Consider the following 56,921-nt stretch of genomic DNA (forward strand, 5'->3'; position numbering starts at 1 on the left):
GGCTCGGAGATGTGTATAAGAGACAGCGTCAACGGTCTGCCCACCGACGACTCCAGCACGAGCACGGTCACGGCGCGGACCAGGCCCTCAGCCGATCGCGTCCAGGGTGATCGTGCCGTTGTCGGTCCGCGCCGTGACCGTGCTCGTGCTGGAGTCGTCGGTGGGCAGACCGTTGACGACCTCGCCGTTGTCCGAGGTCTCGAATACCGCGTAGGGCCCGCCGGGCATCGCGACCGTCGCGGTCCCGTTGTTGGTGCTCACCTCCACCTCCGTGGGCGCCTCGCTGAAGACGGCGTCGATGCTGCCGTTGTCGGTGGCGGCGCTGACGGAGTCCGAGCCGATCTCGCTGAGGTTCATGTCGCCGTTGTCGGAGGTCAGGGTGAGCGGACCGGTGACGTTCGCGACGTCGACCGTCCCGTTGGCCGAGGTGACCTCGAGGGGGGCGGTGAAACCGGACACGGACACGGTGCCGTTGTCGGTGTCCACGGCCAGCGCGGTGTCGGCCGGGACGAACACCTGGTATCTGACCCGGCAGTTGGAGACGGTGCCGCACGTCATCTCCAAGGAGAGGGTGTCCCCGGTCAGCTCCCAGTCCCCGCCGGCGTCGCCCGTGTCCTGGCGGACCACCCTGACCTGGTCGGTGTCGTGGGGGACGACCTCCAGGGAGGCGTTGTCGACCTCGACGATGAGGAGTTCGGGAACGTCGTCGTAGCTCTTCTCCTCAGCGTCGCCGAGCTCGGCGGGCTGACCGCACGCCGTGAGCAGCCCCAGGGCGAGGAGGGCCCCGCCTGTGGCGAGCGCGACGCGGGCGATGGGCGGGTTCATGGGGTCTCCTCGTGTTCGGCGCGGGCCGCGAACCCGGCCAGGGTGGCGATCAGGGTGTCCTCGACGGCCCGCGCGTCCACGGCCTCGGGGTCGGCCAGGTGTTCCATGGACAGTCCGATGGTGAGGCAGTGCAGGGCCAGGGCGACGGTCTCGGCAGGGGCTGTGAGCCGGACCCTGTGCCGCTCGGTGAGTTCGTTGACCAGCTCGGTCAGCGTCTCACGCTGGGAGCGGCGCATCCGGGTCACGGCGACCGCGGTGGGGCCGTGGCGGGTGGCGTGCGCGGCGAACTCCAGCCCGAGGCGGCCTCGCTGGGTGTCCTCGGTGACGCGCCGGGCGATCGTCCGAGCGATCCCGACCAACGCTTCCTCGGCTGCCGCGGACCGTTCCAGGACAGCAGCGGTGGTGAACTGGTGCTCGGAGCGATCGCTGAGCACGGCGGCGAAGAGGTCCTGCTTGCCGCCGAAGTTGGAGTAGACGGCCCCCTTGGTGAACCCGGCCGCGCGTGCCACGTCCTCCAGGCGGCTCTCGGCGTACCCGTGCTCGGCGAACACGCGCGCGGCGGCGGCGAGCAGTCGGCTGCGCACCTGCGCGCGGGGCACACGGGGGATGGGTTCCGGTGGGCCGTCCATGGGGGCGAACCTAACATACCCGCCGGTACCGGAAACCCGCTGGTATCGGGGTGTCCGGACACCAAGGGACGGGGCCCGTGGTCGACGGGCCCCGTCCGTTCACTCTGCGGGATCTACTCCGTGTCGTAGACGCGGACGTAGTCCACGACCATCTCCTGCGGGAGCTGGGTGGAGTCGTCCGGGTAGCCGGGCCACTCGCCACCCACGGCGACGTTGAGGATCATGAAGAACTCCTGGTCGAACACCCAGTCACCGCTCACGTCGGCGGGGGTGACGGTGTTGAAGGGGACGTCGTCGACCGACCAGGTGATGGACTCTGGGGTCCAGTCCACCGCGTACACGTGGAAGTCGTCGGGGAACGCCCCGCCGTCCGGGTGGTCGTAGGAGGCGCCCACGCCCCCGCCGCCGGAGTAACCGGGACCGTGCACGGTGCCGTGGACGGTGCCGGGCTCGCTGCCGATGTGCTCCATGATGTCGATCTCGCCCGAGTCCGGCCACGGGGTGTCCGGGAAGTCGGACCCCAGCATCCAGAAGGCGGGCCAGACGCCCTGGCTGGTCGGCACCTTGATCCTGGCCTCGATGCGGCCGTAGGCGTGCTCGACGTTGTTCTGGGTGGTCATCCGCGCGGAGGTGTAGCCGCCGTCGGCTTCCTGGCGCGCGGTGATGACGAGGTTGCCCTCGCCGTCCAGGGCGGAGTTGTCCCGGCTGGTGGTGTAGTTCTGGAGCTCCTGGTTGCCCCACCCGTGGTCGCCGGTCTCGTGGTTCCAGTTCGCGGGGTCGGGGGCGTCGCCTGCCGCGCCGTCGAACTCGTCGGACCAGACCAGCGCGGCCTGTGAGGTGTCGGTGGAGGTCAGTTCGCTGTTGTCGGTCACGTCGCTTCCGGTCCAGGTCAGGGCGGTGACGGTGAGAGCGAAGGCGGCTCCCAGTCCCACCGTGGTGGTGATGGTGCGGCGCGCGGTGCCGCGGCTTCGGGGGCTCGTGGCCGGTCGGTGGCCCATGGTGGTTCTCCAGGGGGGTCAGGGGCGGTGCCGGACCCCGGGCACGCGCGGGCTAGCGGGTCTCGCGCGGGTTCGAGGGGCTCGGCGCACTCTGCTGAATGAGTGTTAAGCGACTGTACGGTCGCGCTCCGTGTTGTTACAAGGGGGTGTCCGAAAGAATTCGGGAACGCTCCCAAGTGAGGCTCGGGCGCTGACCGCAGGGAGCCGCGTCGCGAGGGTCCGGCGGGGCGTCTGGGAGTGCGGGTGGGTTCGGGGTCGCCCCGCCGTCGAGCGCACCGCCCGGCCAGCAGGCCCGTTCGGGGCCGGTTTCGGGCTCCGTTGTGCCCTCAGGCCCCCCAAAAATAATTAATTAGTATTTATTGTTGACGTTACCTGGATCACTCTGACATTCTCGACTCCAGTCGAAGTGGCTGTTCACGCAGGTCAAACGCGTGTGCCCAACGCCAAGGAGTAGGCCCATGGTCAGGCGACCACCACCCCCGACGAGCCGAGCGCTCGTGTCCCTCGCCGCCGCCCTGTGTGTGCTGGTTCTCGCCGGATGCGGCGCGCGACTGGGAGAGGACGGCCGTATCGGCGTCGTCTACATGGACGCCCAGGGCTTCTACGCGGGAGTCCGGCAGGGGATGCAGAACCACGCAGAGAACTCCGGACGCGAACTCCAGCTGCTGGAGCTCAACGCCCGCGGAGACGCCTCCGAGGAGAGCACCTTCGTCGACGTCGCCTCCTCCGCCGACGTCGACGTCCTGGTCCTGTCCCCGGTCTCGGCCACCGCCTCCATCCCGGCCCTGCGCCTGGCACACGAGAGCGGCATACCCGTCGTCTGCTACAACACCTGCATCGAGGACGAGGCCGCCCGGGAGTACGTGACCTCCTACATCCTGGGGGACCCCCACGAGTTCGGCCGTCAGCTCGGCGACGCGGCGGCGGAGCACTTCGAGGGCGAGGGCGTGCACGACCCGCAGATCGCCGTCCTGAACTGCGAGTTCGTCGAGGTCTGCGTCCAGCGCCGCGAGGGGTTCGAGGAAGCACTCTTCGCCCGCCTGCCCGACGCCCGGATCGTGGCCAACCAGGAGGGCGCCACCATTGACGAGGCCGTCGACGTGGGCGAACGGCTCCTGACCGCCCACCCCGACCTGGACGCCTTCTACGGCGAGGCGGGCGGCGCGACGATGGGCGCGGTCCGAGCCGTCAGCAACCGGGGCCGCGTCGGGGACGTCGTGGTCTTCGGCAGCGACATGTCCACGGACGCGGCCCGGGCCCTGGCCGACCACCGCGTCCTCAAGGCCAACGTCGACATCTCCGGCACCGCCGTCGGACTCCTCGCGGGAGAGACCGTCGAGCGCATCATCGCGGGGGAGGAACTTGAGGAGTTCGTGACCCCGGCCCCCGTCGACCTCTACACCACGCCCGAGCACGGCGAGGAGTGGCTGGAGGAACACCCGGACGGCATCCCGTGACCGGCCTCCGAATCCCGCGAACGCCCGCCGTCCCACCTGTGGAGCACCCATGAGTGACATCTGCGCCGACACCGCGGCTCCCGACACCGAAGTCGTGGCCCGCGTCCGCGGCGCCACCAAGAGCTACCCCGGAGTCACCGCGCTCGACCACGCCGACTTCGAGATCCGCGCCGGAGAGGTCCGGGCGCTCCTCGGGCGCAACGGCGCGGGCAAGTCCACCCTGATCCGTCTGCTGGCCGGCGTCGAGACGCCCGACGAGGGCCGGATCGAACTCGGCGGCGTCCCGTTCGACGGCGGGGGTGTCCGGCGTGCCACCGAACTCGGAGTCGGAACCGTCTACCAGGAGCTCAGCCTGGTGCCGGAACTCTCGGCCGCCGAGAACCTCTACCTCGGCTCCTGGCCGACGGGCGGTGGCCGCGTCGACTACGCCGCGATGCGCGCCGGCGCGAAGGAGATCTTCGGCGAACTCGGCGTCGACATCGCCTCCGACACCCGGGTCGGGGAACTGCCCCTGGCCCAGCAACAGCTCGTCGAGATCGCGCGGGCCTTCCTGGCGCGGCCCCGCCTGCTGATCCTGGACGAACCGACCAGCGCGCTGGCGGCGGCCGAGGCCGAGGCCGTCCTGGACGCCGTCACACGCGTGGCCTCACACGGGGTCGGCGTCATCTACGTCAGCCACCGGTTGGAGGAGATCCGCCGCGTCGCCGACTCCGTCACCGTCATGCGTGACGGCGCGGTCGTGGAGACGGTGCCCGTCCGGGGCGCCACCACCGGCCGCATCGTCTCCCTGATGCTCGGCGACGGGGGCGAGCGGGCACAGTCCCCCGCGGTGCGGACCACCGCGGCCAAGGGACCCCCGCTGCTGTCGGTTCGCGACCTGTCGGTTCCACCCAAGATCGAGAAGGTCTCCTTCGACCTCCACCAAGGGGAGGTCCTCGGGCTCGGCGGGCTGATGGGGTCGGGCCGCACCGAACTCCTTCGGGCGCTGGCCGGTTTCACCCCGGCCCAGGGCGTCGTCGAGGTCGACGGCACCGCGGTGACCCGACCGACCCCGCACGAGATGCGTCGCCTGGGCGTGGGCATCACACCCGAGGACCGCAAGGGAGAGGGCGTGGTCCCTCTCCTGGGTGTCTCGGAGAACATGGTCATGAGCTGGTTCGGAGGGGCGTCCAGGGCGGGAACGGTACTCCCCTCACGTGTGTCCTCCCTCGGGCGCGCGCTCATCGAGCGGTTGTCCATCAAGGCGGCCGCGCCCGACACTCCGATCGTCAACCTGAGCGGCGGCAACCAGCAGAAGGCCGTCATCGGCCGCTGGTTGCACGCGGGGAGCCGCATCCTGCTCCTCGACGAGCCCACCCGCGGTGTGGACGTGGAGGCCAAGGCCCAGATCTACGGCATCGTGCGCGAACTCGCCCAACAGGGCGCGGCGGTCCTGTTCGTCTCCAGTGAGCTGGAGGAACTGCCGCTCGTGTGCGACCGCGTTCTGGCCCTGCGCGGAGGACGCCTCGAGGGCGAGTTCTCCGGCGACGACATCACCCTGGACAACATCATGGCCGCCGCGATGGCGGCGTGAACGGCGAGGTAGGAATGACCACCACCACCAAGGTCACCGGCGAGGCGGTCTCCGCCCGCGGCGACTTCATCGGCCGCTACGGCCACCGTCTCAACGAGATCGGCCTCCTGGCCGCCATCCTCATCCTCTACGTCGGTCTCGGCCTGTCGGCCTCCGGCTTCCTGAGCCTGGACAACCAGCTCGGCCTCCTGCGCAACGCGGCGACGATCGGCATCGCCGCATGGGGCGTCACCCTGGTGATCATCGCCGGTGAGATCGACATCAGCATCGGCCCGGCCGTGGCCTTCGCCTCGGTCATCGTCGCCACGGGTGCCACGGAGTGGAATCTCGGAGTGATCGGCGCCATCCTGCTCACCCTGGCCATGGGTGTGCTCTGGGGTGGCCTCGCCGGGTGGCTCAGAGCCCGGTTCAACGTGCCCTCCTTCATCACCACGCTGGGCCTGTGGAGCGTGCTCGGCGGTTTGGCGCTCTACATGACCGACGCGCTGCCAGTGCCCCTCCCCGAGAGCGCGCTGCTCGACGTGCTCGGCGGCTCCGTCATGGGCGTGCCCACCGCCGCGATCGTCATGCTCGTCCTCTTCGCGGTCTTCGCCTACGTCGCCAAGTACACCGCCTACGGGCGCTCCGTCTACGCCACCGGTGGCAACGCCGCCGCCGCGCAGCTCGCGGGCATCAACGTGGCTCGGGTACGCGTCCTGCTGTTCGCCACCACCGGCCTGCTGTCCGCCATCACCGGTGTGCTGCTCGCGGCTCGTCTCGGCTCGGGGAACGGCGGCGCCGCCTCGGGACTGGAGTTCGACGTCATCGCCGCCGTGGTGATCGGAGGGACGGCGCTCGCGGGTGGGCGCGGATCGCTGGTCGGCACCCTCCTCGGAGTCGTCTTCATCACCGTGATCGCCAACGGGCTGGTGCTGCTCGGCGTCAACTCCTTCTTCCAGGACGTGGTCCGCGGCCTCATCATCGTGGGGGCCGTCCTCATCAACGTCATCATCAGCAGGCGCAGCGCGGCCAACCGGCTCGCCTAGACCGAACAGGGGGACACCACCATGAACGCAACCGCCTTCGGCACTGCGCCGCCCGCCACCATGCGCGGGGTGAGGCTTCCCGGCGACTCCACCGCGGTCGTCGACACACTCCCCGTGCCGGAACCGGGGCCGGGCCAGGTTCTCCTGAGAGTGGGCGCCTCCGGGATCTGCGGCAGCGACATCGGGTTCATCTACCACGAGCACAGGACGCACCGGGGGATCGACGGCCCCGCCTACCGCGGGGTCGTCGCCGGACACGAGCCCTCGGGAACGGTCGTACAGGCGGGTCCCGGGTGTCGCAGGTTCGGTCCCGGCGACCGGGTCATCGTCTACCACATCGCGGGATGCGGGCTGTGTGACAACTGCCGCCGCGGCTACATGATCAGCTGTACGGACCCCGGTCGGGCCTCCTACGGCTGGCAGCGCGACGGAGGCCACGCCGAGTACCTGCTGGCGGAGGAGTCCACCTGTGTCCCCCTGCCCGACGAGCTCTCCTTCGTGGACGGCGCGCTCATCGCCTGTGGCTTCGGCACGGCGTACGAGGGGCTGCGGCGCATCGGAGTCAACGGTGACGGCGACCTGCTGGTCGTGGGTCTGGGCCCGGTCGGGCTCGCGGCGGGCATGATCGGCCGCGGCATGGGCGCGGCCCGCGTCATCGGGGTCGAACCCAACGGCAGGCGCCGGGACTGGGCCGCCACTCTGGACGTGTTCGACGCCCTGGCCTCCCCGGAGGAGGCGGCCGAGGAGATCGGCCGGGTCACCTCCGGCCGGGGCGCCGCGACGGTCATCGACTGCTCGGGATCGCGCGCGGGCCGCTCACTGGCGCTGGAACACGCGGCGGAGTGGGGGAGGGTCTCGCTGGTCGGCGAGGGAGGCACCCTGGAGACCGAGGTGTCCGACACCCTCCTGCACAAGCAGCTCACGCTGTACGCCTCCTGGGTCACGTCGCTGCCCGCCATGGCCGAACTGTCGGTGAACCTGGTCCGGTGGGGGGTCTCGCCCGAGCGCGTGGTCTCCGACCGCTTCGACCTCGCCGACGCCGACACCGCGTACCGGCTGGCCGCGGGAGAGAGCCGGGGCAAGGTGTGCCTGGTGAACCGGGAGGAGGGGTGAGCGCCCGCGTCCGCGTCCGGCGCGAGGGCTCGGAGGCACACGAGCTGATCGTCCTCGACAACGGGGTGGTGCGAGTCGTCGCGGCGCCCGGTCTGGGCGGCCGGGTGCTGTCCGTGCGCCACCGTGACCGGGAGCACCTGTACCGAAACGGCAGTCTGCTGGGCGAGGACCTTCGCCCGGTGGAGGGGGTGTCGCTCGGACCGGTCGACGGACCGATGAGCGCCTGGAACAACGTCGGCGGAGACAAGACCTGGCCCGCGCCGCAGGGGTGGGACGGGCCCGGACAGTGGGCCGGTCCGCCCGATCCCGTCCTGGACTCGGGCGCCTACGGGGTCCGGCTCGAGGACGGCCCGGCAGGCTCCGTCGTGCTCACCCTCACCAGCGGGGACGATCCGAGGTCCGGTCTGCGCCTGTCCCGTCGGCTCACCATGGAACCCGGGGCCGCCGGGTACCGGTTGGACCTGGAGGCGTTCAACGCCTCCACGACGGACCGCCGGTGGGCGCTGTGGAACGTGACCCAGATCGACGGGGCCGGATCCACGGGCGAGGCCACCGACGGTGTCTTCGTGGGAGTCGGGGGCGAGGGCCCGCACACGGTGCCGATCGTCTCGGGCAACGGCTACCCGCGGGTCGTGGAGCACACGCGCGCCGCTCTGCGGGTGCCGCCACAGGAAGTGGTCGGCAAGGTCGGCTTCCCCACCGCCTCCGGCTGGTTGGCCAACGTGGGGGCCGCGGGCACCCTCACCCAGCGCTTCGACGTGACCGAGGGGGCCGACTACCCGGACGCGGGGTCCCCGGCCGAGGTCTGGCTCGAGGCCCCGGTGAGCCGACCACTGGAGCACCTGGGCGGCCTGTGCCCGGTGGACCGCGTGATCGAGGTCGAGGCACTGGGACCCCTCACCGACCTGGCCCCCGGGGAACGGGTGAGCCTGGGGATCGACTTCGGCTTCGGTGTGGGCCGGGAGCCCGTATCCGAGGTCACGGCCGACGGCTTCTGGAGCGAGCGACCCCACTGGGACGGTCGCGGGCCCGAGGGTCCGCGGCTGGTCGGCTCGTTCACCTCCACACGGCACGGCGCACTGGTCCACCGCCGGTCCGGGCGCACCGTCGCACGGGCCGCACCGGGTGAACCGACCAGGTTCGCCGTTCCGGTTCCGGAGGCCGACCCACGTACCGACCCCGACGTCGTGTTCACGGCGGCGCGGCCGTGACCGAACCGCGGACCGACTCCTCCGTGACGCCCCTACCAACTGATGGAAGAGACATGACGAACACCAGGCACGAGGGAACCACGGCCGTGGTCACCGGAGCGGCCCAGGGAATCGGTGAGGCCACCGCCCGACGCCTGGCGGCGCAGGGCGCCTCGGTGGTGCTCACCGACCTGTCGCCCCGTGTGGAGGAGGCCGCCGAACGCATCCGCGCTGAGGGCGGACGCGCCCTGGCGATCGTGGCGGACGTGAGCGACGAGGGCTCGTGGGAGCGTGTGGTGGAGCGGACCCGCGCCACCTTCGGTCCCGTGGGGATCCTTGTCTCCAACGCCTACACCTTCGAACAGGCGCCCGCCCACGAGACCTCGCTCGCCTCCTGGGAGCGCCAGATCGGCGTCAACCTCACCGGCGCGTTCCTGGGCGTGCGCGCCTGCCTGGACGACCTGACCGCCTGTGGTGGCAGCGTCGTCATCGCGTCCTCGGTCCATGCCTGGTTCGGGCTGCCCGGCCGCCCGGCCTACGCCACCAGCAAGGGCGGACTGACCGCCCTGACCCGCCAGCTCGCAGTCGAGTACGGTCCGCGCGTGCGGGTCAACTGCGTGCTGCCCGGCCCGGTCCTCACCGCTGCCTGGGAGGGCGTGGGCGAGGAGGACCGCCGCGCCAGTGTCGCCCAGACCGCCGCCGGTCGTTTCGGCGATCCCGACGAGGTCGCGTCCGTCATCTCCTTCCTCGCATCCTCCGAGGCCTCCTACGTCACGGGGGCGAGCCTTCCGGTCGACGGAGGGTGGAGTATCTACAAGGCGTCGTCGTGACCGGGCGCCTGGAACGGAGGACATGATGTCGGCCTATTCGGGGCGCGGTGTGCACGGCCAGACGGTGCGATTGCTCGGTGAACGGGTCCTCGCCGGGGAGTTCGCGGAGGGACGGACCATCGACCTGGCCGAGCTCAGCGAGGAACTCGACCTGAGTCTGACGGCCCTGCGCGAGGCGATCAAGGTGCTCGCGGCGAAGGGGCTGGTGGGCTCACGCCAGAAGAAGGGCACCTTCGTGCGCCCTCGCGGCGACTGGAACCTGCTCGACCCTGACGTGGTCCGTTGGCAGGTGGCGGCGGGCGCCGGTGACGTCTTCTTCCGGGATCTGGCCGAGCTGCGCGACGCCCTCGAACCCGCCGCCGCCCTGCTCGCGGCGCGGCGGCGTGAGGACGACGACGTCGCCGAACTGCGGGCCGCGCTCGGCGAGATCGCCGACACCGTGGACGGCCAGGCCGAGGACGCCATCCGGGCCGACCTGCGCTGGCACCGCGCGTTGTTGGCGGCCACACACAACGAGCTGTTCACCCGCACCGACGTCTTCTTCTCCGCGGGGCTCTCCGAACGCGACCGCCTGGTCCACGAAGGCGACCACGACGACCCGGTGCCCAGCCACCAGGCGGTCACCGAGGCCATCGCGGCCGGAGACCCCCTCGCCGCCGAGACCGCCATGCGCTCCCTGCTGACACAGGCCAGGCAGGACCTGCTCCGCGTCACCGAAAACGACGTGCCCGAAGACAGTTTGGAGAGACCCGAGTGAAAATCACCCGTATTGAGACCTTCCTGGTCCCGCCCCGGTGGCTGATGTGCCGGGTGGAGACCGACGAGGGGATCGTCGGCTGGGGCGAGCCGGTGGTCGAGGGGCGGGCGGAGACCGTGCGGGCGGCGGTGGAGGAGCTGTCCGAACTCCTCCTGGGCCAGGACCCCGCCCCCATCGAGCACCATTGGCAGCGTCTGACCAAGGGCGGTTTCTACCGGGGCGGTCCCGTGCTGTCCAGCGCGGTCGCCGGGCTCGACCAGGCCCTGTGGGACATCGCGGGCAAGAGCCTGGGCGTGCCCGTGCACCGCCTCCTCGGCGGCCCCGTCCGCGACAAGGTCAGGGTCTACGGTTGGGTCGGCGGCGACGACCCGGCCGAACTGGTCGACAGGGTCAGCGCGCGGGTGGAGACCGGTCTGACAGCGGTGAAGATGAACGGCTCCGGGGTGATGGGGCGCTCGGCGACCGTGCGCGAGATCGACGGGATCGTGGACCGGCTGGCGAGTGTGCGCGAGGTGCTCGGCCCGGACCGGGACGTGGCGGTGGACTTCCACGGCCGCTTCAACGCGGCCACGGCCCGTCGGGTCCTGCCCCTGCTGGAGCCGCTGCGCCCCATGTTCGTGGAGGAGCCCGTGCTCCCCGAGTACGGTCACCTGCTCGGCGACGTCGTGCGGAGCAGCCCCGTGCCCATCGCCACCGGCGAGCGCCTGTTCAGCCGGACCGACTTCCTGCCCGCCCTCCAGGCGGGCATCTCGGTGGCCCAGCCGGACCTCTCGCACGCGGGAGGGATCTCGGAGGTCCGCAGGATCGCCTCCCTGGCCGAAACCTACGACGTCCTTCTCGCCCCGCACTGCCCGCTCGGTCCGCTGGCCCTGGCGGCCAGCCTTCAGGTCGCCTTCGCCACCCCCAACTTCCTCATCCAGGAACAGAGCATCGGCATCCACTACAACCAGGACGCCGAACTGCTGGACTACGTCCTGGACGCCGAGGTCTTCGCCTTCCCCGACGGGCACATCCATCGGACCGACGCCCCGGGGCTGGGCGTGGAGGTCGACGAGGACGCCGTGCGCCGCGCGGACCGCAGGGGCCACCGCTGGCGGTCGCCCGTGTGGAGCCACGAGGACGGATCGTTCGCGGAGTGGTGATGAGGGAGAAGATGACACGCGTGTCGAGAGAACCGTGGAGCGCGGACCGCTTCGAACTGGGAGAGGGGCTGCGCCGACACGGTCGGCACCTGCTCATGGTGGACATCCTCACCGGGAGGCTCCTGCGCCTGGACCCGGGCTCGCCCGGTCCGGCCGAGGTCGTACTCTCCCTGGACGCGCCGCTGGGGGCGGTCGCCCCCGTGCTGGACCGTCCGGACTCCTACGTCGCGGCCGTCGGAACCGGGGTCGCCGTGGTCTCCGCGAACGGCGGTGTGGAGTGGCTGGCCAGGCCGGAGGACGGCGCGGCCGCGCCGATGCGGATGAACGACGGTTCCTGCGATCCGTCGGGCAGGTTCTGGGCCGGGTCGATGGCCTACGACGGTACCCGGGGCGCCGGTTCCGTCTACCGCGCCGACCCCGATGGCGGATTCACCCGTGTCCTGGAGGGCTACACCGTTCCCAACGGCCCGGCCTTCAGCGCCGACGGTTCCCGCATGTACCTGGCGGACAGCGCCGACGGGCGTATCGACGTCCACGACGTGTCCCCTGGAGGAGAACCCGGGGCTCGGGCGGTCTTCGCCCGTGTCACGCAGGGCAGTCCCGACGGCATGCAGGTCGACGACGAAGGGCACCTGTGGGTCGCGGTCTGGGGTGCCGGTGAGGTGCACCGCTACGACCCCGACGGAACCCTGGAGAGCGTGGTCGCGGTCCCCGCCGCCCAGCCCACGAGCGTGTGCGTCACCCAAGGTCCGCGGCCGCGGCTGTTCGTCACCACCGCGACGGTCGGCCTCGACCGTCCCGGCCCCGGCGACGGCGCCGTGTTCTCGGTCCCCGTGGGGGTCGGCGGACCCCGGGTCCAGCAGTTCGGGGGTGCGGCGTGAGCGCTCAGATCGCCTGTGTCGGCGAGACCATGCTGCTCCTCACCGCCGCCGACCCGACCCCGCTGGACCGGGGGCCGCTCCTGACGATGGGGGTCGCGGGTGCCGAGTCCAACGTCGCCTCCGGCCTCGCCGCACTCGGGCACCGGGCCGCCTGGATCAGCGCCGTGGGGGACGACCCCTTCGGCCGCCTGATCACGCGCACCCTCCGTGAGGGCGGCGTGGACGTGACGGGGGTCCGGGTCGACCAGGACCGTCCCACCGGCGTGTTCGCCAAGGACCCCTCGCCCGCGGGGAGCACCGTGCACTACTACCGGACCGGGTCCGCGGCCTCCGCGCTCGGCCCCGAACTGGTCGGGGACCCCAGGGTGCGGGCCGCTGGCAGGGTCCACCTGTCCGGGGTCACCCCCGCGCTGTCACCGGCGTGCGACGCCCTGGCCCAGGGGCTGCTGGAGGCCCCGGGCCTGACGGTGAGCTTCGACGTGAACCACCGGCCCCGACTGTGGGGGCCGAACGAGGCGGCCCCGCGTCTGCTCGCGCTGGCCCGGCTCGCCGACACCGTCTTCGTCGGCAGGGACGAGGCCGAGGAGCTGTGGGGGACCTCCACCGACCACGACGTGCGAGCGCTCCTGCCCGACGTCGAACGCCTCGTGGTCAAGGACGCCGAGCACGGCGCCAGCGAGTTCCACGGCGACACGCGGGTGTACGTGCCCGCGCCCACCGTCGAGGTCGTCGAGCCGGTCGGGGCGGGGGACGCCTTCGCCGCGGGATACCTGGCGGGGGACCTGCGCGGCCTGGACGGCCGGGGACGTCTGCGCCTGGGGCACCTGTGCGCCGGACGCGTCCTTCGGGTGACGGGGGACCTGGCCGACCCGCCCCCGCCGCACGAGGTGGACGCGCTGGTGGCGGTGGCCGACGAACACTGGCCCGTACAAGCCTCCGCGGCCGTGGCCGCGGTGAGAGGAGACAACAGTGAGTGACAAGGGTCTGGACGGTCTGTTCGCCGATCACAGCGTGCTGGCGATCCTGAGGGGCATGCCGGTGCGCACCACGGTCGAACTGGCCGAGCGCGCCTGGGACCTGGGTGTGACCGCCATCGAGGTGCCCGCCCGCGACGCCCGGGGGCTGGAGGCGCTGCACGCCACGGTCAGAGCGGGCGCGGAGCGCGGACACCCGGTCGGCGCGGGCACGGTGATCACCCCCGACCAGGTCCGTGCCGTGTCCGAGGCGGGCGCCGCGTTCACCGTCGCGCCGGGGTTCGACGCCGAGGTCATGGGCCTCTCGGAGGCCGCGGGTATGCCCCACCTGCCCGGTGTGGCCACGCCCACCGACATCCAGAAGGTGCTCAGGGCGGGCGGTCACTGGGTGAAGGCCTTCCCCGCCACGTCGCTCGGCACCGACTGGTTCCGGGCCATGTCCGGACCCTTCCCCGACGTGCGGATCGTGGCGACCGGCGGCATGGACGCCCGCAACGCCCGTCAGTACCTCGACGCGGGGGCGCGGATGGTGGCGGTCGGCTCCGCGCTGACCGATCCCGAGCAGATCCCCCTCCTGGCCGCACTCGTCTGAGTCCTCGCGGGCGCGGTCCTGGAGCGCGCCCCCCGGCGACGGTGTCCGCGCTGGTACGGGGGCGCGCCACACACTCGGTGGGGCTCCGGGAGCGGGCCCGGAACGCCGGGGACGACCACCGCGGCCAGGGAACCGGGACAAGGCCGGGCGGCCGTGCGGGTCCAGCGGCGGGGTTACCATCGGGCCGGGGTCCGACGCCACCACAACCCTGTGACCTGGGCTCTCATCGCTCTCTCATCCCTTTCGGCTGTGATGGACGGACCATGCAAGCCAAGATCCTCGTCGTCGACGACGAACCCAACATCCTCGACATGGTCGCGACCGTGCTGGAGTTCCACGGATTCGAGGTGCGGACCGCCGCCACCGCCGCCGAGGCCCACACCGCCGCACACGTGTTCGGACCCGACCTGGTCGTGCTGGACGTCATGCTCCCGGACGGGGACGGGTTCGAGGTGTGCCGGGCACTGCGGCGTTCGCGGCCCGACCTGGGCATCGTCTTCCTCACCGCCAAGGACGCCCACAGCGAGCGGATCGCGGGGCTCACCTACGGTGGCGACGACTACGTCACCAAGCCGTTCAACACCGACGAACTCGTGGCCCGGGTACGGGCGGTCCTGCGCAGGACACGACCCGGAAACGGCCCCGAACCGGGCGAGGGCGTCCTGCGCTTCGCCGACGTCGAACTCGACGAGCGCGCCTGCGTGGTGCGTCGGGCAGGGAACCCGGTGCCGTTGTCGCGCACCGAGTTCGACCTGCTCCGCTACCTGATGCTCAACAGCGGGCGCGTGCTCTCACGCCCGCAGATCATCGACGAGGTGTGGAGCGACGGATACTCGGGCGGCTCCAACATCGTCGACACCTACGTCGGCTACCTGCGCCGCAAACTCGGCGCGCACGGCCCCAACCTCATCCGGACCCAGCGGGGGTTCGGCTACGCGCTCCGTGAGGGTGACCCCGGATGAGGGCACCGTGGCGCACCCTGCGCGGCCGCATGGTGGTGGTCAACGCCGTCCTGATGTTCCTGGCCCTGAGCGTCGTCGCCGTGGCCAGCTCCATGTTCCTCGCGTCCTACCTGGTCGACCGGCTGGACGAGCGCATCGAGACCAGCGCGTCGTTCGTGCGCGCCAACCAGGACGAGATCTTCGCCAAGAGCCCCGACCAGCTCGTGGAGCAGATCCGCGCCCCCAGCGAGTTCGTCGCCGAGTTCGTCACCCGAGTCCCGGGCGACAGCCACCCCAAGGTGCACCGGCTCCAGGGATCGGGCCCCACCCTGGTCCGTGACATCGACACCGACAGCGCGCCCGAGGGCGTGTTCACGGTCGAACACGACGGTGCGGAGTACCGGGTCAAGGTGCTCCACCTGCCGGAACAGGACACCGTCGTCCTCATGGGCGAACCCCTGCGTCCGGTCACCGCCACCGTCCACCGGCTGGTGGCCATCCAGGTGTCGGTCGGCCTGGGCATGCTCGGGATCGCGCTGATCGCCGGAACCGCGGTCATCCGCCGGGGTCTGCGTCCCCTGGACGACGTCGTGGAGACGGCGGAGGCCATCGCTCTGGGCGACCTGGAACGCCGTGTCCCCGAACCCGCTCCGGGCGCGGCCGACGAGGTCAGCCGCCTCACCCTGTCCATCAACCGCATGCTCGCCCGCCTGCGCGGAGCCCTGCACGCGCACGAGCACTCCGAGGAGCGGCTGCGCCGGTTCGTCTCGGACGCCTCCCACGAACTGCGCACCCCGCTCACCTCGATCCGGGGCTACCTGCAACTCGTGGCCCAGGGGGTGGTCGACGTCGCCCGGAGACCGGACGTCATCACCCGCTCCCAGCAGGAGTCCGAGCGCATGGCCGCCATCGTGGACAACCTCCTCTACCTCGCCCGGCTCGACGAGGGGCCCGCGCCCCGGCACGAGGTCGTCGCCCTCGGCCCGATCGTGTCCGACAGCGTCTCCGATGCCCGCGCCGCCCAGCCCGAGCGGGACTGGCGGACCGAGGTCACCGCCGACGGTCTGGTGGTCGGGGACGAACAGGAGCTGCGCCAGGCCGTCTCCAACCTGCTGGCCAACGTGCGCGTGCACACCCCGGCCACCAGCCCGGCGACCGTCCGGCTGCACCGCCGTGACGGCCGCGTGGTCCTGGAGGTGGCCGACGAGGGCCCCGGCGTGGCCGAGGAGAACGCGGCCTTCGTGTTCGAGCGCTTCTACCGGGCCTCCGCCGCGACGGGCCGCCCCGGCAGCGGGCTCGGGCTGCCCATCGTCCGCGCTGTCATGCGGGCCCACGGGGGAGAGGCGGAGTTCGTCTCCACCGCTGCCGAGGGCACCACGGTCACCCTCCGCTTCCCGTCCCCGCCCGACCCGGACACGGGCTCCCGAGCTGGTCAACGTGACGACGATCTCACCGGTGGCGCGGCGTTCTCATCGAACTCTCATGATCCTCGGCATTTCACCTCATCGGCGTCGTATGAGCTGGAAGGCAAGCGTAAGTCGGGGTTGAGAGGAATGAGTATGGCTGGGCTGCTCTACCGTCTGGGTGGGTTCGCCTACCGACGACGATGGCTGGTCGTGTTCTCGTGGCTGTTGGTCCTGGTGCTCGCGGGCGGTGCGGCGCTGATGTTCCGCGCCCCGCTCAACGACGCCCTCAGTATCCCCGGCACCGAGTCGGAACAGGCCACCGACCTCATGGAGGCGCGGTTCTCCACCACCGGTGAGTCCGTCACCGCCGTGCTGCGCGCCCCCGACGGCTCCGACGTCATCGAGGACGAACAGTACGCCGACGCCGTGCGCGCCACCGCCGACGAACTGGCGGAGATCGACGGTGTCGACGAGGTCTTCAGCCCGCACGGCATCCTCGAGGACGCCCGTCAGCAGTACGACGACGGGATCGCCGAGGGTGAGGAACAGGCCCTGGAGGCCGCCCGCGAGCAGGTCGAGGGACTGGTGCCTCCGGAGACACCCGGCCGCGACCAGGCCGTCGAGGAACTGATGGTCGAGGCCGAGGAACAGGCGCTCGCCGCCGTCGCCGAGGAGGCCCCGGACTTCGACGAGGAGGAGGTCCTCGAGCAGGTTCCGCAGCTCTCGGACGACCGCGACAGCGTGATGATCCAGGTACAGCTGGAGTTCCGCAACGGCGAGGTCCCGTCCGAGACCGTCGAGGCCATTCTCGACACCGGTGACGAGGCCCGCGCGGCCGGCATGGACGTGGAGTTCAGCGGCCCCTCCATCACCCAGCAGGTGCCCGCCATCATGGGCCCGAGCGAGGTCGTCGGCCTGGTCGCCGCCCTCGTGGTGCTCATCATCAACTTCGGCGCCCTGGTCACCGCCGGTCTGCCGATCCTGCTCGCGCTGATCGGCGTGGGCGTGGGCATGCTCCTGCTCTACGCCTCGTCCAGCCTGATCGAGCTCACCAGCACGGCCCCGATCCTGGCGCTCATGCTCGGGATCGCCGTGGGCATCGACTACTCGCTGTTCGTGCTCTCCCGCCACCGCAAGCAGGTGGCGCAGGGCTGGGACCCCGCGGAGTCGGCCGCCCGCGCCATCGGCACCGCTGGCAGCGCCGTGGTCTTCGCCGGGATCACGGTCATCATCGCCCTGCTCGGTCTGTCGGTGGTCCAGATCCCGTTCCTGACCCTCATGGGCGTGGCCGCCATGGTCACGGTGGCCGTGGCGGTGCTCGTGGCGATCACGCTGCTCCCCGCCCTCCTCGGGTTCGTGGGCCACCGTGTCACGGCAGGGCGCCTGCCGGTGCTGGGCCGCCGCGCCGAGAGGGCGATGGTCTCCGAGCGCACCATGAGCGCACGGTGGATCGGCATGGTCATCAAGCGTCCGGTCATCGCGATCGTCGGCGTGACCGCCGTCCTGGGGACGCTCCTGCTTCCCCTCGGCAGCATGCACCTGGGCCTGCCCAGCGACGAGACCAGCTCGACGGACACCACCCAGCGCCAGGCCTTCGAGATCATCAGCGACGAGTTCGGGCCCGGACACACCGCGCAGCTCGCCGTGGTGGCCGACCTGACCGGCCTGCCGGACATGCCCGCGGCCGCGGACGAGGTCGCCGAGCGCATGGAGGGGGTCGACGGGGTCGCGGAGGTGTTCCCGCCCCAGCTCAGCGACGTGCGGGACACGGCGATCATCGTGGTCATCCCGGAGACCGGCCCCTCGGACACCGCCACTGAGGACCTGCTGCACGACGTGCGCGGACTCCAGGGCGAGATCGAGGACGAGATCGGCGCGAAGATCGTGGTGGCCGGTGCCGCCGCCATGGCGATCGACGTCTCCGAACGCCTCGCCGACGCGCTGCCGGTGTTCGCCGCTGTGGTCATCGGCCTCGCGCTGGTGCTGATGACCGTCGTGTTCCGCTCGATCCTGGTGCCGGTGAAGGCCGCGCTGGGGTTCGTGCTCAGCGCGGGCGCCTCCCTGGGACTGACCGTGGTGGTCTTCCAGTGGGGCTACGGCGCCGGGCTGTTCGGAGTGGAACCCGGTCCGCTCCTGGCGTTCATGCCGACCCTCATGATCGGCATCCTCTTCGGTCTGGCCATGGACTACGAGGTCTTCCTCGTCTCCCGCATGCGGGAGGACCACGTCCACGGCGCCGAGCCGATGGCCGCGATCTCCACCGGCTTCACCCAGGGGGCGCGCGTGGTCACGGCGGCCGCGGCGATCATGATCAGCGTCTTCGCCTCGTTCGTCTTCGGCCACGTGGAGATGCTGAAGCCGATCGCGTTCGTCCTGGCCGTGGGCATCCTCATCGACGCCTTCCTGGTCCGGATGACGCTCGGCCCGGCGGTCATGGCGCTGTTCGGCCGGGCCACCTGGTGGCTGCCGACGTGGCTGGACCGCCTGCTCCCCAACGTGGACATCGAGGGCGACCGGCTCGCCCCGGTCGCGCCCGTCACCGCGGAGGGCACGCGTGAGGGTGAGGGCTCGGCGAACGACGCGGACGACGGCGACCCCCGGGAGGCCGACGCCGCCGCCGGAACCTCCCGGTAGGGAGAGCCGAACCGGTCGCGACGGAACCCCGGAGAACGGCCCCGCCAGGCTCGGCGGGGCCGTTCCCGTTCCCGGGGCCCGGCCGCGGTGCGCGCTGCGGGCCGTGGCTAATATGACCCGGATCACCCACCAGACGCCGGGAGTCCGCACGTGCCAGTAGCGCCAGCCCGACCGCGCACCGTCCTCGCCGCCTCCGCCGCCTCGCTGGCCGTCCTCCTCGCCGCCGGTTGCTCGGGGGCGGACTCCGACGGCTCGGCCCACCCCGAGACCACCACTCTGGAGGGGAGCAGGCTGGACGAGGTCCTGGAACGCGGCTCGCTCAACGTCTGCACGACCGGCGACTACCGGCCCTTCACCTTCCTCGACGCCGACCCGGACGAGTTCACCGGCATCGACGTCGACATGGCGCGCGACCTCGCCGACGAGCTCGGCGTGGAGATCGAGTGGACCCGGACCACCTGGGACGACCTGATGGACGACTTCCTCGCCGGTTGCGACATCGCGGTCGGCGGCATCTCGGTCAGCACCGAGCGCGCACAGCGGGTGTACTTCTCCGCGCCGCTCATGGAGGACGGCAAGACCCCCATCACCCTGTGCGAGAACGTCGACGACTACCGCACCATCGAGCAGATCAACCAGCCCGGGGTGCGTTCGATCATGCCCAGCGGCGGCACCAACCAGGTGTTCGCCGAGGAGCACTACCCGGACGGCGAGCTCGTCACGCACGACAACAACACGATCTTCGACGAGATCGTCGCGGGCAGGGCCGATGTGATGACCACCGACGCCTCCGAGGTGCTGTGGGTGGCCAACGAGTACGAGGAGCTGTGCGCCGTCAACCCCGAGGAGCCCTTCGACTTCTTCGAGAAGGCGTTCATGCTGCCCCGGGGCGACGAGGTGTTCAAGCACTACGTGGACCAGTGGCTGAACATGGCCCTGAACGACGGCACCTACGACCGCATCGTCGAGCCCTGGTTCGGAGAGGACGTCCGACTCTGACCGGGTGACGGGGTCCGGGTCGCGCCGCACCCGGACCCCGTGGTCACACCCCCAGCTTCCGTTTGAGGACCTTGCCCATGTCGTTGCGGGGCAGTGCGTCCACCACGTGCAGGCGGCGGGGGCGCTTGTGCGGGGCCAGCCGCGAGGACACGAGTTCCGCCAGTTCCTCCAGGGTCGGCGGTACCGGGCCGGTCGCGACGATCCAGGCGACCACGCGTTCGCCCAGGTCCGGATCGGGCTCCCCGGTGACGGCCGCCTCCGCCACCCCCGGGTGGTCCAGCAGCGTGTTCTCGATCTCCCCGGCGCCGATCTTGTACCCGCCGCTCTTGACGAGGTCGGTGCTCCGGCGGCCCACCAGCCGCACCCGCCCCTCGGCGTCGCGCACGGCCATGTCGCCGGTCCGGAACCAGGTGCCGTCCATCGCCTCGGCGGTGGCCTCGGGCCGGTTGAGGTAGCCGCTGAACAGGTTCGGGCCGCGCACCTGGACCTCACCGATCTCCTCGGTGCCGAGCCCCAGTTCCGCGCCGTCGTCGTCGACCAGGCGCAGCTCCACCCCGTCCAGCGCGACGCCCACGGTGCCGTGCCCGGACGGGTCCCCCGGACGCACGCTGGTGTTCATGAGGGTCTCGGTCATCCCGTACCGCTCCACCACCCTCTGTCCGGTGGCGGAGGTCAGCCTCTCGTGATCGGGCAGCGGCAGCGCGGCCGAGCCGGAGACGAGCAGCCGCGCCCGGGACAGCCCCTCGGCCAGGGCGGGGTCGTCCTCCACGGCCAGCGCGAGCCGGTGGTACATGGTCGGGACACCGAACACCATGGTCGCCCGCGCCGTGAGGGCCCGGGTGAGCTCCTTGGTGTCGAATCGGCCCAGGTGGATCAGGTCGGCGCCCAGGCGCAGCGGCCCGAGCACGCCCAGGACCAGGCCGTGCACGTGGAACAGGGGCAGGGCGTGCACCAGGACGTCCTCGCCGGTCCAGGCCCAGGTCCGGGCGAGGGAGTCCAGGGTCGCGGCCACCGCGCGCCGGGAGAGGAGCACCCCCTTGGGCGGCCCGGTGGTCCCGGACGTGTAGACGACCAGGGCGGTGGCCTCGTCGTCCACCTCGCGGGCGAACGGAGGCGTGCCGGGGCCGGGGGCGGCGTCCACCTCCAGTCGGGGCAGCGCTCCCAGGGCCTCCGGGGTCCGCTCGCCGGGCGCGTGGAGCAGGAGTTCGGGGGCGCTGTCGTCGATCACGTGCCGCAGCTCCTGGTCGCCGGAGCGCGGGTTCAGCGGGACCACCGGTACCCCGGCCAGGAGCGCGGCGGTCACCGCGACGCAGGTCTCGAGGGTGGGGGTCGCCCACACCGCCACCCGGCCGTCCCGGGGGAGTCGGGCTGCGAGCCGTGACGCCGCTCCGGAGAGCTCCTCGTAGGAGAGCGCGCGTTCGCCGAAGGTCAGGGCGGGGCGGCCGTCTGGCTCGGAGACGTAGGGGAGCACGGGGGCGCCTTTCCGTGAGAAGGGGCTGGCCGGGGGTGCCGGGAGGTAGTCAGCACGAGCGTACGCTCCCTCTCGCGGGGCCCACTCCTGTCCGGAACTGAAGCCTGCCGCAAGAGGCAACACGCTGTGGTGAACTGACAACGAGGATTCGGTTTCCCAGAGGAAGAGGAGCAGGTACGGCGATCTCCAGCACTCCTGGGAACTGGACGTCCACCCCTTCTACCGGGACGGCGCGTTCATCGTCGCCCGGTTCGAGGCCACCCACGAGGGAGTCACCGTCCCCTCCACGACCAACCCCTTCGGTATCGGGTCGTACTTCGAGTTCAGCGCCTTCGACCCCGCCACCGGGACTGTCCACCCCCAGGCCTTCGACGGCAAGGACCCGTCCTTCATCGAGCGGGTGGGATCCTGTGGCCCGCCGCCACCTCCCCCGGGTCCACCCAGTACGGCTACCTCCACCTGACCGCGCCCCCGGTGGAGACCACCGAGCTCACGTTCGACGCGGGGCCGTTCGGGATCCCGATCGAGGAGTGACGGCGGGCCCGGCCCGGGGACCGGTGCCCGGGCCGGGACCGACCGGTCACCGCACCCGTGTCAGCCCCGCGCGACGGCGGCGAAGTGCGCCATCATCCGGTCGTGGTCGGGCACCATGCCCGTGATCAGCTCCAACGCCTGGGCGGCCTGGAACACCGCCATGCCGCCGCCGTCCAGAGTGGCGCACCCGATCCCCTCGGCCTCGGCGAGCAGCGCGGTGCGCAACGGCCGGTAGACCACGTCGGCCACCCACAGGTGCGGGCGCAGGAGCTCCGGGGACACGGGAGGAGCCGGGTGCTGGGCCATCCCGGCCGGGGTCGCGTTCACCAGCCCGTCCGCCCGGGTGAGCAGGCCGCCGACCTCAGAGGGAGGGGCCGCCTCGCAACGATGCCCCGGAAAGCGTTCCGCCAGGTCCCGGACGAGTCCGCTGGCCCGGTCCTGGGCGGTGTCCACCACCGACAGGTCCCGAACACCGGCGGTCATCAGGGCGTGGGCCACCGCCGCACCGGCCCCGCCCGCGCCCAGCAGGACCACCCTCTCCCTCGGCACGGTGGGCAGCCCCAGTTCCAGGGAGCGGGCGAAGGCCGACCAGTCCGTGTTGTGCCCGACCGCGCGTTCACCGTCGAACACCACGGTGTTCACCGCTCCCAGCGCGGCGGCGTCGGGGGTGAGTTCGTCCAGGTGGGGCAGGACCAGCTGCTTGCAGGGGTGGGTGATGTTCAGCCCGTCGAACCCGTAACGCGGGGCCGAGCGCACGAGTTCGCCGACCGACGACGCCGGCAGGTCCCAGGCGTCGAGGTCGATCCTGCGGTAGACCAGGCGGCGCCCGAGTTCGGCGGCCTCCGTCTCGTGCATGGCCGGGGTCAGGGAGGGGCCGATCCCCGAACCGATCAGCCCGACCAGGAAGGAGGGGACGTCCTGGGTGGGGGAGAGCGCTCGAACGCTCCCGCCGTCGCTCGTCCGGCCCGTCACGTCCACTGCTCCGAACGCTGCGCGGCCCGGTGCGCGGCCATCCGCACCGCTGTGTTCGCCGCCCCGTACCCCTCGTACCCGTTCACACGCTGCACGACCTCGAAGAACAACCGGCCGCCCAGCAGGGGTGTGTAGAGGTGCCAGAACTCGCCCGCGCCGTCGGTGTCGTGGAGGATGCCCAGGCCGCGCATGAGCGCGAGCCGGGCCGGTGACAGGTCCGACCTGGCCGCGAGGTCGTCGTAGTGGTTGTCGGGGACCCGGATCGGAGGCTCCCCGGCGGCCACCATCGCACGGGCGACCGCGACGATGTCGTCACAGGCCAGGGCGATGTGCTGCGATCCGCCGGTGGCGTCGGCCTGCGGTCCGCGTCCCAGCACGGACACGTTCAGCGCGATGCGCGGTCCCGACCCCGGGTCCGGCCTGGTCAGGACGCGGCTCCGGACCAGCCCGTCGGGAGAGGACAGATCGGTGTTCTCCGAAGGGGAGAGCCCGAACAGGGTCCGGTAGAACAGCGAGGCCTCGTCGAAGTGGTCGAACGGCTGGTACAGCCCGATGTGGTCGATGCCGGTGAGCGGGGTCGGCGCACCCTCGTTTCGGTCGCCGACCGCGGGCGCGGAGAAGTCCTCCGTCCAGTCCGCCCCGCCGGACGCCTCGGGCGGGCACAGGAAGACGGCGGTCCCGTCGGGCGCGGCGACGGCACGTATCCGCGCCTCCGAGGGGTCACGGCGGCGGGACAGGGCGGGAGCCGAGAGGGCCTCGGCCCTGGCCGCCGCCCGGGCCGGATCGGGGACCTCGACGCCGAGCGCCGTCACGGCGGCGTCGCCGGTCCAGGTGTGTCCGAGCCGGGGGTCGGCGGAGTTGAGCAGGATCCGCGTGTGGCCGTGCTCCCACAGCTCGACGGGTTTGGACCGGTGGTCGCGGGTGTGCGCGAACCCCAGCGCCGACAGCACGGAGCGGGTACGCCCTGCGGCCGGATCAGCGGCCGCGATCTCGACGAACGCCAGGTCCTCGGGTGGCACGAGGTCCGGGAGCCGGGTCAGGTGAACGGCGCCGTCGCGGTGCCGGTCCGTGAGCTGCCCGGGGTCGACGGGCTCCCGTGTCCGGGCCACCGTGTCCTCCAGGGCGGACAGCGAACGCAGGGCGTCCGCTGCCGTCCGGTCCGGGTCGGAGGCGCGGAAGACGTCGTTGAACACCTCCAGGGACAGCGGTCCCCGGTAGCCCGCGGCGATCACGTGGCCGGTGAACGCCGCCAGGTCGAAGCCGCCCTGCCCGGGGAAACAGCGGTGGTGGCGGCTCCACTGGAGCACGTCCATGTCCATGGGCGGAGCGTCGGCCAGCTGGAGGAAGAGGATCTTCTCCGAGGGGATGTCCCGGATGCCCGAGGGGTCGTCACCCCTGGAGAGGATGTGGAAGCTGTCCAGGCACAGGCCGAGTGAGGGGTGGTCGGCCGCCTCGACGATCCGCCACGAGTGCTCGTAGGTCGAGACGCGCCGCCCCCAGGCGAGCGCCTCGTAGGCGACGCGCACCCCGTAGGGCTCGGCGGTCTCGGCCAGCGCACGCAGCTGGGCGGCGGCCAGAGCGTCGTCGTCGATCGCCGAGGCGGTCGCGTTGGAGCAGACCAGCAGGGTGTCCACCCCGAGTTCGACCATCAGCGCGAACTTGGCCTCCGCGCGCCTCAGGTTGGCCGCCAGCCGGGTGTCGTCCACGCCCTCGAAGTCGCGGAAGGGCTGGTAGAGGTCGATGGTCAGGCCGAGTTCCCCGGCAAGGGCGCGGATCTCGCGGGGGGCCAGGGGGGAGGCGAGGAGGTCGTTCTCGAAGATCTCCACGCCGTCGAAGCCGACCTTGGCGGCCGCGCTCAGTTTCTCTTCCAGGGTTCCGCTGAGGGAGACCGTGGCGATGGATCGCCGCATGTCCTTCAGGCTCCGTTTCCGTTCGCGGGGCGGGGTGTGCTCACGCCGCACCGGTGTCGGGCCGGTGCGGAGGTGGAGTGGGACGGGCCGGTGGTGTTGCGCGGCCACCGGCCCGTGCGGTCAGGCGGACTCGCGGAAGGCCTCGTAGAGCTCCAGCTCCTCGCCCTCGAGCGTGGACAGGAAGTGCTCGTGGACCTGGGAGCGGAAGGCCTCCACGTCCACGTCGTCGACGACCTCCATGGCGCCGCTGGCCTCCCACTCGGCGATGACCTCGGCCTCCGCCTCCTCGATGCATGCGCGGTTCTCCTCCCGGACCTGGCTGACCGCCTCCTGGAGCACCTCCTGCTGCCCTTCGGAGAGCCGCTCCCAGGTCTGACCGGAGACCACGATCATCTGGGAGCCGATCTGGTGCCCGGTGAGGCTGACATGGGACTGCACCTCGGAGTAGTTGTCGGCGGCGACGGTCGCGATCGGGTTCTCCTGGCCGTCGACGGTTCCCTGCTGGAGGGCCATGTAGACCTCCTCGAAGGCGACCGTGGTGGGGCTGGCGCCCATCGCCGCGGCGTTGGCGAGGTAGATGGGGGAGTCGGGGAACCTCATCCGCAGCCCGGAGAGGTCGGCGGGAGTGCGGATCGGCTGGTTGGCGGTGAAGTGCCGGTTCCCGAAGTACCAGACGTCGAGGATCTTCGCCCCGGTGGCCTCCTCGAACCCCTCCTTCGTGGCCTCGGCGGCCTCCGAGTCGAAGAAGGAGAACATGTGGTCGGCGTCGTCGAAGGCGTACGCGGCGTCGAAGACCCCGATCGGCTGGTGGGCGGAACCCAGCGCCGCCGAGCCCTGGACGTCCATGTCGATGTCGCCGGACATCACCGACGCGAAGGTCTCGGTGTTGTCGCCGAGTTGGCTCCCGGGGAAGGTGTCCACGCGAAAGCCCGCGTCGGCGTCGGCCACGTGCTCGGCCACCAGGTCGATGCCGCAGCGGGTGTGCGGGTGGTCCTCCGTGTAGCTGTTGGAGAAGGTCAGGACGGGGCCGTCGGTGTCGTCGCCCGCACCGCAGGCGGTGAGGACGAGGGCGGCCGCTGGCAGGAGCGCGGCGACGCGGAGACCGGTGTTCATGGTGGGGCCTTTCGGTGGGGCGCGGGGAGTGGGTGGGGTCGGGGAGTTGCGGGCGGCGGTCTCGGTGGACGGTCGCTACAGGCCGAGCTGGCCAGGCAGGAAGAGGACGAGTTCGGGGGCCACGGTGAGCAGCCCCAGCACCGCCAGGAGGGGGATCAGGAACGGCGCCGTGCCTCGGAACACCTCGTGCATGGGCGTGCGTGTGGCCGAACCCAGGACGAAGAGGACACCGCCGATGGGTGGCGTGAGCAGCCCGATCATCAGGTTCACGATGGCGATCACACCGAAGTGGACCGGGTCGACGCCGAACTGCACGGCGATTGGCAGGAGGACCGGCACCGTGATGACCAGGGCCGCGATGGGCTCCAGGATGGTGCCGATCAGGATGAGCGCCACGTTCACCAGCAGCAGGAACACGACGGGGCTGTCGGTGAAGCCGAGCAGGAACGAGGCGATGTCCTGCGGCACCCGCTCGCGGGCCAGCACCCAGCCCAGAAGCCCCGACGCGGCGAGGATCAGGGTGATCGACGCCGCCGTGGTGGCGGTCTCGACGGCGATGCTCCACAGGGAGCGCAGGGTCAGGCGCCGGTAGCAGAATCCGAGCACGAGGACGTAGGCGACGCCGACGGCGGCCGCCTCGGTCGGTGTGAACAGACCGCTGAGGATGCCCCCGAGCAGCAGCACCGGTGCCCCCAGGGGGCCGACGACGCGCAGGGCGGCGGACCGGAACTCGCCGGGTGCCGAGCGCCGTCCGGCGAGCTGGGGCTGCTTGCGGCTCCACACGAAGACGTACAGTGCGAGGCCGCCCGCGATCAGCAGGGCCGGGATCACGGCGGCGGCGAACAGCGCGGCCGTGGAGACCGCCGCCACCGAGGCGTAGACGATCGCGGGGATGCTCGGCGGCATCACCGGGCTGATCAGGCTGGAGGAGGCGGTCAGTCCCAGGGCGAAACGCCGGGGGTACCCCCGGCTGGTCATGGCCGGGACGAGCATCTTGCCCATACCCGCGACGTCGGCCAGGGCGGTGCCGCTGATCCACGAGAAACCGACGCTGACGCCGATGTTCACGTAGCCCAGACTGGCGCGCACCCGGCCGAACAGCACCTGGGCGAAGGCGAAGATGCGGTCCGCGATCCCCGTGTGGTTGGCGACCACACCCAGCAGGATGAACAACGGGACCGCGAGCAGGGGGAAGCTGTTGACCTCCTGGGCGGCGGTGCGCAGGCTCAGACCCGTCGACTGGTCGGTGACGACCATGTAGAGCAGGGTCGGGCCGAGGATCGCGAAGGCCACGGGGACCCGCAGCAACAGGAGTACGAGAATGCCGGTGACGACCAGCGCGGCGCTCATTCGGCACGCTCCTCGGGGGCGGTTTCCAGGGTCGGGGGTGCGGGAAGCAGGGTGTTGGCCAGGGCACGCAGCGCGGCCAGGGACAGCCCGACCATGGGGATGACGTAGGTCCAGGACAGGGGGACGTTGAGGGCGGGTGTGGTCTGCGGGGAACCGCCGAAGACGAGTTCGGCGGCCTCGAACACGAACCCGACGGCGACCGCCGCGACGACGAGGTTGGCCAGGACCCACACCCCGCGCAGGACCCGGCCGCGGGCCACGTGGTCGACGAGCTTCAGGGTGATGTGCTCGTCCCGGCCCACCAGGTATCCGACCAGGGAGAAGGTCAGCCACACGAGACCGAACCGGGCCAGTTCGCCGGTCCAGACCCAGCCGGAGACCGGCAGGTGGCGCTGGGTCGCCTGGACGAGCATCAGCGTGAAGATCAGGGTGAGCAGGAGGGCGCCGACGACGAGTTCGGCCCTCTCCAGACAGCGGACCACCGTCCGCGCGGGACTCGGTGGCCCGGTGTCGTTCGGTTCGGGGGGTTGGGTCATCCCAGTCGGCTCCAGTCGGGCGGACACGGCTTTGCGCTGATCAGCGGCCGTGGACGTGGTGGGTGTCACACTTTTGTGAACTCTAGGTTTCCGTTCACATCAGTGGCAAGCGATTGCCAAAAGTTGTCACAAACCGGTAGGAAGGGGCGAGATGAACACTCCCAGGCGCACGACCATCTACGACGTCGCGGCTGAGGCGGGTGTGGCCGCCTCCACGGTCTCCCGGACCTTCGGCAACCCCCGCCGGGTGAACGCGACCACGCGCGACCACGTACTGCGGGTCGCCGAACGGCTCGGGTACCGGCCCAACCCCCTGGCCACGGCCCTGCAGTCCGGGCACAAGGCGACCATCGCGATGTTGGTCCCCGACATCACCAACCCGCACTTCTTCGGCACGATCCGGGGCGCGGAACGGCGTGCCAGCGAGGCGGGCGTCACCTTCATCCTTGGCAACACCGAGGAGTCGGCGGCCCACGAACGCAATCAGATCGAACGGCTGGACCACTCGGTGGACGGTTTCGTGCTGGCGGCCAGCCGTATGAGCGACGAGACCACCGTGGGGATCTCCCAGAGCCACAACCTGGCACTGGTCAACCGCGAGGTCGACGGCCTTCCCGGCGTGGTGGTCGACAGCGGCCCGGGGAGCTGGCAGATCGTCGAGCACCTGGCCTCGCTGGGGCACCGGTCGATCGTCTATCTCTCCGGCCCGCACCAGTCCTGGCTCGCCAACCAACGATGGAAGGCGCTGAGGGCGGCAGCGGAACGGCGCGGGCTCTCCGTCGCCCGGCTGGGCCCCTTCCCGCCCAGGGTCAGCGGGGGTGGAGCCGCCGCCGACGCCGCCCTGGTGTCCGGGGCGACCGCGCTGGTGGCCCACAACGACCTGCTCGCCATCGGGGTCCTGCGGCGCCTCTCCGAACGCGGGGTCGCGGTTCCCGGCGAGGTCAGCGTGGTCGGATACGACGACATCTTCGGCGCGGACCTGTGCGTTCCCGCCCTGACCACCCTCGCCGGTCCCGAGGACGAGGCGGGCCGGGTGGCGGTGGAGCTCCTGCTGAGGAAGGGGTCGCTCTCCACCGCGCATCCAGCGCCGCAGCGGGTGGTCCTGCCCACCCACCTGGTGATCCGCGACTCCACCGGCCCCGCCGCTCGCTGACGCCCCGACAGGACGCGCTCGCCCGGACCCACCGACCCCGATCCGAACGTGGAGCCCGGAAAACGGGTCGGCCCGGGGGCCCGCGCCGTCACGCGCGGGCCCCCGGGCCGCGGGGAGCGGCCCCGCCGTGCGGCGGGGCCGAGCAACGCCCTAGTGGGCGACGCCGCTCAGTTCGTTGGGGGCCTCGTCCAGGGTCACCGAGCCGGTGACCTCACCGGAGGCCAGGTCCACCGCGTGCACCTGGTTGGTGGACGGGTCGCTCACGTAGGCGGTGCCACCGCGCACGAACAGCGCGGGCCGGGGGTCCTGCCACTCCAGCGGCTCCTCCCAGGAGTCCATCAGCTCGATGCTCCGGGTGAGCTCGCCCGAGTCGGGGTCGATGTCGTGCAGGGAGCCGTCGGTTCCCAGCACCAGGGCCTCACCGGCCGGGCCTCGGCCCAGGGACCGGAAGGTGTAGCTGGAGGGCAGGTCGACCAGCTCCAGGTCGCCCTCGGCGGTGTCGACCAGGGCGATCGACTCGGGGCGCTCCAGTTCGGCGTCCGGGTCGGTCTTGTAGTCGCCCAGGATGACGGGCGACTCCTCGGAACCGGCCTGGTTGCCGATCCGTCCGTAGTCGTCGGGGCTCTCGACCTTGGTGAACGCGCCGTCCTGGTAGATCAGCACGCCGTCCTGGCATCCGATGGCCACGGCCCCGCCCTGGGCCGCGCTCTCCCCGTGCACGCCCGGGCACTCCTCGCTACGGGCGATCTCCTCGTCGTCGGCGTCCAGGACCAGGGCGCCGACGCGCTCCTCCTCGTTGCCGAGGGTGAGCAGGAGTTCACCCTCGTCCAGCTCGACCGCCACGCCGTGGTGGGCCTCCTCGGCGGTGTGGACGTCGGTCTCCTCCGGCAGGCCCGAGCCCAGCGCGTCGGTGTCGAAGGCCGTGACCTCGCCGGTGCCGTCGGCGAACAGGACGGTCCGGCCGCCGTGGCGCACCACGTGACCAGGGGTGTCGGCCGGGAAGAGGGTGTCGGTGAGCTCCGCTCCGGCCGCGTCCAGGACCTGGAAGCCCTCGGAGGTGGAGACGAACACGTGGCGGTCGTCCCCCGCGGGGTTGACCCGGTTGAAGCCCTCCATCTCGATGTCGGCGACCACTTCGAGGGACTCGCCGTCCAGGACGTACAGTCCGCCGTCGTAGGTGGTGACGAGGGGTTCGGTCGCCACGGCCTCGGCCGGGGTCGCCTCCTCGTCGGTGCTCGCGGCCCCGTCGTCGGAGCCGGTTCCGCAGGCGGTTAGGAGGAGACCGGCGGACAGCAGTGCGGGCAGGGCCGCCGCTCGGGTGGTTCGGTTGGGGCGCATGCTTCTTCTCTCTCAGGGATGGGTGTCGGTACGGGGGGTGACTGGGGGGTGGTCGGAAGGCGGGCTCAGTCGTCGCGGAGCCCGGCGGTGATGGCCTCGGTGTTGGCGCGCATCATCTCCAGGTAGGTCTCGGCGCCCCCGCCCTCCCGGCTCAGGGACTCGGAGTGGAGCGGGATCACCTCGATCTCCACTCCGGTCTCCTCGGCCATGACGGTGGCCAGCCGGTCGGGCTGGGAGGAGTCGGCGAAGACGGCGGAGACACCGGCCTCGGCCACGGCGACGGAGAGGTCCTTGAGGTCGGAGGTGCTGGGCGAGGCCAGTGTGGTCCCGCTGGGGATCACCGCTCCGATGACCTCGAAGCCGTAGCGGTCGGCGAGGTAGCCGAAGACGTGGTGGTTGGTCACGAGTCTGCGGCTCTCGGCGGGCAGGGCGGCGAACTCCTCGCCCATCCACGCGTCGAGCTCGTCCACCTCGGCCGCGTAGGCCTCGGCGTTGGCGCGCACGGTGTCGGCGTCGACCCCGTCGACCTCCTCGATCACGCGTTCCGCGATGAGGTCCACGGCCAGGCCGACCCGAGCCGGGTCGGTCCAGAAGTGCGGGTCGGGCTCGCCCTCGCTCTCGTCCGAGGTGTAGGGCAGCGGATCGACACCCGCGCCCACCTCCAGGGCGGGCACCCCGGCCTCCTCGGCGGCGGCCACGTTGCGGGCGACCCCCTCCTCCAGCCCGAGGCCGTTGTGGACGACGAGGTCGGCGTTCTCCAGGGTCGCGGCCTCGCGTGCGGAGATCGCGAAGGAGTGCGGGTCGGTGTCGGGCGGCATCAGCACGGTGACCGGTGCCTCGTCGCCGACGATCCGCGAGGTGACGTCGCCGAGGATGTTGGTGGTCACCACGATCCCCGTGCCCTCCTCCTCCGAGGAACAGGAGGCCAGGGTCAGGGCGAGCGTGGTGGCCGCGAGGGCGGCGATGGGGCGTCGGGGGAGCATGGCGTTCACCGTCCGGTCTGGATCATCAGGTGCGGCGCGATCCCCGGTTCGAGGGTGCGGGCCACACGCAGGTCGTCGGCGTAGTCGATCTCGTGCACGACCCCGGCGGTGGGGTCGCTGACGTAGGCGCGGGAGGTGTCCGCCAGGAGGGTGGGCGGCAGTTCGGGATCCACGGTGTCCAGCAGGGCGGTGGCCGCCTCCTCCTCCCCGGTACCGGGGTCGAGGGAGTGCAGGGTCCCGTCATCGGTCAGGACCAGGAGCGGTCCCTCCTCGCCGACCGCCGTCGCCGCCACGGCCCCGGGCTGGTCGTGCGAGTGCCACTCGCCGTCGGCCAGGTCCAGGACCCACACGGTGTCGTCGGCGGGAAGCGCGGCGAGGACGGCGGAGCCGGAACGGTGCAGGAAGGGGCCGCTTCGTTCCTCGCCCGGGTGGGGGAGGGTCGCGGCTGTCAGCTCGCCGTCCTCTTCGGTGACGTGGAGAGTGCCCTCGGCACAGCCGACCACCAGACCTCGGCGGGTGACGGCCGCACCGCCCGGTTCGGCGCAGGTCGCCTCCGGGGTCGCCTGCGGGGCTCCTTCGCGGTCGAGTACGCGGACCGTCCCGTCGTCGTCCACGGTGACCAGCGCCCCCTGGTAGGGGAGGACGGTGGACCTCTCGTCGAGCGACACGTCGGCGGTGGCGACCGTCCCGTCCTCCAGTTCCGACCGGTCCAGCAGCAGCGACGCCCCGGGGCCATTGGTGACCGAGGTCAGTGCGGTGTCGGTGACGACGTGCGCGGTGCCGGGGAGCTCCAGGGAACCGACGTGTCCGGAGCCGGTCCGGTAGTAGTGGTTGTGGTCGCCGTGGTCCACGGTCCACACCCCGCTGTCGAAGACCTCGGTGGTCCCGTCATCGGATGAACTCAGGTAGGCGAAGCGCCCGTCTCCCATGACGCCGTCCACCTCGGGGACCTCGCCCAACTCCGTGACCTCCTCGGTGAGCAGGTCCAGGAGCCGCACCTGGCCGGTGTCGGTGTCGGCGACGACCAACCGGAGCTGTGGCTCGGCGGTCTCCTCGGCCCCCTCGACGTACCCGTGGGGTGTCTCCTCCTCGGAGGGCTCGGGTTCGGCGGCGCCGCCGGAGCAGCCACCGGCGAGCAGGGTGACCAGGGCCGCCGCTCCCAGGGCGGCGGTGCGGTGTCGACGGTTCACGGTGTCACCGTTCCTTCCAGGGTGGTGGGCAGGGGCGCGGGGTCGGCGGAGCGCTCCTCGGTCGGGGGGCGTCGCCTGGCGAAGCCGCGTGATCGCACGGCGGAGGCCAGGGCCGAGACGAAGAAGAAGGCGACCGCCGTGGCCGCGATGCTCGCCCCGGCCGCCGTCTCCCAGTGCCAGGAGACGAGCAGTCCGACGTAGGTGGCGACACCGCCCAGCAGCGCGGCGGTGATCATGATCCCCGGGATGCTCCTGGCCCAGAGCAGCGCCGTGGCGGGCGGGGCGATGAGCAGACCGAACACCAGCAGAGTGCCGACCACGTGGAACGAGGCGACCACGGCGAGGGTGACCAGGCCCAACAGGGCGGCGTGCGCGACGCGCGGCGCCAGACCCAGGGTGTGCGCCTTGCGGTGGTCGAAGGCCAGCGCGACGAACGCCCGGTGGCCGACGACCGCGACCACCAGTGCGGCGGCGAGGGAGAGCCCCAGGTGGAGCAGGTCCCGTTCACGCACGCCCAGGACGTCGCCGAAGAGGAACGCGGTGAGGTCGACGGCGAACGACGCCGAGTGCGAGACCAGGATCACGCCCACCGAGAGCATCCCCACGAACAACAGGCCGATGCTCGTGTCCTGCGACAACCGGCGGGAGCGGCTCAGCGCGGTGACCCCGGCGGCCATGGCCCCCGCCGCCAGCGCGGCGCCCACGAACAGGCTCTGCCCGAACAGGGCTGCCAGGGCGACCCCGGGCAGCATGCCGTGCGACATCGCGTCCCCGAGGAAGGCCATGCCCCGCAGGACCACCCAGGTGCCGGCGATCGCGCAGACGGCCGAGACCAGGAGGCCCGCCCAGAGCGCACGCTGGACGAAGGTGACCCCGAAGGGTTCGATCAGTGCTTCCATGATGGGACACTCTACAGCGATAACCATTATCGTTTTCACATCGGGTCGGGTCGGGCTAACCCGGACACACGAGAAGCGGGGGTCACCAGCGATGAGGATCGACAACCTGTACGCGGGCTACGGGGGAACGGACGTCCTCCGGGGGGTCAGCGCCGAGATCCCCGAGGGGGCGGTCACCGCCCTGGTGGGGGCCAACGGTGCGGGCAAGTCCACCCTGCTCGGGGTACTGGCGGGCACGGTCGCGCCCCGGAGCGGAACGGTGGTCCCGGCGGACGCCCGCCGCCCCGCCTTCGTCGTCCAGCGCAGCGCGGTACCGGACGCCCTGCCTCTCACCGTGCGCGCCACGGTGGCCATGGGGCGCTGGGCGCACCGGGGCTGGTGGCGTCCGCTCACCCGCCACGACCGGGCGGTGGTCGACCGCTGCCTGGAGCGCACCGGGGTCGCGGACCTGGCCCACCGGAGGCTGGGAGAGCTCTCCGGAGGCCAACGCCAACGCGCCCTGATCGCCCAGGGGCTGGCGCAGGAGGCCGGGCTGTTGCTGCTGGACGAACCCTCGGCCGGGCTGGACCACCGATCCATGGCCCGGGTTCGTGAACTGGTCTCGGAGGTCGCCTCCGAGGGTGTGACAGTGGTGCACGCCACCCACTTCGCGGAGGAGGCGCGGGACGCCGACCACGTCCTCACCCTCGAAGCGGGCCGCGTGGCCCCGACCGGTACCGCGGTGTGACGCGTCCGACAGGGGGCTGAGGCCGGGCGGCCCCTGGTTTGGTCCTCGCGGGGTGGCCCCGCATAACCTGTGTGACGTGGTCATACAAGACAGGGCGTCGCGCCGTGGGGCGGTGCGCGAGCGTGCGGGCGCGGTGGAGAACCGCAGCCTTCCCTCCTACGGCGCGGGGGAGATCGACGTCCCCTACGTGGTCCATGGCACCGACGAGGTGATCGCGCGCGACACGTACTGGGAGGAGCACTCGCACCCCACGCACGAGCTGCTCTGGAACCTGCGCGGCGCCTCGACGGCAACGACCGGGGCGCGTGTGTGGACCATCACACCGTCGGTCGGCCTGTGGATCCCGGCCGGAACCCCCCACTCCGGGTGGACCCCGGCGGGGACCTGGCACCACGCGGCCCAGTTCAGCGTCCACGCGGTCCCGGCCATCGCGGACACCACCGTCGCGGTGGAGGTCACCCCGCTCCTGCGGCTCCTGCTCGAGCGGCTCAACACCGAGGGGCTGGGTCCTGGGTCACGGGCCAGGACCGAGGCCGTGGTGCTCGACCTGCTGGCCCCGGCCCCGGTCGAGCTGTTGCTGAAGATCCCCGAGTCCCCGCTGCTGGAGCCCATCGTCGCGGCCGTACGCGACGACCCCGCCGACGACACGACCCTGGCTTCCTGGGCCGCGCGGCTCGGCGTGAGCACCCGAACCATCACGCGGGCGTTTCGCGCCCAGACCGGCCTCGGATTCAGCCAGTGGTCGGCCGCCGCGCGCGTGCAGCACGCGATCACTCTGCTCTCCCTGGGTGAGGAGATCGAGGAGGTGGCCGAGAGGGTCGGCTACCACTCGGCGAGCGCGTTCGGCACGGTCTTTCGGAGGGTGACGGGCATGAGTCCCGGGCGGTTCCGCGTCCAGTGACAGCGACGCCGTGTCCGTTTCGCGAGGTTCCTTGTCCCTTTCGAGCGATTGCGAACCAACTGAGTGCACCCTAAATTCGGTTAGGCAAACCTAACTCCCGGTTTCCGGGGTTGGTCACCACCGGAAGGACACCATGACCCGCGCCCCACGGCTGGCCGCGATCGCCACCGCCGCACTCATCCCCCTCACCCTCGCCGCCTGCTCCTCCTCGCCCTCCGGAGAGAGCGACGCCGCCTCCGGTGACTGGACCCCCGTCACCGTCGAGCACGCCCTCGGAACGACCACCATCGACTCCGAGCCGGAACGGGTCGCCACGGTCAACTGGGCCAACCACGAGGTCCCGCTCGCCCTGGGCGTCGTCCCGGTCGGCATGGCCGCCGCCACCTTCGGTGACGACGACGACAACGGCGTGCTCCCGTGGGTCGAGGAGAAGCTCGAGGAACTGGACGCCGAGACCCCCGTCCTCTTCGACGAGACCGACGGCATCGACTTCGAGGCCGTCGCCGACACCCAGCCCGACGTCATCCTCGCCGCGTACTCCGGGCTGACCCAGGAGGACTACGACACCCTCAGCGAGATCGCCCCCGTCGTCGCCTACCCGGAGACCGCCTGGGGCACCTCCTGGCGCGACACCATCGAGCTCAACGGCGCCGCCATCGGCAAGGCCGACGAGGGCACCGAGCTCATCGCGGACCTTGAGGCCGAGATCGACGCCGCGGTCGCCGAGTACCCGCAGATCGAGGGCGCGGCGGCGATGTTCATGACGCACGTCGACACCACCGACCTCAGCGAGGTCAGCTTCTACACCACCCACGACACCCGTGCGCTGTTCTTCGAGGACATCGGGATGGTCACCCCCGAGAGCGTCGCCACCGCCTCCGCCGAGACCGACCAGTTCTCCCTCACCCACAGCGCCGAGCAGGCCGACGCCTTCGACGACGTCGAGGTCATCGTCACCTACGGCGGCGAGGAGCTGGTCGAGGCCCTGGAGGGCGACCCGCTGCTGTCGCAGATGCCCGCCGTCGAGAACTCCGCCGTGGTGAACCTGCCCGGCGACAGCCCGCTCGGCACCGCCGCGAACCCGACCCCGCTGTCGATCTCGTGGATCCTCGACGACTACCTGTCGCTCCTGGCCGAGGCCGCTGACGGGGCGCAGTGATCACCCAACAGTCACCCACCGACGTGGGGACCGCGGTCACGCGGTCCCCACGTCGGGGCAGGCCCCTCTGGCTCCTCGTGGTCCTCGCCGTCCTTCTGGGCCTGATGTTCCTCTCGGTCTCGGTCGGATCCCGCGACGTCCAGTGGGCCGACATCGTGGCGGCCTTCGGCGGATCAGCCGAGGGCTTCAACGAGGCCGCGGTGGCCAAGCGCATCCCCCGGACCCTGCTCGCCGTGCTCGTGGGCGCGGCTCTCGGGGTCTCCGGCGCGGTCATGCAGGGCGTGACCCGCAACCCGCTGGCCGACCCCGGCATCCTGGGCGTGAACATGGGCGCCTCGCTGGCCGTCGTCATCGGCATGGCCTACTTCGGCCTGGCCACGGCCACCGGTTTCATCTGGGCCGGTATCGTCGGTGCGGCCGTCACGGCCCTGTTCGTGCACGTCATCGGCTCCTTGGGTCGGGGAGGCGCGAGCCCGCTGAAGCTGGCGCTGGCCGGTGCGGCCACCTCCGCCGCGCTGTCCTCGTTCATCAGCGCCGTCGTGCTGCCCCGCAACGACATCGCCGACGGGGTCCGTTCCTGGCAGATCGGCGGCGTGGGCGGCGGCACGTTCGCGGCCATCTCCCACGTGCTCCCCTTCCTGGTGGTCGGGTTCGTCGTCTGCCTGCTCTCCGCTCGGGGCCTCAACCTCCTGGCACTGGGTGACGACCTCGCCGCGGGCCTGGGCGAACGCGTCGCGATCTCTCGGGTCACCGCCTCGGTCGGCTCCGTCGTGCTGTGCGGCGCCAGCACCGCCGTCACCGGTCCGATCGGGTTCGTCGGCCTGGTGATCCCACACGTGTGCCGCCTGCTCGTGGGGGTCGACCACCGCTGGCTGCTGCCGTTCTCGGCCCTGACCGGCGCCGCCCTGCTGACCGCCGCCGATGTGGTCGGGCGCGTCGTGGCCCGCCCGGGACAGATCGATGTGGGGATCGTGACCGCGCTGGTCGGCGCACCCTTCTTCATCTACATCGTCCGACGTCAGAAGGTTCGTTCCCTGTGACCATCTCCACCGTCGAGACCGTCACGCGCGGTCGCGCGCGCCGGGCGCGCCGACGGCACACCGTGATCGTCATCCTCGCCGCCCTGCTCGTGGTCGGCTTCGCCGTCACCCTCATGGTGGGACAGACCTTCTACCCGCCCGGCGACGTCGCCCGAGTGGTCCTCGGACAGGACGTCCCCGGCGCCTCGTTCACGGTCGGTCGGCTTCGCCTGCCGCGAGCCGTGCTCGCGATCACCGCCGGGGCGTGCTTCGGGCTCGCCGGAGTCACCTTCCAGACCATGCTGCGCAACCCCCTGGCCAGCCCGGACATCATCGGCATCAGCGCCGGGGCGAGCGCGGCGGCGACCTTCGCGATCGTGGTGCTCTCCCTGGACGGGGCCGGGGTGTCGGTCTTCGCGATCGTCGCCGGACTCGGGGTGGCCATGGTCATCTACCTGCTGTCGTACAAGGACGGGGTCTCGGGCACCCGGCTCATCCTCATCGGTATCGGCGTCGCGGCCATGCTCCACAGCATCACCTCCTACATCCTGGACCGCGCGGCCACATGGGACCACCAGGAGGCGATGCGCTGGCTCACCGGCAGCCTCAACGGCGCCGGATGGGGAGCGACCGTGCCGGTCGTCCTCGCGCTGGTGCTCATCGCGCCGGTGCTCCTGGGGCAGGCCGGGAACCTGTCCGCGCTCCAGCTGGGCGACGACACCGCCTCGGCTCTGGGCGTGCGGGTGGACCGGACCCGCCTCCTGGCGGTGGTCGGAGCGGTCGGGCTCATCGCCTTCGCCACCGCGGCGGCCGGACCGATCGCGTTCGTGGCCTTCCTGTCCGGGCCGATCGCCGCCCGACTGGTGGGCTCGGACGGTTCACTGCTCGTGCCCTCCGCGCTGGTCGGCGCGCTCCTGGTCCTGGTCGCCGACTTCTGCGGCCAGTTCGCCTTCGGGACCCGGTTCCCGGTCGGGGTCGTCACCGGCGTGCTCGGTGCCCCCTACCTCGTCTACCTCATCATTCGCAGCAACCGCGTGGGAGGCTCCCTGTGACCACGGACCACTCGCTCCTCGTCGAGGAACTGACGCTCGGGTACAAGGACCGCGACGTCATCGACTCCCTGGACCTGGCCGTGCCGCCCGGCCGGATCACCGCCATCGTCGGCGCCAACGCCTGCGGCAAGTCCACCCTGCTGCGTTCCATGTCGCGTTTGCTGGCTCCGCGTTCGGGCCGCGTCCTGCTCGACGGCCGGGAGGTCCACCGCACGCCGCCCAAGGAGGTGGCGCGGACCCTGGGCCTGCTCCCGCAGTCGCCGGTCGCCCCGGAGGGCATCACCGTGAGCGACCTGGTGGGCCGGGGCCGCCACCCCCACCAGCGGATGTTCACGCGCTGGAGCGGGAAGGACGACGAGGCGGTGGCCGAGGCGCTGGAGGCCACGGGGACGGTGGAGCTCGCCGACCGGCCCGTGGACGAACTCTCCGGGGGGCAGCGTCAGCGGGTGTGGATCGCCATGGCGCTGGCCCAGCGCACGGACCTGCTCCTGTTGGACGAGCCGACCACGTTCCTGGACGTCAGCCACCAGGTGGAGGTCCTGGACCTGCTCACCGACCTCAACGCCACGCGCGGGACGACGATCGTGCTGGTCCTGCACGACCTCAACCTGGCGGCGCGCTACGCCGACCACCTCATCGCGCTCGCCGGGGGCGGACTCCACGCGGCGGGTCAGCCGGAGCGGGTGCTCACCCCGGAGACGGTGCGGGCGGTGTTCGGGATGGAGAGCCAGATCATCACCGACCCCACCTCGGGGAAACCGCTGATGCTCCCCATCGGCAGGCACCACCGGGCGGTGTCTGTGGAGTGACGGGGCGCTGGACAGGTTGACAGAACCTCGATGTGAGTGTGTACTCACACCCATGAGTCCGAAAGACGGCGGCGGCCGTTCCACGGCGCGGGCGCGCCGGTCCCTGATCCTGGGGCACGCGGTGCCCGCCTTCGCCCGGGGCGGCTACCGCGCGACGCCGGTGACCGACATCGCCGACGCCGCCGGGATCTCGCAGGCCTACGTCTTTCGCCTGTTCGGCAGCAAGCTGGGGCTGTTCACGGCGACGCTGGAGCTGTGCTTCGAGCGCGTCGAGCAGGCCCTGCGCGAGGGGGCGGAGGGTTCCCTCGGGGGTTCGGCCGCCCAGGTCCTGGAGGGGATGGGCGACGCGTACGCGGCGCTGATCGCCGACCGCGATCTGATCATGCTCCAGGTGCACGCCCAGAGCGCCACCGACGTCCCCGAGATCCGCGAGGCCGTCAGGAAGGGGTACGCCTCGGCGGTGACCCTGGCGCACTCGCTCTCCGGGGGGACCCGGGACCAGGTCCAGCACTTCTTCGCCATGGGGCTGATGTGCCACCTGATCACTGCCCTCGACCTGGACGAGGTGGACGCCCCGTGGGCGCGCACCCTGGCCAACGGCATGACCCATCACCCCCGTCCTGCAGGGTGACGTGGGCCAGAACGGCCCGTAACCCGGCGCCCTCCTGAGCCGTCCCCTCCTCGCTCGTGTCCGCTGCGGGAGCGGGCACTCTTGCGATCCGGGCTTGTGAGTGAGTGCTCACACGGCATCCCTGAGAACTGTCGCCCCGATCCGCAGCGGTCCGCACCCCCCGCGAACGCCACCCCAGAGCAGAGGGCAACTCCATGACAGCGACCCCCGAGACCCCACCGGCGCACCCGGCGGAAGCTGCCCTGTTCACACCCACGGCCATCGGCCCCCCTGGCGCTGACCGGCACGGTCCTCGTCTCCGGTACTGGAACGCGACGGGGACCCCGGACCCTTGCGGGCCTGGCGGGACACCGTGAGCGTCCACGAGGACCCGGGCATGGCGAGCGTCCTCGAACTCTCCGAGTGAGGCCGTCCCGATACGGTGCCGGGACGGCCCCGGGCCCGTTGTCAGCCTCCGACGAAGTCCGCCAGGTGCTGGCCGGTGAGGGTGGAGCGGTCGGCGACGATCTCCGCCGGGGTGCCCTCGAAGACCACCCGCCCACCGTCCTGTCCCGCACCCGGGCCGAGGTCGATGATCCAGTCGGCGTGCGCCATCACCGACTGGTGGTGCTCGATCACGATCACGGACTTCCCGGACTCCACCAACCGGTCCAGCAGGCCCAGCAGGTGCTCGACGTCGGCCAGGTGCAGGCCGGTGGTGGGCTCGTCCAAGACGTACACGCCGCCCTCCTGCGCCATGTGGACGGCGAGCTTGAGCCGTTGGCGCTCACCGCCGGACAGCGTGGTGAGCGGCTGGCCCAGACCCAGGTAGCCCAGCCCCACGTCCGTCAGCCGTTCCAGGATTCGGTGCGCCGCCGGGGTCCGCGCCTCGCCCTCGGCGAAGAACGCGGTCGCCTCCGACACCGACATCGAGAGCACCTCGCTGATGTCGCGCCCGCCCAGGCGGTACTCCAGCACGGAGGTGTCGAACCGCCTGCCGTCGCACTCCTCACAGGTGGAGGCGATGCTGGCCATGAACCCGAGGTCGGTGTAGACCACCCCGATGCCCTTGCAGACCGGGCAGGCACCCTCGGAATTGGCGCTGAACAGCGCGGGCTTGACCCCGTTGGCCTTGGCGAACGCCTTGCGGACCGGTTCGAGCAGCCCCGTGTAGGTCGCCGGGTTGCTGCGCCGCGAACCACGGATGGGGCTCTGGTCGACGGCCACCACTCCCGCCTCCACGGCGGAGGCCCCCTCGACCAGGGACCCCTGGACGAGTGAGCTCTTGCCCGAACCGGCCACCCCGGTGACGACGGCGAGCACCCCCAGGGGGACGTCCACGTCCACGTCGCGCAGGTTGTGCGTGTGGGCGCCCCTGATCTCGAATCGGCCGGTGGGGACGCGCACCCCCTCCTTGAGGGCCGTCCGGTCGTCCAGGTGGCGGCCGGTCGTGGTGCCGCTGGACCGCAGCCCACCGACGGTCCCCTCGAAACACACGGTGCCGCCCGCCGCACCGGCGCCCGGTCCGAGGTCCACGACGTGGTCGGCGATCGCGATGGTGTCCGGTTCGTGCTCCACGACCAGCACCGTGTTGCCCTTGTCGCGCAGCCGCAGCAGCAGCCGGTTCATCCGCTCGACGTCGTGCGGGTGCAGACCGGCGGTGGGTTCGTCGAAGACGTACGTGGTGTCGGTGAGCGAGGACCCCAGGTGGCGGATCATCTTGGTGCGCTGGGCCTCGCCGCCCGAGAGCGTCCCGGCCGCACGGTCCAGCGAGAGGTAGCCCAGCCCGATCTCCACGAACGAGTCCAGCGTCCGTCGCAGGGCCGAGAGCAGGGGAGCGGCGGACGGCTCGTCCAGCTCCCGCACCCACGCGGCGAGGTCGCTGATCTGCATCGCGCACACCTCGGCGATGTTCACGCCCCCGATCCTCGACGACAGGGCCGCCTCGCTGAGCCGGGTCCCGCCGCACACGGGGCAGTCGGTGAAGGTCACCGCGCGCTCCACGAAGGCCCGGATGTGCGGCTGCATCGCCTCCTTGTCCTTGGACAGGAACGACTTGCGGAGCTTGGGGATCAGACCCTCGAAGGTCAGGTTCGACTTCTCGACCTTCACCTTGACCGGCTCGTGGTACAGGAAGTCCCGCATCTCCTGCTCGGTGTAGTCGCGGATCGGCTTGTCCGGGTCGAAGAACCCCGACGCCTTGTAGGTCCGCACCGTCCACCAGTCGTCCGACTTCCAGCCGGGGATGGTGAACGCCCCCTCCGACAGCGACCTGGAGTCGTCGAAGAGCTCGCGCAGGTCGAAGTCGGTGACCTTGCCCCGGCCCTCGCAGTTGACGCACATGCCGCCGGTACGGGTGAAGGTCTGCTTCACCGTCTTTTGGTCGCCGCGCTCCACCGTGATGGCGCCGCTGGCCCTGACCGAGGCGACGTTGAAGGAGAACGCGTGCGGGGATCCGATGTGCGGCCGCCCCAGGCGGCTGAACAGGATGCGCAGCATCGCGTTGGCGTCGGTCGCCGTGCCCACGGTGGAGCGCGGGTCGGCGCCCAGGCGCTCCTGGTCCACGATGATGGCGGTGGTCAACCCGTCGAGGACGTCCACGTCCGGCCGGGGCATCGACGGCATGAAGCCCTGCGCGAAGCTGCTGTAGGTCTCGTTGATCATCCGCTGCGACTCGGCGGCGATCGTGCTGAAGACCAGCGAGCTCTTGCCCGACCCGGAGACTCCGGTGAACACCGTCAGGCGGCGTTTGGGGATCTCGACGCTGATGTCGCGGAGGTTGTTCTCCCGGGCGCCGTGCACCCGGATCAGCTCGTGGCCGTCCGCGGGATGCGGCGCGTCGGGGCGCTCCGCGGTCAACGGTCCTCCTTGATCCGCACCAGGTTCCCGGCCGGGTCGCGGAAGGCGCAGTCGCGGACGCCGTACGGCTGGTCGGTGGGCTCCTGGACGACCTCGGCGCCCCGGGCCACCATCTGTTCGAAGGCGGAGTCCAGGTCCGGGGTGGCCAGGTTCAGGAAGGCGTAGGTCCCCTTGGCCATCATCTCGGTGATGACCCGGCGCTCCTCGTCGGTGACGCCGGGGTCGGACACCGGCGGCTCCAGGACCACCGAGGTGTCGGGCTGCCCCGCCGGTCCCACGGTGATCCAGCGCATCCCCTCGTATCCGACGTCGAGGCGGACCTCGAAACAGAGGACGTCCCGGTAGAAGGCCAGGGAGGCCTCCGGGTCGGTGTGCGGCAGGAAACTGGCGTTGATCTTGATGTCCATGCTGGTCAGACTACGTCTGGCCGGGGCGCCGCGCTTCTTGATTCCTGATCGGTCTGGTGACCTGCCGGACGACGCACGAGGGCATGCCCTCCGCCTCTCCCACGGCCTGCTTCCGGTAGGCGCTGGGCGGCATCCCGACCAGTTCGGTGAAGCGGGTGCTGAAGGTGCCCAGGGACGAACAGCCGACCTCGAAGCACACGTCGGTGACGCTGAGGTCGCCGCGCCGCAGCAGCGCCATGGCGCGCTCGATGCGCCGGGTCATGAGGTACGAGTACGGCGAGTCGCCGTAGGCGCGCCTGAACTCGCGGCTCAGGTGCCCCGCCGACATGTGTGCGTCCCTGGCCAGCTGCTCGACGTTCAGCGGGCGCGCGTACTCCCGGTCGATCCGGTCCCGGACGCGCCGCAGGCGCGCGAGGTCGCTCAGGTGCTGCTCGGAGGTGGATCTACTGGTCACCGACTCATCGTGCCACGACGGACCGACGGACTCCAGCGACCCGACGCAGCAGGGCCTTCGGAGCCGCCGAACCCGCCCCGGGGGACCGCCGGACGCGCTATCTTGCGAGAAGTAGTCAAAACATCACTCAAAGTCACAGTGGTCGGTTGCACCCGACCCCGAAGGAGGAAACCGATGCGAGCGGCCCTGATGTACGGCGCCGGTGACGTACGGGTGGAGGACGTGCCCGACCCGGAGCTCGTCGATCCCGCCGACGCCCTCGTGCGCGTGGTGCGCACGTGCGTGTGCGGCAGCGACCTGCACGCCTACCGGGGTATGCCCGCCTCCCAGGAGGGCGTCCGGGCCGGGCACGAGTTCGTCGGTGTGGTGGAGGAGACCGGCCCCGAGGTGACCTGGGTCAGCCCCGGAGACCTCGTGGTGTCGCCGTTCTCCTACGCGGACCACACGTGCGGGCTGTGCAGGGAGGGCCTGCACACCTCCTGCGCGAACGGGGGGCTGCTCAGCGGGGCGCAGGCGGAGGTGGTCCGCGTGCCCCAGGCCCAGGGCACGCTGGTCCGGCTGCCGGTGCGGGAGGAGTCCGCCCTGCTGCCCTCGCTGCTGACCCTGGCCGACGTCTACCCCACCGGCCACCACGCCGCGCTGACGGCCGGGGTCGGCCCCGGCACCTCGGTCACGGTCATCGGCGACGGCGCGGTGGGTCTGCTGTCAGTGCTGGCCGCGCGGAGAAGGGGCGCCGAGGAGATCATCCTCATGGGTCGGCACAAGGACCGCACCGACCTCGGCCGGGAGTTCGGCGCCGTCGAGGTGGTCGCCGAGCGCGGCGCCGAGGGGGTCGAACTGGTCCGGGACCTGACCGGGGGCCAGGGCACCCACGTGGTGATCGAGGCCGTCGGCCACCTGGACGCCTACGAGACGGCGCTGGGCGTGGCCCGCCCCGGAGGAACCGTCAGCCGTGTGGGCCTGCCCCAGTACGAGCAGGGGCCGATCGGGATCTCGGCGATGTTCGCCGCCAACGTCACCCTCACCGGAGGACCCGCACCCGTGCGCTCCTACATCGAGGAACTGCTCCCCGACATCCTGGAGGGCAACGTCCACCCGGGCCTGGTCTTCGACCACCCCACCGATCTCGACGGCGTCCCCGAGGGCTACCGGCTGATGGACCAGCGCGAGGTCCTCAAGGTGCTGGTCCAGCCCTGACGGCGCCACGGCCCCCGGGGAGCGAGTCGAGTCCCCGCAGGCCGTGGAGGGGTGTCCGCCCCGGTGGTACGCCTCCGGGGCGGACACCCGAACCCGGGGTCAGGCGTCGACGGAGCGCCGACCGCCGATCCGCACCGCCAGGTCGAACGCGTTCTGCATGGACCCGGTGTTGGCCACGCCCTGCCCGACCACGTCGAAGGCGGTGCCGTGGGCGGGCGTGCAGATCGGGACCGGGAGTCCGCCCGCGATGGTGACCCCTCCGTCGAACCCCATCAGCTTCATGGCGATCTGGCCCTGGTCGTGGTACATGGTCAGGATGCCGTCGAACTCGCCGTTCCTGGCGCGCAGGAAGATGGTGTCCGAGGGGAACGGGCCCTTGACGTCCAGACCCTGACCCGCGAGATCGCCGACGGCCGGGCTGATGACGTCGATCTCGTGGCGGCCGAACCGGCCGCTCTCCCCGGCGTGCGGGTTGAGCGCGCACACGCCGATCCTGGGGGAGGCCAGCCCGGAGCCGCGCAGGACCTGGTCGAGGAGGAGACCGGCCTTCACCACGTTGTCGCGTGTGATGCCCGAGTGCACGTCCGCGATGGACACGTGCGAGGTCACGCGCGCGGTCCACAGGCCCGGGAGCACGTTCAGCTCGGAGGTGAAGGAGTCGACCCCCAGCACCTCCTCGAACCAGCGCAGCTCGTCGTTCTCCGCCATCCCGGCCAGGTGCAGGGACGACTTGTTGAGCGGAGCGAACAGGATGGCGTCCACCCGTCCGTCCTTGACCATGTCGAGGGCGACGGCGAGGTTGGCCAGCGCCCATCTGCCACCCGCCTCGGTCGCCTTGCGGCGCTCGAAGCCGGCCTCGCACCCGACGGGGCGGGCCGCGCTGTTGTCGTGCAGGACCGGGAGCCCGCTTCCGGCGTCGCCGTACTCGATGGGGACCCCGGCGTCCTCGCCCGCGGAGCGAAGCTCGTCCGGGTCGGAGATGAGAACGATGTCGGCGGCCTCGGTGTTCTCGGGGCGGGACAGCAGCTTCGCGATCAGTTCGGGTCCGACCCCTGCCGGGTCTCCCAGGGTGATCGCGACGCGGGGGCGGGGCTGGGAAGAGGTGGTCATGACTGCCTTTCTGGCGGTTGGGGTTGGTGACCGGTGTCGGTGCCGTCGTTCGCGGTGTGGCCTTCGGTGGAGCTGGCGGCCTTCGGCTCGGTGGTCCCGGTGTGGTCGGTGGTTCCGGCGGGGTTGGTGTCCTGCTGGCCGTCGGCGTCGCCGTTCCCCCGGATCCTGGACCGGAGTGCCTTCACACCGGCGGGGCCGATGATCAACAGCAGGGCCACCCCGAGGATGGTGAGCGCTGTGCCGCTGGAGGCGAGCAGAGGCAGGACCGAGCCCTCACCCAGTGCCGAGGTCTGCACCAGCGCGGTCTCGAAGAGCGGGCCGATGACCAGGCCGAGCACGAGCGGTGCAACGGGGAGGTTGAGCCGCTTCATGGCGTAGCCCACGAAACCGAACACGATGACGATCCACACGCTGAGCATGCTGTTCTTGATCGAGTAGGCGCCGACCAGGCTCGTGACGATGATCAGCGGGTAGAGGATCGAGTACCTGATCCGCAGGAGCTGGGCGAAAACCGGCGCCAGCGGCAGGTTCAGCAGGAGCAGGATGGCGTTGCCGATGAAGAACGAGGCCAGGAGACCCCAGACCAGGGTGGGCTGGTTCTCGAAGAGCAGTGGCCCCGGTTGGATGCCGTACACCAGGAAGGCGCCAAGGAGGACGGCGGTGGTGGCGCCGCCGGGGACCCCCAGGACCAGCGTCGGGATGAAGTTGGCGTTGGACCCCGAGCTGGTGGCGGCGTCGGGTGCGACGACGCCCTCGATCGCGCCCGTGCCGAGCTGGGCGCGGTTCCGGGAGAACCGCTTCTCGACCCCGTAGGCCATGAAGGAGGCGAGCGTGGTCCCCGCCCCGGGCAGACAGCCGAGGACGAAGCCGACCAGAGTGCCGCGCGCGGTGGCCGGGGCCGAGCGGCGAAGGTCCTCGCGCGTGAGGAGGAGGTCGCGGAAACGCGCACGGATGGGGGTGGCCATCCCGCGGTGGAGCTGGTTGAGGAGCTCCCCGATGGCGAAGAGCCCGATCATCACCTCGACGTAGGGCAGGCCGCCGAACAGGCCCACCTGGTCGAAGGTGTACCGGGGTGTCCCCGAGCCGACGTCCACCCCCACGCTGGAGATCAGGACACCGACCAGGCCGAGGGCGGCGCCCATCAGCAGGTTGCCTCCGGAGAACACCACGATCGTGCACAGACCGAGGGCCATCACGGCGAGGATCTCGGGCGGGCCGAAGCCGAGGGCGATGTTGGCGAAGATCGGTGCCAGCGTGGTCAGGGCGATCAGCGCGACGAAGGCCGCCGTGAACGAACCGATCGCGGAGATGGCCAGGGCGGGTCCCGCCCGTCCGGCGCGCGCCATGCGGTAGCCGTCGAAGGTCGAGACCACGGAGGAGGCCTCACCGGGTGTGGCCACCAGGATGGCGGTGGTCGTGGCTCCGAACTGTGAGCCGTGGTAGATGCCCGCGAGCATGATGAGCGCGGTGAGCGGGTCGAAGGTGAGTGTGACCGGGATCAGGATGGCCACGCCCGTGGCTGACCCGAGGCCGGGCAGGATGCCGATGACGGTGCCGAGCAGGACGCCCACGAAGCACCAGAACAGGTTCTCCGGAGTGAGCGCGGCGCTGAAGCCCACGACGAGGTTGTCGATCACGGGGCGCTCCACAGGGTCGGATCGAACACGCCGAGGGGAAGCGGAACCCTCAGGAGTACGACGAAGAGCAGATAGCACACGACCAGGACGCCGACGGAGGCGGTGAGCGCGACAGGCCAGCGCAGGCGTTCGACGCCGATGGTCAGGAAGAGGGTCAGGACGGCCAGCGCGGGCAGCATGCCCAGGAAGGGAATGAGCGTGCCGGTGCAGACCAGGGCCGCCGAGACGACGACCAGCTTGCGGCGGATCGCCCGGTGCTCCTCGGCGGAGCGCTCGGTGTCGTCCTCCACGTGGCCGTCGCCCTGGAGGACCGTCCCGGTGCGCCTCTCCCGGTACAGGAGCACCGCGCCGATGACGGCCAGGGCCAGTCCGGCCACGCGGGGCAGTGCCCCGGGTCCGACGGTTCCGTCCTCGGCCGTGGTCCAGGGGTAGGCGAACGAGCCCAGGAAGAAGAGCGCACCGAGGGCGGACAACGCGGCGTGCGCGGCGAGGACCGAGGGCCGGGACCTGGGCGCGCCGCCGGTGTTCGCGCCGGTGGGGTGGGAAGTGGTGTCGCCGCTCACCGGAACGCCTCCGACATCTCCTCGTCGTGTTCCGCCAGGTACTCCTCGAACTCCTCGCCCGAGAGGACCGCCGGGATGAGGAGGTCGTCCTTGATGTAGTCGTGGTAGGTGTCGGAGTCCATGGCCTCCAGGATCGAGTCGATCCAGTAGTCCCGCTGTACCGGGGCGATCCCGTCGGGGGCCAGGACACCGCGCCAGATGGTGACCTCGGCGTCCAGACCCTGTTCGACGGCGGTGGGCACGTCGCCCAGCACCGGGTCGTCGTACCGCTCCTCGCTGAGCGTGCACAGGGCCTTGAAGTCGCCGCTCTCCACATAGGGCTTGGCGGAGGCGGCACTGGCCGGAGCGACCTCGATCTGGCCGCCGAGCAGTCCGGTGAGGACTTCGCCGGTGGAGCCGTAGGGCACGACGGAGAACTGCCCGCCGTTCCTCTCGAACTCCGCCGTGACCAGGGAGTCGGCGCCGGTCCGGCCGCTTGATCCGGTCTTGACCGTCTGGTCCTGGCTGGCCTCGATCAGTTCGGCGCAGGTCTCGTAGGGGGCGTCGTGGGAGGCGACGACCATCCGCGAGTCCTGGGCGAACATGACCAGGGGGGTGAAGTCGCGATAGGTGAAGGGCACGTCGTAGACGAGGGGCAGGGTGTTGAGGGCGCTCTCGGCCACGAGCAGGGCGTTGCCGTTACCCTGCTCGGACATGAAGGTGGCCCAGCCGACCGCGCCGGAGCCCCCCTCCCTGTTCTCCACGTTGACGTTGAACCCGGCGTCGAGGTCGTTGAGCGCCTCGGCCATGACACGGGCGGAGCGGTCGCTGCCGCCGCCGGGAGCGAAGGCGACGAGTGCGGAGACCGAACCGCGGGGGGTCCAGTCGTCCGGGGGAGCGGGGCTGGCGTTCAACGCCGTGCATCCCGCGAGCAGGATGCAGGCGCTTGGCGCTGCCAGTGCCATGCGCGGTGATGGCTTCATGTCAGGCCCTCTTGCGTCCAGGGGGTGGAGGAGTTCTCTGACGCGCAACCTGAGCGACATCAAAGATCCTATTGGATATCGGACCAAGCTAGGTGTCTGACACAGGATTGACAAGAGGGCGAAACAAAATCGGACGAACAAGAGACGGCGGTGGGCCCTCTGCCATGCCGGAGAGGGCCCACCGCCGCGCTGAGCTGTGAGGGGTCAGCCCTCCACCGAGGCCCGGCGCGCCACCGCCTCCAGATGGGAGCGCATGGTGGCGCGGAGGGCCTCGGGGTCGCCGGACTCGAAGGCGGCGAGGATCGCGGTGTGCTCCGCGATCGCCTGGTCCATGTCCATCGTCCCGTGCTGGACGGTCTGTCGGAGTCGGTGGACGTGCGCGCTCAGGGACTCGGCCGACTGAGTCAGGAAACGGTTCCCCGCCGCCCTGATGATCGTCAGGTGGAACTCCCAGTCGGCGGCGAAGTACTCGCGCAGGTCGGCGAAGTCGGGAGGTGTCTCGCCGGCTCCGCGAACCTCACGCACCTTGTGAGCGGCGAGGACGTGCTGGGCGTGGGCCACGCGCAGCTCCGGCAGCAGGTCGTCGGAGCGCCCGGCCGCGCGCTCGACCGCGGCGACCTCGAGGATCGTGCGCATGTCGAAGAGCTCCTCCAGCTGTTCGGGCGTCATGGGCGGAGCGACCCGGTAGCCCTTGAGCGCTACACGCGACACCAGGCCGGTGTGCTCCAGCTGGACCAGGGCCTCGCGTACCGGCGTGGGGGAGACGGCCAGTTCGCGGGCGAGCGAGTCGATGCCCAGGGAGCTCCCCGGGGGTGCGGAGCCGTTGAGCAGCTTCTCCAGGATCGCGTCGTACACGCCGTCCCGAAGGGCTCGGCGGGCGACCACGGTGCCCTTCGTGGTTGAACCCCCGGTGGAGGTGGTCTCTCTTTTGTTCATCTCCACCCGATCCTAGCCCGACGGTGGTGTGACTCGTCGGTCAACTCTGTTCGACATCGGAAAGATCCTATAGGGTCTATGATTTCAAGCCCGCTGGGGCTCCGTCCGTGCTCGGACCGGTGTCCCACGTCGGCTCGCGCAGCCCCTCAGGACCGACCCCCGGAGACGACGATGCCCCATACCGCGCAGGACTGGCCGATCGGTGCCGCGCTCCTCCAGTTCCCCGACACCGCACCTGACGGCACGCCGGTTCAGGACGCACCGGCCGCGGCGTGGTCCGCGGTACTGAACGAGGTGGCCGCCGAGGGGTTCGCCCACGTGGACCTCACCGACTCCTGGCTGCGGCCGGGGGACCTCTCCCGTCAGCGCCTGAGCGAACTGGCCCGAGTCCTCGGGGCCCACCGCCTCGGCGTCTCCGCGGTCTCCGTGACCCGCCGCAGCGTGATCGACCCCGACCCGGCCGTCGCCGAGGACAACTTCGACTACCTGCTGCGGACCGTCGACGCCGCCGCCGAGCTGGGCACCACCGTCGTCTGCGCCGGACTGCACCGGCCCCTGACCGAGGCACAGCGGCGGGCCCTCTGGTTCTGGCACGAACCCGGCGGCTCGGACCCGGTGGACGACGAGCGCTCCTGGTCGCTGGCGGTCGAACGCCTGCGCGCCGCAGGTGAACGCGCGGCGCGGCACGGGCTGCGCCTGTCCTTGGAGATGTACGAGGACACCTACCTCGGCATCCCGGAGAGCGCGGTCCGGATGGTCCGCGACATCGGGCTCCCCAACGTGGGGATCAACCCCGACATCGGCAACCTGGTCCGTCTGCACCGCCCGGTGCCGCACTGGGAGGAACTGCTGGTCCCGGTCCTGCCCTACGTCAACTACTGGCACGTGAAGAACTACCATCGCGACTTCGACCCCGCGACCGGCGCCTACTTCACCGTGCCCGCCCCTCTGGAGGGCGGCGTCATCGACTACCGGAGGGCGTTCGAGCTCGCGTTGGGAGCCGGGTTCGACGGCCCGGTCTGCACCGAGCACTACGGGGGCGACGGGCTGGGGGTGTCGGCGCGCAACCGCGACTACGTGCGCCGCGTCCTCGCCGTCAAACTCCCCATGGCAGCCCCGGCCAGAGAGGGGAAGCAGTCATGACACTCCTGGTCAACGATCCAGCCGACTTCGCCGCCGAGGCGCTCGCCGGATTCGGCGCGGCGCACCCGGACGCGATCCGTGTCGTCCACGGGGGAGCGGTGCGTGCCTCCGCCACCCCGCAGGGGCAGGTCGCCACGGTCCTCGGCGGAGGCACCGGCCATTATCCGGCGTTCGCGGGCTGGGTCGGCCCCGGGTTCGCGCACGGGGCCGCCTGCGGCAACATCTTCTCCTCACCCTCAGCCTCCCAGATCTGTTCCGTGGCGCGCGCGGCCGAGAACGGGGGCGGTGTCGTCCTCGGTTTCGGGAACTACGCGGGTGACGTGCTCCACTTCGGGCAGGCGGCCGAACAGCTGAGGGCCGAGGGGCTGGACGTGCGCGTCCTCGCGGTCACCGACGACGTCGCCTCCGGGCCCGCGGACGAGACTGCCCTGCGCAGGGGCATCGCGGGTGACCTGACGGTCCTGAAGATCCTGGGCGCGGCAGCGGAGGCGGGGCTCGGTATCGCGGAGGTCCACCGTGCCGGGACCAGAGCCAACGCCGCCACCCGGTCCCTGGGGCTGGCCTTCGACGGCTGCACGCTCCCGGGCGCGGACCGGCCCCTGTTCACGGTCGGCGCCGGCCGGATGGGCGTGGGGCTGGGCATCCACGGTGAGCCCGGTATCGAGCAGCGCCCCCTGCCGACCGCGGACGAGGTGGCCGACCTGCTGGTGGACGGTGTGCTCGCCGAACGCGACGCGGCAGCCGGGGCCGTCGGTGGTTCCGAGCGCGTGGCGCTGGTCCTCAACGGCCTCGGCGCCACCAAGTACGAGGAGTTGTACGTCGTCCACCGCCGGGTGAGTGAGCGGCTCGCCGCCGAGGGCCTCACCGTCGTGGCCCCGGTCGTGGACGAACAGATCACCAGTCTGGGCATGGCGGGGCTCTCCCTGACCCTCACTTTCCTCGACTCCGAACTGGAGCGGTTCTGGGCGGCCCCCGCCGTGACACCCGCCTTCCGGCGCGGTCACCTCCCGCCCCGCCCCCCACGCACCGACGACCTCGCGGCGGCCCGGCGGACGCCGCCGGTCACCCCCGGAGACGAACCCTCAAGGGCTCTGGGGGCACTGATCGCCGAGGCGTTGGGAACCGTGCGCGACACCGTCGCGACCCACGAGCGCAGACTCGGCGAGATCGACGCCGTCGCCGGGGACGGGGACCACGGCATCGGCATGAGGCGCGGGGCCGAGGCCGCGGCCGAGGCGGCGGATCGGGCCGTCGTGCTCGGTGCCGGAGCACGCGCCGTCCTGACGCGGGCCGGGGCCGCGTGGTCGGAGAGCGCGGGCGGCACGTCCGGCGCTCTCTGGGGAGCGGCGCTGACCGCGTTGGGCTCCGTGCTCGGAGACGGCGGGAGGGTGGGACCCGAACGCGCCGTGACGGGTGCCCGAGCCGCGGTCGACGCCGTGGTGCGCCTCGGCGGGGCCAGACCCGGCGACAAGACACTGGTGGACGCGGCCGCGCCCTTCGTGGACCGGCTGGAGTCGGCCCTCGGTGAACTGGGCCCCAACGCGGCCTGGGCGGAGGGCGCCGCGGCCGCGCGCCGCGCGGCCGACGCCACCGCCTCGATCCCGGCCCGACTGGGACGGGCCCGGGCACACGGCGACAACAGCCTCGGCACCCCCGACGCGGGAGCGGTCTCCTTCTCCCTGATCGTCACCGCGCTGACCCCCCGATTCCAGCAGGAAACACACTCCCGACAAGCACCCGACCTCCAAGAGGAGAACCACTGATGCTGATGCGCGTCGCAGTCGGCTCCGACATCGCGGGCTTCGACTACAAGGAGGTCTTCAAGGAGGACCTCGCCGCCCACACCGGCGTGGCGGAGGTGATCGACGTCGGGGTCGCCTCCGACCAGGACACCGACTACCCGCACGTGGCGGTCGAGGCGGCACGCCTGGTCGCCGAGGGACGGGTCGACCGGGCTGTGCTCGTGTGCGGCACCGGCCTCGGTGTGGCGATCGCCGCCAACAAGGTGCCGGGCGTGCGCGCCGTCACCGCCCACGACTCGTTCTCGGTCGAACGGTCGGTCCTGTCCAACGACGCCCAGGTGCTCTGCCTCGGACAGCGGGTCGTCGGGATCGAACTGGGCCGCAGGCTCGTCCGCGAGTGGCTGACCTACAGCTTCGACACCTCCTCGCCCTCCGCCGAGAAGGTCGCGGCTCTGTGTGCCTACGAACCGGGCACCGGCTCCCAAGGGACCGGGACACCGGGCCGGTGAGGCGGCCGGAGCTCTGGATCGGCACCAGTTTCAAGATGACGAAGACCCGGGCTCTGGCCGTCGCCTACGCGCGACGCCTGCGCGCGGAGGTCGGTGCGGGCGTGCCGGGGGTCACCGCCTTCGTCATCCCCCCGGCGACCGCCCTGGCGGAGGTGTCGGACGTCCTCGGGGGCGGGCCCGTCCTGACCGGTGTGCAGAACGCCCACTGGGAGGACGGGGGCGCCTGGACCGGAGAGCTGTCGGTACCGCAGGCGGCTGACGCGGGGGCCCGGATCGTCGAGATCGGCCACTCCGAGCGGCGTACGCACTTCGGCGAGACCGACGAGACCGTGCGCCTCAAGGTCCGCGCCGCCCTACGTCACGGGCTGACCCCGTTGGTGTGCTGTGGCGAGAGCGCGGAGGTCCTCGCACGGGGCGGCTCCGTCGATCACGTGCTCGGGCAGGTGGAGGCCGCTCTCGGCGGCCTCCCCGCCGGGCCCGACGGCCTCGGACGCGTCCTGGTCGCCTACGAGCCGATCTGGGCCATCGGGGAGCACGGCCGGGCACCGCGTCCGGAGGAGGTCGCCGCCGTGCACGGGGCCCTCTCCGCGGAGTGGGGCGACCGTGTCGGGGCCTTCCTGTACGGCGGGTCGGTCACCACTGACAACGCGGCCGACCTGCTTCGCGTCCCCGGCGTGGGCGGCCTCTTCGTCGGCCGCTCGGCCTGGGAGGTCGAGGGCTACCTCGAACTCCTCAGGACCGGGCGACGCCACGTCGGCGCGATGAGCTGAGCCGCACGGCAGGCACCGTCGGCGGGGCCGGGGTCACCCCGCTCCCCGCCGACGGCTGTCCGCCCTCCTCCCGAGGGGCGCCGACGGGGAGCGGAGGTCACACGTCCCAGGTGGTCCCGTAACGGTCGGTCAGCTCACGTACCTCCTCGGGGGAGAGCACCGAGAACGTGCTCCCCCTCAGGGCGACGACGACGCGCGAGGCCTCCTCCAGCTCGACCGCCCCCTCCAGGGCCGCCCCCGGGGACGAGGCCGCAACCAGGGAGCCGTGGTTGGCGAGCAGCGCCGCGTCGAAGCGCCCCGGAAGCTTCGCGAGGTTCTCGGCCAGCTGGTGGCTCCCGGGCGCCGCGTAGGGAACCAGGGGAGCCTGGCCCACACGCATGACCAGGTACGGCGTGACGGGTGGCAGCGCCGACGTGGTCGACCACGCGGGCAGGCAGGAGGCCGCCGTGGAGTGTGGCGAGTGCAGGTGGACGACGGCGTGCGCCCCACCGGACCTGCGGTACATCTCCAGGTGGAGCGGGAACTCCTTCGACGGGGCGGGACCGGAGAGGTGCGTCCCCTCGTCGTCCAGCACCGCCAGCCCCTCGGGATCCAGGTCCCCCAGGGAGACCCCGGTGGGGCTCATCAGGACGGTGCCGCCGACGCGCACCGAGACGTTGCCCGAGGACCCCGGGCTCAGCCCCAGGTCGACGGCGCGCCGTCCCGCCGCGCACAACTCCTCCGCGGCGCGGAGCGTCTGGTCGTTCACGCGCCCTCCTCCCACGCCCGCACGAACAGGTCCTCGGCGCCGAAGTTCCCGGACTTCAGCATGAGGTGGATGTCCTCGCCGTCGCGGAGACCGCGCATCCACGCCACCCCAGGGTCGACCTCGGGTCCCAGGGCGAGGGAGCCGACACCGAGCCGACGCACCACCGCTCCGCTGGTCTCACCACCCGCCACCAGGAGCGCACGGGTCCCGGCGGCCACGAGGCGTTCCGCGATCTCGGCCAGGGCCTGCTCGATGACCGGCGCGTCCGCCGTGTCAACGACGTCCTCCGGCGAGGCGGTCGCGTACACGACGAACGGGACGTCCGCGCTGTCCAGCGCCGCGGTGACGGCGGCGGACACCACGGAGTCGAAGTCCGACCGCAGCTCGGCGGCGCGGATCTGGCGCCCGGCGCCCAGGGAGAGGGCGTGCCGCACCTGCCCCTGGGTGGCCCGGGAGGCGCTGCCGGACAGCACCACGCGCGGACCGCCCGGCAGCGCGAACTCCGCGAGGTCGTCGGTCCGGGGGCCGGTGAGGCCCTGGGCGAGGGCGCTGCCGCCGGTGAGCAGACGAAGGTCGTCCGTCGCGGCGGCGAGTGTCCTGAGGTCGGCGTCGCGCAGGGCGTCGACGACCACGAACCGGGCACCGGCCTCGCGGGCCGCGCCGATGGCGGCGCGCACCGCGTCGGCGCCTTCGGCCACCACCGGCCACGGCACCAGGGCCACGTCGTCCGCGCCTCGGCTGACCTGGGGTTCGAGTAGGCGGAGCAGGTTCGAGTCGGTCATGGGAGTCAGCGGGTGGTGCCGCATCGGTGACTCGTCCAGCGGCTGGTCGCCGACGAACAGGTGGCCCCGGTAGACGGTGCGCCGGTTCGCGGGGAAGGCCGGTGCGATGACCGTGACCTCCTCGCCCAGGGCCTCCAGGACCGCCTCGGAGACGGGACCGATGTTGCCATCCGAGGTGGAGTCGAAGGTGGAGCAGTACTTGACGTAGAACCGTTCGCACCCGGCGCCGCGCAGCCAGGCCAGCGCGTCCAACGACACCTTGACGGCCTCGTCGACGGGCATCGTGCGCGACTTCAGGGCCACGACCACGGCGTCGGCCCCGTCGGTGACGGCGTCGAGCGTGCGCCGCTCGCCGTCCGCGTCCGCTCCCAGGACGACGGTGGTGCGAAAGCCCGCGGACGTGAGTGTGATGGCGAGGTCCGTGGCTCCGGTGAGATCGTCGGCGATCGCGCCGAGAGTCGCCATGGGTTCTCCTGTGGATCGGTGGTGGACGGAACGGGTGAGGCGTTCCGTGGAGGAGACCCCCACGGAACGCCTTCGGCTAGACGAGACCGGTCGCGATCATGATGTTCAGGACGGCGAACCCGGTGACACCGGAGATGACCGATGCCACGCCGATGGAGCGGATGCCCTGCCCCACGGTCATGTTCGACAGTGTCGTCGTGACCCAGAAACCGGAGGAGTTCGCGTGCTTCATGATCTGCGCGCCGGTCGCGCAGGCCAGGTACACCACCAGCGGTGAGAGGTCGAGGGCGGGCAGGAGCGGCTGCATGATCGCGGCCGAGGTCATGACGCCCAGGATGTTGGAGCCGGTGATGGTGCACACGGCGGCGGCGATGAGGAACGGGATGATGACCGGGGACAACCCGGTGCTCTCGATGGTTCCCGCGACGTTCTCGGCCACCCCGGTCTCCCGGATGATGGTGGCCAGCGCGCCGCCGACACCGGTCAGCGCGAGGGGCATGGCCGCGATGCGCAGACCGGACTCGAACAGGTCGTTGAGGGTGGCCTTGTCCCGCCAGCGCCCCCGGAAGAGGGGCAGGGCGAGCAGGCACGCGAGGAAGAGCGCCATCGTCGGCTCACCGACGAACAGCACGGTCGCGGTGAACCACGAACCCTCCGGCAGGACCGGGGCGGTCAGGGAGGCGAACACGATGAAGACGATGGGCGCCAGGATCGGCAGCAGGGAGCCGAAGAGACCGACCCGGGGCGCTTCGTCGCCGCCGGTGACGGAGTCGGAGGAGGCGTCGGCGGACCCGGTCGACCCGGAGGCCCCCGAGGAACCGCTGCCGGCGTTGGCCAGGTGCTCGACGAACTCGGGCTTGGGCGGCACGTGCGTCTTGGTCCGCGACAGGTAGATCGTGGCGGCCAGGATGCCGGGGACACCCACGGCCAGGCCGTAGATGATGG

At 71.5% G+C, this 56,921-nt stretch carries 51 protein-coding genes (1 of these 51 running past the window's edge); 27 read left to right on the top strand and 24 right to left on the bottom strand.

Features of this window, described 5'->3' with window-relative positions:
* Positions 1–87: 87 nt before the first annotated feature.
* The 3 genes from ADX84_RS08250 to ADX84_RS08260 form a co-directional block, all read right to left on the bottom strand.
* Positions 88–825, bottom strand: a complete 738-nt coding sequence (locus tag ADX84_RS08250; RefSeq protein ID WP_049570033.1) for a DUF4097 family beta strand repeat-containing protein — start codon at positions 823–825, stop codon at positions 88–90.
* Positions 822–1,454: a TetR/AcrR family transcriptional regulator gene (locus tag ADX84_RS08255; RefSeq protein ID WP_049570034.1), complete on the bottom strand. Its 633-nt coding sequence runs from the start codon at positions 1,452–1,454 to the stop codon at positions 822–824. The genes ADX84_RS08250 and ADX84_RS08255 overlap by 4 nt, the downstream gene beginning before the upstream one ends.
* Positions 1,455–1,567: 113 nt before the next feature.
* Positions 1,568–2,452, bottom strand: coding sequence for a family 16 glycosylhydrolase (locus tag ADX84_RS08260; RefSeq protein ID WP_049570036.1), 885 nt, complete (start codon positions 2,450–2,452; stop codon positions 1,568–1,570).
* Positions 2,453–2,910: 458 nt separating this feature from the next.
* Here ADX84_RS08260 and ADX84_RS08265 point away from each other — a divergent pair, with 458 nt between their 5' ends.
* The 14 genes from ADX84_RS08265 to ADX84_RS08330 all read left to right on the top strand — a co-directional run bounded on the left by ADX84_RS08265 (position 2,911) and on the right by ADX84_RS08330 (position 19,966).
* A complete protein-coding gene (locus ADX84_RS08265) occupies positions 2,911–3,909 on the top strand; it encodes a substrate-binding domain-containing protein (RefSeq protein WP_049570039.1) in 999 nt (332 codons plus the stop codon).
* Between the two features lie 49 nt (positions 3,910–3,958).
* Positions 3,959–5,482 (top strand): sugar ABC transporter ATP-binding protein, encoded by a 1,524-nt coding sequence (locus ADX84_RS08270; protein WP_049570042.1) that lies wholly within the window; start codon positions 3,959–3,961, stop codon positions 5,480–5,482.
* A gap of 14 nt (positions 5,483–5,496) precedes the next feature.
* Positions 5,497–6,507: an ABC transporter permease gene (locus ADX84_RS08275; protein WP_049570045.1), complete on the top strand. Its 1,011-nt coding sequence runs from the start codon at positions 5,497–5,499 to the stop codon at positions 6,505–6,507.
* A 21-nt stretch (positions 6,508–6,528) separates the two neighbouring features.
* Positions 6,529–7,620, top strand: a complete 1,092-nt coding sequence (locus tag ADX84_RS08280; RefSeq protein ID WP_049570049.1) for a zinc-binding dehydrogenase — start codon at positions 6,529–6,531, stop codon at positions 7,618–7,620.
* The gene (locus ADX84_RS08285; protein ID WP_049570052.1) at positions 7,617–8,831 is read left to right on the top strand and encodes a hypothetical protein; all 1,215 of its coding nucleotides are present in this window, start codon (positions 7,617–7,619) and stop codon (positions 8,829–8,831) included. Before ADX84_RS08280 ends, ADX84_RS08285 begins: the two co-directional genes overlap by 4 nt.
* 53 nt (positions 8,832–8,884) lie before the next feature.
* On the top strand, positions 8,885–9,640 hold the full coding sequence (locus ADX84_RS08290; protein WP_049570055.1) for an SDR family NAD(P)-dependent oxidoreductase: 756 nt from the start codon (positions 8,885–8,887) through the stop codon (positions 9,638–9,640).
* 25 nt (positions 9,641–9,665) lie between these two features.
* Positions 9,666–10,397, top strand: coding sequence for a FadR/GntR family transcriptional regulator (locus ADX84_RS08295; protein WP_049570199.1), 732 nt, complete (start codon positions 9,666–9,668; stop codon positions 10,395–10,397).
* Positions 10,394–11,539, top strand: a complete 1,146-nt coding sequence (gene dgoD, locus ADX84_RS08300) for a galactonate dehydratase (protein ID WP_049570057.1) — start codon at positions 10,394–10,396, stop codon at positions 11,537–11,539. Before ADX84_RS08295 ends, dgoD begins: the two co-directional genes overlap by 4 nt.
* Positions 11,540–11,550: 11 nt before the next feature.
* Positions 11,551–12,420, top strand: coding sequence for an SMP-30/gluconolactonase/LRE family protein (locus ADX84_RS08305; protein ID WP_049570203.1), 870 nt, complete (start codon positions 11,551–11,553; stop codon positions 12,418–12,420).
* On the top strand, positions 12,417–13,397 hold the full coding sequence (locus ADX84_RS08310; protein ID WP_082206349.1) for a sugar kinase: 981 nt from the start codon (positions 12,417–12,419) through the stop codon (positions 13,395–13,397). Before ADX84_RS08305 ends, ADX84_RS08310 begins: the two co-directional genes overlap by 4 nt.
* Positions 13,390–13,986 carry a bifunctional 4-hydroxy-2-oxoglutarate aldolase/2-dehydro-3-deoxy-phosphogluconate aldolase gene (locus ADX84_RS08315; RefSeq protein ID WP_049570059.1) on the top strand — a complete coding sequence of 199 codons (597 nt, stop codon included), beginning with the start codon at positions 13,390–13,392 and terminating at the stop codon, positions 13,984–13,986. The genes ADX84_RS08310 and ADX84_RS08315 overlap by 8 nt, the downstream gene beginning before the upstream one ends.
* 263 nt (positions 13,987–14,249) lie before the next feature.
* On the top strand, positions 14,250–14,948 hold the full coding sequence (locus ADX84_RS08320; protein WP_049570062.1) for a response regulator transcription factor: 699 nt from the start codon (positions 14,250–14,252) through the stop codon (positions 14,946–14,948).
* Positions 14,945–18,967, top strand: a complete 4,023-nt coding sequence (locus tag ADX84_RS08325) for an MMPL family transporter (protein ID WP_234003876.1) — start codon at positions 14,945–14,947, stop codon at positions 18,965–18,967. The genes ADX84_RS08320 and ADX84_RS08325 overlap by 4 nt, the downstream gene beginning before the upstream one ends.
* A 150-nt stretch (positions 18,968–19,117) precedes the next feature.
* Positions 19,118–19,966, top strand: a complete 849-nt coding sequence (locus tag ADX84_RS08330) for a transporter substrate-binding domain-containing protein (protein ID WP_049570069.1) — start codon at positions 19,118–19,120, stop codon at positions 19,964–19,966.
* 43 nt (positions 19,967–20,009) lie between these two features.
* Here ADX84_RS08330 and ADX84_RS08335 read toward each other — a convergent pair whose 3' ends face one another.
* The 6 genes from ADX84_RS08335 to ADX84_RS08360 form a co-directional block, all read right to left on the bottom strand.
* Positions 20,010–21,437, bottom strand: coding sequence for an acyl-CoA synthetase (locus ADX84_RS08335; RefSeq protein WP_049570073.1), 1,428 nt, complete (start codon positions 21,435–21,437; stop codon positions 20,010–20,012).
* Positions 21,438–22,031: 594 nt separating this feature from the next.
* A complete protein-coding gene (locus ADX84_RS08340) occupies positions 22,032–22,949 on the bottom strand; it encodes a shikimate dehydrogenase (RefSeq protein WP_082206350.1) in 918 nt (305 codons plus the stop codon).
* Positions 22,940–24,853, bottom strand: coding sequence for a sugar phosphate isomerase/epimerase and 4-hydroxyphenylpyruvate domain-containing protein (locus ADX84_RS08345; protein ID WP_049570078.1), 1,914 nt, complete (start codon positions 24,851–24,853; stop codon positions 22,940–22,942). The genes ADX84_RS08340 and ADX84_RS08345 overlap by 10 nt, the downstream gene beginning before the upstream one ends.
* Before the next feature lie 120 nt (positions 24,854–24,973).
* Entirely contained in the window at positions 24,974–25,966 is a 993-nt protein-coding gene (locus ADX84_RS08350; RefSeq protein ID WP_049570081.1) for a DctP family TRAP transporter solute-binding subunit, read from the bottom strand.
* A 75-nt stretch (positions 25,967–26,041) separates the two neighbouring features.
* Positions 26,042–27,316 (bottom strand): TRAP transporter large permease, encoded by a 1,275-nt coding sequence (locus ADX84_RS08355; RefSeq protein ID WP_049570085.1) that lies wholly within the window; start codon positions 27,314–27,316, stop codon positions 26,042–26,044.
* Positions 27,313–27,852, bottom strand: coding sequence for a TRAP transporter small permease (locus ADX84_RS08360; protein ID WP_199776517.1), 540 nt, complete (start codon positions 27,850–27,852; stop codon positions 27,313–27,315). The genes ADX84_RS08355 and ADX84_RS08360 overlap by 4 nt, the downstream gene beginning before the upstream one ends.
* 151 nt (positions 27,853–28,003) lie before the next feature.
* On the opposite strand from ADX84_RS08360, the gene ADX84_RS08365 reads away from it, so the two are divergent.
* On the top strand, positions 28,004–29,005 hold the full coding sequence (locus ADX84_RS08365; RefSeq protein ID WP_049570088.1) for a LacI family DNA-binding transcriptional regulator: 1,002 nt from the start codon (positions 28,004–28,006) through the stop codon (positions 29,003–29,005).
* A 150-nt stretch (positions 29,006–29,155) separates the two neighbouring features.
* Here the strand turns inward: ADX84_RS08365 and aztD are convergent, their stop codons facing one another.
* The 4 genes from aztD to aztB all read right to left on the bottom strand — a co-directional run bounded on the left by aztD (position 29,156) and on the right by aztB (position 33,415).
* Entirely contained in the window at positions 29,156–30,343 is a 1,188-nt protein-coding gene (gene aztD / locus ADX84_RS08370) for a zinc metallochaperone AztD (protein WP_049570092.1), read from the bottom strand.
* A 65-nt stretch (positions 30,344–30,408) separates the two neighbouring features.
* Entirely contained in the window at positions 30,409–31,326 is a 918-nt protein-coding gene (gene aztC, locus ADX84_RS08375; RefSeq protein ID WP_049570217.1) for a zinc ABC transporter substrate-binding protein AztC, read from the bottom strand.
* A 5-nt stretch (positions 31,327–31,331) separates the two neighbouring features.
* The gene (locus ADX84_RS08380) at positions 31,332–32,516 is read right to left on the bottom strand and encodes an ABC transporter (RefSeq protein WP_049570095.1); all 1,185 of its coding nucleotides are present in this window, start codon (positions 32,514–32,516) and stop codon (positions 31,332–31,334) included.
* Complete coding sequence (gene aztB / locus ADX84_RS08385) at positions 32,513–33,415, bottom strand: zinc ABC transporter permease AztB (protein WP_049570098.1); 903 nt, start codon at positions 33,413–33,415, stop codon at positions 32,513–32,515. Before aztB ends, ADX84_RS08380 begins: the two co-directional genes overlap by 4 nt.
* Positions 33,416–33,506: 91 nt before the next feature.
* Between aztB and aztA the strand changes: the two genes are divergently transcribed.
* The 7 genes from aztA to ADX84_RS08420 all read left to right on the top strand — a co-directional run bounded on the left by aztA (position 33,507) and on the right by ADX84_RS08420 (position 39,713).
* Positions 33,507–34,142 (top strand): zinc ABC transporter ATP-binding protein AztA, encoded by a 636-nt coding sequence (gene aztA / locus ADX84_RS08390; protein WP_049570101.1) that lies wholly within the window; start codon positions 33,507–33,509, stop codon positions 34,140–34,142.
* Positions 34,143–34,224: 82 nt separating this feature from the next.
* Positions 34,225–35,043 (top strand): AraC family transcriptional regulator, encoded by an 819-nt coding sequence (locus tag ADX84_RS08395; protein WP_156208046.1) that lies wholly within the window; start codon positions 34,225–34,227, stop codon positions 35,041–35,043.
* Positions 35,044–35,176: 133 nt separating this feature from the next.
* Positions 35,177–36,202 carry an iron-siderophore ABC transporter substrate-binding protein gene (locus tag ADX84_RS08400; RefSeq protein ID WP_049570106.1) on the top strand — a complete coding sequence of 342 codons (1,026 nt, stop codon included), beginning with the start codon at positions 35,177–35,179 and terminating at the stop codon, positions 36,200–36,202.
* Entirely contained in the window at positions 36,199–37,242 is a 1,044-nt protein-coding gene (locus ADX84_RS08405; protein WP_049570108.1) for an iron ABC transporter permease, read from the top strand. Before ADX84_RS08400 ends, ADX84_RS08405 begins: the two co-directional genes overlap by 4 nt.
* Positions 37,239–38,273, top strand: coding sequence for an iron chelate uptake ABC transporter family permease subunit (locus ADX84_RS08410; protein ID WP_049570111.1), 1,035 nt, complete (start codon positions 37,239–37,241; stop codon positions 38,271–38,273). Before ADX84_RS08405 ends, ADX84_RS08410 begins: the two co-directional genes overlap by 4 nt.
* Positions 38,270–39,082: an ABC transporter ATP-binding protein gene (locus tag ADX84_RS08415; protein WP_049570116.1), complete on the top strand. Its 813-nt coding sequence runs from the start codon at positions 38,270–38,272 to the stop codon at positions 39,080–39,082. The genes ADX84_RS08410 and ADX84_RS08415 overlap by 4 nt, the downstream gene beginning before the upstream one ends.
* A 52-nt stretch (positions 39,083–39,134) precedes the next feature.
* Positions 39,135–39,713, top strand: a complete 579-nt coding sequence (locus ADX84_RS08420) for a TetR/AcrR family transcriptional regulator (RefSeq protein WP_049570119.1) — start codon at positions 39,135–39,137, stop codon at positions 39,711–39,713.
* Positions 39,714–40,160: 447 nt separating this feature from the next.
* Here ADX84_RS08420 and ADX84_RS08425 read toward each other — a convergent pair whose 3' ends face one another.
* The 3 genes from ADX84_RS08425 to ADX84_RS08435 are packed head-to-tail and all read right to left on the bottom strand — an operon-like array spanning position 40,161 to position 43,412.
* Complete coding sequence (locus ADX84_RS08425; protein ID WP_049570121.1) at positions 40,161–42,551, bottom strand: excinuclease ABC subunit UvrA; 2,391 nt, start codon at positions 42,549–42,551, stop codon at positions 40,161–40,163.
* A complete protein-coding gene (locus ADX84_RS08430) occupies positions 42,548–42,958 on the bottom strand; it encodes a VOC family protein (protein ID WP_049570124.1) in 411 nt (136 codons plus the stop codon). Before ADX84_RS08430 ends, ADX84_RS08425 begins: the two co-directional genes overlap by 4 nt.
* A 10-nt stretch (positions 42,959–42,968) precedes the next feature.
* Positions 42,969–43,412 (bottom strand): helix-turn-helix transcriptional regulator, encoded by a 444-nt coding sequence (locus tag ADX84_RS08435; protein ID WP_017547105.1) that lies wholly within the window; start codon positions 43,410–43,412, stop codon positions 42,969–42,971.
* Positions 43,413–43,586: 174 nt separating this feature from the next.
* Between ADX84_RS08435 and ADX84_RS08440 the strand changes: the two genes are divergently transcribed.
* The gene (locus ADX84_RS08440; RefSeq protein WP_199776518.1) at positions 43,587–44,609 is read left to right on the top strand and encodes an alcohol dehydrogenase catalytic domain-containing protein; all 1,023 of its coding nucleotides are present in this window, start codon (positions 43,587–43,589) and stop codon (positions 44,607–44,609) included.
* A 99-nt stretch (positions 44,610–44,708) separates the two neighbouring features.
* Here ADX84_RS08440 and ADX84_RS08445 read toward each other — a convergent pair whose 3' ends face one another.
* From ADX84_RS08445 to ADX84_RS08465, 5 genes are all read right to left on the bottom strand, one after another.
* Positions 44,709–45,719 carry a 4-hydroxythreonine-4-phosphate dehydrogenase PdxA gene (locus ADX84_RS08445; RefSeq protein WP_049570128.1) on the bottom strand — a complete coding sequence of 337 codons (1,011 nt, stop codon included), beginning with the start codon at positions 45,717–45,719 and terminating at the stop codon, positions 44,709–44,711.
* On the bottom strand, positions 45,716–47,356 hold the full coding sequence (locus ADX84_RS08450; RefSeq protein WP_234003877.1) for a tripartite tricarboxylate transporter permease: 1,641 nt from the start codon (positions 47,354–47,356) through the stop codon (positions 45,716–45,718). The genes ADX84_RS08445 and ADX84_RS08450 overlap by 4 nt, the downstream gene beginning before the upstream one ends.
* Complete coding sequence (locus ADX84_RS08455) at positions 47,353–47,919, bottom strand: tripartite tricarboxylate transporter TctB family protein (protein ID WP_049570134.1); 567 nt, start codon at positions 47,917–47,919, stop codon at positions 47,353–47,355. Before ADX84_RS08455 ends, ADX84_RS08450 begins: the two co-directional genes overlap by 4 nt.
* Positions 47,916–48,881 carry a tripartite tricarboxylate transporter substrate binding protein gene (locus tag ADX84_RS08460; RefSeq protein ID WP_234003878.1) on the bottom strand — a complete coding sequence of 322 codons (966 nt, stop codon included), beginning with the start codon at positions 48,879–48,881 and terminating at the stop codon, positions 47,916–47,918. The genes ADX84_RS08455 and ADX84_RS08460 overlap by 4 nt, the downstream gene beginning before the upstream one ends.
* Positions 48,882–49,085: 204 nt before the next feature.
* On the bottom strand, positions 49,086–49,817 hold the full coding sequence (locus tag ADX84_RS08465; protein ID WP_049570139.1) for a GntR family transcriptional regulator: 732 nt from the start codon (positions 49,815–49,817) through the stop codon (positions 49,086–49,088).
* 171 nt (positions 49,818–49,988) lie between these two features.
* Here ADX84_RS08465 and ADX84_RS08470 point away from each other — a divergent pair, with 171 nt between their 5' ends.
* Genes ADX84_RS08470 through ADX84_RS08485 form a run of 4 tightly spaced genes read left to right on the top strand, consistent with a single transcriptional unit; the run spans position 49,989 to position 53,981 of the window.
* Positions 49,989–50,960: a sugar phosphate isomerase/epimerase gene (locus ADX84_RS08470; protein ID WP_049570142.1), complete on the top strand. Its 972-nt coding sequence runs from the start codon at positions 49,989–49,991 to the stop codon at positions 50,958–50,960.
* Positions 50,957–52,723 (top strand): dihydroxyacetone kinase family protein, encoded by a 1,767-nt coding sequence (locus ADX84_RS08475; protein WP_049570145.1) that lies wholly within the window; start codon positions 50,957–50,959, stop codon positions 52,721–52,723. Before ADX84_RS08470 ends, ADX84_RS08475 begins: the two co-directional genes overlap by 4 nt.
* Positions 52,723–53,211, top strand: a complete 489-nt coding sequence (locus ADX84_RS08480) for a ribose-5-phosphate isomerase (protein WP_049570148.1) — start codon at positions 52,723–52,725, stop codon at positions 53,209–53,211. Before ADX84_RS08475 ends, ADX84_RS08480 begins: the two co-directional genes overlap by 1 nt.
* Positions 53,208–53,981 (top strand): triose-phosphate isomerase, encoded by a 774-nt coding sequence (locus ADX84_RS08485; RefSeq protein ID WP_199776519.1) that lies wholly within the window; start codon positions 53,208–53,210, stop codon positions 53,979–53,981. Before ADX84_RS08480 ends, ADX84_RS08485 begins: the two co-directional genes overlap by 4 nt.
* 97 nt (positions 53,982–54,078) lie before the next feature.
* On the opposite strand, the gene ADX84_RS08490 is transcribed toward ADX84_RS08485, so the two are convergent.
* The 3 genes from ADX84_RS08490 to ADX84_RS08500 form a co-directional block, all read right to left on the bottom strand.
* On the bottom strand, positions 54,079–54,729 hold the full coding sequence (locus tag ADX84_RS08490) for a class II aldolase/adducin family protein (protein WP_049570151.1): 651 nt from the start codon (positions 54,727–54,729) through the stop codon (positions 54,079–54,081).
* Positions 54,726–55,976, bottom strand: a complete 1,251-nt coding sequence (gene otnK / locus ADX84_RS08495; RefSeq protein WP_049570153.1) for a 3-oxo-tetronate kinase — start codon at positions 55,974–55,976, stop codon at positions 54,726–54,728. The genes ADX84_RS08490 and otnK overlap by 4 nt, the downstream gene beginning before the upstream one ends.
* 76 nt (positions 55,977–56,052) lie before the next feature.
* Positions 56,053–56,921, bottom strand: the 3' portion of a protein-coding gene (locus ADX84_RS08500; RefSeq protein WP_049570156.1) for a GntP family permease. It continues 532 nt past the right edge of the window; only the last 869 of its 1,401 coding nucleotides appear in the window; its start codon lies off the right edge, out of view — the gene reads right to left on this strand; the stop codon is at positions 56,053–56,055.

Source organism: Nocardiopsis sp. SBT366 (genome assembly GCF_001083815.1).
Classification (GTDB): Bacteria; Actinomycetota; Actinomycetes; order Streptosporangiales; family Streptosporangiaceae; genus Nocardiopsis; species Nocardiopsis prasina.

Bases quoted from the DNA above. Each gene is read 5' to 3' on its own strand.
- ADX84_RS08295 (WP_049570199.1), top strand. From the start codon at position 9,666: ATGTCGGCCTATTCGGGGCGCGGTGTGCACGGCCAGACGGTGCGATTG.
- ADX84_RS08460 (WP_234003878.1), bottom strand. From the start codon at position 48,881: ATGAAGCCATCACCGCGCATGGCACTGGCAGCGCCAAGCGCCTGCATC.
- ADX84_RS08465 (WP_049570139.1), bottom strand. From the start codon at position 49,817: ATGAACAAAAGAGAGACCACCTCCACCGGGGGTTCAACCACGAAGGGC.
- ADX84_RS08305 (WP_049570203.1), top strand. From the start codon at position 11,551: ATGACACGCGTGTCGAGAGAACCGTGGAGCGCGGACCGCTTCGAACTG.
- ADX84_RS08325 (WP_234003876.1), top strand. From the start codon at position 14,945: ATGAGGGCACCGTGGCGCACCCTGCGCGGCCGCATGGTGGTGGTCAAC.
- ADX84_RS08440 (WP_199776518.1), top strand. From the start codon at position 43,587: ATGCGAGCGGCCCTGATGTACGGCGCCGGTGACGTACGGGTGGAGGAC.
- aztA (WP_049570101.1), top strand. From the start codon at position 33,507: ATGAGGATCGACAACCTGTACGCGGGCTACGGGGGAACGGACGTCCTC.
- ADX84_RS08350 (WP_049570081.1), bottom strand. From the start codon at position 25,966: ATGAACACCGGTCTCCGCGTCGCCGCGCTCCTGCCAGCGGCCGCCCTC.
- ADX84_RS08255 (WP_049570034.1), bottom strand. From the start codon at position 1,454: ATGGACGGCCCACCGGAACCCATCCCCCGTGTGCCCCGCGCGCAGGTG.
- ADX84_RS08260 (WP_049570036.1), bottom strand. From the start codon at position 2,452: ATGGGCCACCGACCGGCCACGAGCCCCCGAAGCCGCGGCACCGCGCGC.
- ADX84_RS08365 (WP_049570088.1), top strand. From the start codon at position 28,004: ATGAACACTCCCAGGCGCACGACCATCTACGACGTCGCGGCTGAGGCG.
- aztD (WP_049570092.1), bottom strand. From the start codon at position 30,343: ATGCGCCCCAACCGAACCACCCGAGCGGCGGCCCTGCCCGCACTGCTG.
- ADX84_RS08280 (WP_049570049.1), top strand. From the start codon at position 6,529: ATGAACGCAACCGCCTTCGGCACTGCGCCGCCCGCCACCATGCGCGGG.
- ADX84_RS08275 (WP_049570045.1), top strand. From the start codon at position 5,497: ATGACCACCACCACCAAGGTCACCGGCGAGGCGGTCTCCGCCCGCGGC.
- ADX84_RS08265 (WP_049570039.1), top strand. From the start codon at position 2,911: ATGGTCAGGCGACCACCACCCCCGACGAGCCGAGCGCTCGTGTCCCTC.
- ADX84_RS08430 (WP_049570124.1), bottom strand. From the start codon at position 42,958: ATGGACATCAAGATCAACGCCAGTTTCCTGCCGCACACCGACCCGGAG.
- ADX84_RS08345 (WP_049570078.1), bottom strand. From the start codon at position 24,853: ATGCGGCGATCCATCGCCACGGTCTCCCTCAGCGGAACCCTGGAAGAG.
- ADX84_RS08360 (WP_199776517.1), bottom strand. From the start codon at position 27,852: ATGACCCAACCCCCCGAACCGAACGACACCGGGCCACCGAGTCCCGCG.
- ADX84_RS08445 (WP_049570128.1), bottom strand. From the start codon at position 45,719: ATGACCACCTCTTCCCAGCCCCGCCCCCGCGTCGCGATCACCCTGGGA.
- aztC (WP_049570217.1), bottom strand. From the start codon at position 31,326: ATGCTCCCCCGACGCCCCATCGCCGCCCTCGCGGCCACCACGCTCGCC.
- ADX84_RS08270 (WP_049570042.1), top strand. From the start codon at position 3,959: ATGAGTGACATCTGCGCCGACACCGCGGCTCCCGACACCGAAGTCGTG.
- ADX84_RS08480 (WP_049570148.1), top strand. From the start codon at position 52,723: ATGCTGATGCGCGTCGCAGTCGGCTCCGACATCGCGGGCTTCGACTAC.
- ADX84_RS08475 (WP_049570145.1), top strand. From the start codon at position 50,957: ATGACACTCCTGGTCAACGATCCAGCCGACTTCGCCGCCGAGGCGCTC.
- ADX84_RS08320 (WP_049570062.1), top strand. From the start codon at position 14,250: ATGCAAGCCAAGATCCTCGTCGTCGACGACGAACCCAACATCCTCGAC.
- ADX84_RS08250 (WP_049570033.1), bottom strand. From the start codon at position 825: ATGAACCCGCCCATCGCCCGCGTCGCGCTCGCCACAGGCGGGGCCCTC.
- otnK (WP_049570153.1), bottom strand. From the start codon at position 55,976: ATGGCGACTCTCGGCGCGATCGCCGACGATCTCACCGGAGCCACGGAC.
- ADX84_RS08355 (WP_049570085.1), bottom strand. From the start codon at position 27,316: ATGAGCGCCGCGCTGGTCGTCACCGGCATTCTCGTACTCCTGTTGCTG.
- aztB (WP_049570098.1), bottom strand. From the start codon at position 33,415: ATGGAAGCACTGATCGAACCCTTCGGGGTCACCTTCGTCCAGCGTGCG.
- ADX84_RS08290 (WP_049570055.1), top strand. From the start codon at position 8,885: ATGACGAACACCAGGCACGAGGGAACCACGGCCGTGGTCACCGGAGCG.
- ADX84_RS08420 (WP_049570119.1), top strand. From the start codon at position 39,135: ATGAGTCCGAAAGACGGCGGCGGCCGTTCCACGGCGCGGGCGCGCCGG.
- ADX84_RS08400 (WP_049570106.1), top strand. From the start codon at position 35,177: ATGACCCGCGCCCCACGGCTGGCCGCGATCGCCACCGCCGCACTCATC.
- ADX84_RS08470 (WP_049570142.1), top strand. From the start codon at position 49,989: ATGCCCCATACCGCGCAGGACTGGCCGATCGGTGCCGCGCTCCTCCAG.